Origin of the sequence: Streptomyces sp. NPDC003077 (assembly GCF_040611095.1) — a bacterium.
Classification (GTDB): Bacteria; Actinomycetota; Actinomycetes; order Streptomycetales; family Streptomycetaceae; genus Streptomyces.
Genome location: NZ_JBEXNM010000020.1, coordinates 1 through 55835, shown reverse-complemented (window position 1 = coordinate 55835; position 55835 = coordinate 1). Strand labels below are relative to the sequence as shown.

At 72.8% G+C, this 55835-nt stretch carries 51 protein-coding genes and 1 pseudogene; 23 read left to right on the top strand and 29 right to left on the bottom strand.

Annotation, left to right across the window (positions count from 1 at the left end):
- Positions 1-168: 168 nt before the first annotated feature.
- Positions 169-1389, top strand: a complete 1221-nt coding sequence (locus ABZX96_RS16245; protein ID WP_355544311.1) for an ROK family protein — start codon at positions 169-171, stop codon at positions 1387-1389.
- A gap of 199 nt (positions 1390-1588) precedes the next feature.
- Here the strand turns inward: ABZX96_RS16245 and ABZX96_RS16240 are convergent, their stop codons facing one another.
- From ABZX96_RS16240 to ABZX96_RS16215, 6 genes are all read right to left on the bottom strand, one after another.
- Complete coding sequence (locus ABZX96_RS16240; RefSeq protein WP_355544308.1) at positions 1589-2584, bottom strand: phosphotriesterase; 996 nt, start codon at positions 2582-2584, stop codon at positions 1589-1591.
- Between the two features lie 131 nt (positions 2585-2715).
- Positions 2716-3300, bottom strand: a complete 585-nt coding sequence (locus ABZX96_RS16235; protein WP_355544305.1) for a DUF4865 family protein — start codon at positions 3298-3300, stop codon at positions 2716-2718.
- An 84-nt stretch (positions 3301-3384) separates the two neighbouring features.
- The gene (locus tag ABZX96_RS16230; protein WP_355544302.1) at positions 3385-3783 is read right to left on the bottom strand and encodes a cupin domain-containing protein; all 399 of its coding nucleotides are present in this window, start codon (positions 3781-3783) and stop codon (positions 3385-3387) included.
- A 446-nt stretch (positions 3784-4229) separates the two neighbouring features.
- Positions 4230-4823, bottom strand: coding sequence for a TetR/AcrR family transcriptional regulator (locus ABZX96_RS16225; RefSeq protein WP_355544299.1), 594 nt, complete (start codon positions 4821-4823; stop codon positions 4230-4232).
- A 243-nt stretch (positions 4824-5066) separates the two neighbouring features.
- A complete protein-coding gene (locus ABZX96_RS16220) occupies positions 5067-5645 on the bottom strand; it encodes an ATP-binding protein (RefSeq protein WP_355544296.1) in 579 nt (192 codons plus the stop codon).
- A 223-nt stretch (positions 5646-5868) separates the two neighbouring features.
- Positions 5869-6156 carry a hypothetical protein gene (locus ABZX96_RS16215; RefSeq protein WP_355544293.1) on the bottom strand — a complete coding sequence of 96 codons (288 nt, stop codon included), beginning with the start codon at positions 6154-6156 and terminating at the stop codon, positions 5869-5871.
- 300 nt (positions 6157-6456) lie between these two features.
- Here ABZX96_RS16215 and ABZX96_RS16210 point away from each other — a divergent pair, with 300 nt between their 5' ends.
- Positions 6457-7614, top strand: a complete 1158-nt coding sequence (locus tag ABZX96_RS16210; protein ID WP_355544290.1) for a PLP-dependent cysteine synthase family protein — start codon at positions 6457-6459, stop codon at positions 7612-7614.
- A 144-nt stretch (positions 7615-7758) separates the two neighbouring features.
- Here ABZX96_RS16210 and ABZX96_RS16205 read toward each other — a convergent pair whose 3' ends face one another.
- Together ABZX96_RS16205 and ABZX96_RS16200 are read right to left on the bottom strand one after the other, a co-directional pair.
- On the bottom strand, positions 7759-8226 hold the full coding sequence (locus ABZX96_RS16205) for an SRPBCC family protein (protein ID WP_355544473.1): 468 nt from the start codon (positions 8224-8226) through the stop codon (positions 7759-7761).
- 148 nt (positions 8227-8374) lie between these two features.
- Positions 8375-9217, bottom strand: coding sequence for a DeoR/GlpR family DNA-binding transcription regulator (locus tag ABZX96_RS16200; RefSeq protein WP_355544287.1), 843 nt, complete (start codon positions 9215-9217; stop codon positions 8375-8377).
- 477 nt (positions 9218-9694) lie between these two features.
- Here ABZX96_RS16200 and ABZX96_RS16195 point away from each other — a divergent pair, with 477 nt between their 5' ends.
- Positions 9695-11932: a hypothetical protein gene (locus ABZX96_RS16195; protein WP_355544470.1), complete on the top strand. Its 2238-nt coding sequence runs from the start codon at positions 9695-9697 to the stop codon at positions 11930-11932.
- Positions 11933-12113: 181 nt separating this feature from the next.
- On the opposite strand, the gene ABZX96_RS16190 is transcribed toward ABZX96_RS16195, so the two are convergent.
- The gene (locus ABZX96_RS16190; protein WP_355544467.1) at positions 12114-14516 is read right to left on the bottom strand and encodes a right-handed parallel beta-helix repeat-containing protein; all 2403 of its coding nucleotides are present in this window, start codon (positions 14514-14516) and stop codon (positions 12114-12116) included.
- Between the two features lie 310 nt (positions 14517-14826).
- Between ABZX96_RS16190 and ABZX96_RS16185 the strand changes: the two genes are divergently transcribed.
- Complete coding sequence (locus tag ABZX96_RS16185) at positions 14827-15552, top strand: CBS domain-containing protein (RefSeq protein ID WP_355544284.1); 726 nt, start codon at positions 14827-14829, stop codon at positions 15550-15552.
- Between the two features lie 157 nt (positions 15553-15709).
- On the opposite strand, the gene ABZX96_RS16180 is transcribed toward ABZX96_RS16185, so the two are convergent.
- The 3 genes from ABZX96_RS16180 to ABZX96_RS16170 form a co-directional block, all read right to left on the bottom strand.
- Complete coding sequence (locus tag ABZX96_RS16180) at positions 15710-16534, bottom strand: MOSC N-terminal beta barrel domain-containing protein (protein WP_355544281.1); 825 nt, start codon at positions 16532-16534, stop codon at positions 15710-15712.
- Positions 16535-16898: 364 nt separating this feature from the next.
- Complete coding sequence (locus ABZX96_RS16175) at positions 16899-17369, bottom strand: DUF6643 family protein (RefSeq protein ID WP_355544278.1); 471 nt, start codon at positions 17367-17369, stop codon at positions 16899-16901.
- A gap of 408 nt (positions 17370-17777) precedes the next feature.
- Positions 17778-18926: a glycosyltransferase gene (locus tag ABZX96_RS16170; protein WP_355544464.1), complete on the bottom strand. Its 1149-nt coding sequence runs from the start codon at positions 18924-18926 to the stop codon at positions 17778-17780.
- Between the two features lie 174 nt (positions 18927-19100).
- Between ABZX96_RS16170 and ABZX96_RS16165 the strand changes: the two genes are divergently transcribed.
- Both ABZX96_RS16165 and ABZX96_RS16160 read left to right on the top strand, forming a co-directional pair.
- Positions 19101-19922: an aspartate/glutamate racemase family protein gene (locus ABZX96_RS16165; RefSeq protein WP_355544275.1), complete on the top strand. Its 822-nt coding sequence runs from the start codon at positions 19101-19103 to the stop codon at positions 19920-19922.
- Between the two features lie 303 nt (positions 19923-20225).
- Positions 20226-20852, top strand: a complete 627-nt coding sequence (locus ABZX96_RS16160) for a hypothetical protein (protein ID WP_355544272.1) — start codon at positions 20226-20228, stop codon at positions 20850-20852.
- Positions 20853-21029: 177 nt separating this feature from the next.
- On the opposite strand, the gene ABZX96_RS16155 is transcribed toward ABZX96_RS16160, so the two are convergent.
- Complete coding sequence (locus ABZX96_RS16155) at positions 21030-21524, bottom strand: NUDIX domain-containing protein (protein WP_355544269.1); 495 nt, start codon at positions 21522-21524, stop codon at positions 21030-21032.
- Positions 21525-21873: 349 nt separating this feature from the next.
- On the opposite strand from ABZX96_RS16155, the gene ABZX96_RS16150 reads away from it, so the two are divergent.
- The 3 genes from ABZX96_RS16150 (at position 21874) to ABZX96_RS16140 (ending at position 25719) form a co-directional block, all read left to right on the top strand.
- The gene (locus ABZX96_RS16150; protein ID WP_355544266.1) at positions 21874-22896 is read left to right on the top strand and encodes an SDR family oxidoreductase; all 1023 of its coding nucleotides are present in this window, start codon (positions 21874-21876) and stop codon (positions 22894-22896) included.
- A 129-nt stretch (positions 22897-23025) separates the two neighbouring features.
- Positions 23026-25299, top strand: a complete 2274-nt coding sequence (locus tag ABZX96_RS16145) for a helix-turn-helix domain-containing protein (RefSeq protein ID WP_355544461.1) — start codon at positions 23026-23028, stop codon at positions 25297-25299.
- Between the two features lie 228 nt (positions 25300-25527).
- Positions 25528-25719, top strand: a complete 192-nt coding sequence (locus tag ABZX96_RS16140) for a CsbD family protein (protein WP_355544263.1) — start codon at positions 25528-25530, stop codon at positions 25717-25719.
- A gap of 309 nt (positions 25720-26028) precedes the next feature.
- On the opposite strand, the gene ABZX96_RS16135 is transcribed toward ABZX96_RS16140, so the two are convergent.
- From ABZX96_RS16135 to ABZX96_RS16120, 4 genes are all read right to left on the bottom strand, one after another.
- Positions 26029-27501 (bottom strand): MFS transporter, encoded by a 1473-nt coding sequence (locus ABZX96_RS16135; RefSeq protein WP_355544458.1) that lies wholly within the window; start codon positions 27499-27501, stop codon positions 26029-26031.
- Positions 27502-28536: 1035 nt separating this feature from the next.
- Positions 28537-29226 (bottom strand): GAF and ANTAR domain-containing protein, encoded by a 690-nt coding sequence (locus ABZX96_RS16130; RefSeq protein ID WP_355544260.1) that lies wholly within the window; start codon positions 29224-29226, stop codon positions 28537-28539.
- Between the two features lie 107 nt (positions 29227-29333).
- Complete coding sequence (locus tag ABZX96_RS16125; RefSeq protein ID WP_355544257.1) at positions 29334-30062, bottom strand: GAF and ANTAR domain-containing protein; 729 nt, start codon at positions 30060-30062, stop codon at positions 29334-29336.
- The gene (locus tag ABZX96_RS16120; RefSeq protein WP_355544254.1) at positions 30059-30799 is read right to left on the bottom strand and encodes a GAF domain-containing protein; all 741 of its coding nucleotides are present in this window, start codon (positions 30797-30799) and stop codon (positions 30059-30061) included. The genes ABZX96_RS16125 and ABZX96_RS16120 overlap by 4 nt, the downstream gene beginning before the upstream one ends.
- A 631-nt stretch (positions 30800-31430) precedes the next feature.
- Here ABZX96_RS16120 and ABZX96_RS16115 point away from each other — a divergent pair.
- From ABZX96_RS16115 to ABZX96_RS16105, 3 genes are all read left to right on the top strand, one after another.
- On the top strand, positions 31431-32162 hold the full coding sequence (locus ABZX96_RS16115; protein WP_355544251.1) for a GAF and ANTAR domain-containing protein: 732 nt from the start codon (positions 31431-31433) through the stop codon (positions 32160-32162).
- Positions 32163-32791: 629 nt separating this feature from the next.
- Positions 32792-33526, top strand: a complete 735-nt coding sequence (locus ABZX96_RS16110; RefSeq protein ID WP_355544248.1) for a GAF and ANTAR domain-containing protein — start codon at positions 32792-32794, stop codon at positions 33524-33526.
- A 119-nt stretch (positions 33527-33645) separates the two neighbouring features.
- Entirely contained in the window at positions 33646-34365 is a 720-nt protein-coding gene (locus tag ABZX96_RS16105; RefSeq protein ID WP_355544245.1) for an ANTAR domain-containing protein, read from the top strand.
- Between the two features lie 48 nt (positions 34366-34413).
- Here the strand turns inward: ABZX96_RS16105 and ABZX96_RS16100 are convergent, their stop codons facing one another.
- The 4 genes from ABZX96_RS16100 to ABZX96_RS16085 all read right to left on the bottom strand — a co-directional run bounded on the left by ABZX96_RS16100 (position 34414) and on the right by ABZX96_RS16085 (position 36241).
- Positions 34414-34734 (bottom strand): STAS domain-containing protein, encoded by a 321-nt coding sequence (locus ABZX96_RS16100; protein ID WP_355544242.1) that lies wholly within the window; start codon positions 34732-34734, stop codon positions 34414-34416.
- Positions 34735-34909: 175 nt separating this feature from the next.
- Entirely contained in the window at positions 34910-35104 is a 195-nt protein-coding gene (locus ABZX96_RS16095; RefSeq protein ID WP_355544239.1) for a hypothetical protein, read from the bottom strand.
- Between the two features lie 192 nt (positions 35105-35296).
- Positions 35297-35689 (bottom strand): hypothetical protein, encoded by a 393-nt coding sequence (locus ABZX96_RS16090; protein ID WP_355544236.1) that lies wholly within the window; start codon positions 35687-35689, stop codon positions 35297-35299.
- Positions 35690-36001: 312 nt separating this feature from the next.
- Positions 36002-36241: a twin-arginine translocase TatA/TatE family subunit gene (locus tag ABZX96_RS16085; protein WP_355544233.1), complete on the bottom strand. Its 240-nt coding sequence runs from the start codon at positions 36239-36241 to the stop codon at positions 36002-36004.
- A gap of 221 nt (positions 36242-36462) precedes the next feature.
- Here ABZX96_RS16085 and ABZX96_RS16080 point away from each other — a divergent pair, with 221 nt between their 5' ends.
- The 4 genes from ABZX96_RS16080 to ABZX96_RS16065 all read left to right on the top strand — a co-directional run bounded on the left by ABZX96_RS16080 (position 36463) and on the right by ABZX96_RS16065 (position 40956).
- Positions 36463-36699, top strand: coding sequence for a BlaI/MecI/CopY family transcriptional regulator (locus ABZX96_RS16080; protein ID WP_355544230.1), 237 nt, complete (start codon positions 36463-36465; stop codon positions 36697-36699).
- Between the two features lie 132 nt (positions 36700-36831).
- Positions 36832-37740, top strand: coding sequence for a zinc-binding dehydrogenase (locus tag ABZX96_RS16075; protein ID WP_355544227.1), 909 nt, complete (start codon positions 36832-36834; stop codon positions 37738-37740).
- Positions 37741-37763: 23 nt separating this feature from the next.
- A complete protein-coding gene (locus ABZX96_RS16070) occupies positions 37764-38681 on the top strand; it encodes an AraC family transcriptional regulator (RefSeq protein ID WP_355544224.1) in 918 nt (305 codons plus the stop codon).
- A 1261-nt stretch (positions 38682-39942) separates the two neighbouring features.
- Positions 39943-40956: a bacteriocin fulvocin C-related protein gene (locus ABZX96_RS16065; protein WP_355544221.1), complete on the top strand. Its 1014-nt coding sequence runs from the start codon at positions 39943-39945 to the stop codon at positions 40954-40956.
- A gap of 291 nt (positions 40957-41247) precedes the next feature.
- Here ABZX96_RS16065 and ABZX96_RS16060 read toward each other — a convergent pair whose 3' ends face one another.
- The 3 genes from ABZX96_RS16060 to ABZX96_RS16050 all read right to left on the bottom strand — a co-directional run bounded on the left by ABZX96_RS16060 (position 41248) and on the right by ABZX96_RS16050 (position 43525).
- A complete protein-coding gene (locus tag ABZX96_RS16060) occupies positions 41248-41460 on the bottom strand; it encodes a hypothetical protein (RefSeq protein ID WP_355544218.1) in 213 nt (70 codons plus the stop codon).
- 194 nt (positions 41461-41654) lie between these two features.
- Positions 41655-42338: a response regulator transcription factor gene (locus ABZX96_RS16055; protein ID WP_355544215.1), complete on the bottom strand. Its 684-nt coding sequence runs from the start codon at positions 42336-42338 to the stop codon at positions 41655-41657.
- Complete coding sequence (locus tag ABZX96_RS16050) at positions 42335-43525, bottom strand: histidine kinase (RefSeq protein WP_355544212.1); 1191 nt, start codon at positions 43523-43525, stop codon at positions 42335-42337. Before ABZX96_RS16050 ends, ABZX96_RS16055 begins: the two co-directional genes overlap by 4 nt.
- A 294-nt stretch (positions 43526-43819) precedes the next feature.
- On the opposite strand from ABZX96_RS16050, the gene ABZX96_RS16045 reads away from it, so the two are divergent.
- Positions 43820-45958 (top strand): multicopper oxidase domain-containing protein, encoded by a 2139-nt coding sequence (locus ABZX96_RS16045; protein ID WP_355544209.1) that lies wholly within the window; start codon positions 43820-43822, stop codon positions 45956-45958.
- Positions 45959-46087: 129 nt separating this feature from the next.
- Here the strand turns inward: ABZX96_RS16045 and ABZX96_RS16040 are convergent.
- Positions 46088-46288 (bottom strand): annotated as a pseudogene (locus ABZX96_RS16040) (hypothetical protein); the annotation flags it as partial.
- Between the two features lie 61 nt (positions 46289-46349).
- Between ABZX96_RS16040 and ABZX96_RS16035 the strand changes: the two are divergent.
- Positions 46350-46949 (top strand): SgcJ/EcaC family oxidoreductase, encoded by a 600-nt coding sequence (locus ABZX96_RS16035; RefSeq protein ID WP_355544206.1) that lies wholly within the window; start codon positions 46350-46352, stop codon positions 46947-46949.
- Positions 46950-47082: 133 nt separating this feature from the next.
- Here the strand turns inward: ABZX96_RS16035 and ABZX96_RS16030 are convergent, their stop codons facing one another.
- Both ABZX96_RS16030 and ABZX96_RS16025 read right to left on the bottom strand, forming a co-directional pair.
- Positions 47083-48600 carry an amino acid permease gene (locus ABZX96_RS16030; RefSeq protein WP_355544203.1) on the bottom strand — a complete coding sequence of 506 codons (1518 nt, stop codon included), beginning with the start codon at positions 48598-48600 and terminating at the stop codon, positions 47083-47085.
- Between the two features lie 238 nt (positions 48601-48838).
- A complete protein-coding gene (locus ABZX96_RS16025) occupies positions 48839-50152 on the bottom strand; it encodes an RICIN domain-containing protein (protein ID WP_355544200.1) in 1314 nt (437 codons plus the stop codon).
- Between the two features lie 628 nt (positions 50153-50780).
- Between ABZX96_RS16025 and ABZX96_RS16020 the strand changes: the two genes are divergently transcribed.
- The 3 genes from ABZX96_RS16020 to ABZX96_RS16010 all read left to right on the top strand — a co-directional run bounded on the left by ABZX96_RS16020 (position 50781) and on the right by ABZX96_RS16010 (position 53550).
- Positions 50781-51281 (top strand): hypothetical protein, encoded by a 501-nt coding sequence (locus tag ABZX96_RS16020; RefSeq protein ID WP_355544197.1) that lies wholly within the window; start codon positions 50781-50783, stop codon positions 51279-51281.
- A 108-nt stretch (positions 51282-51389) separates the two neighbouring features.
- Positions 51390-52247 carry a lamin tail domain-containing protein gene (locus ABZX96_RS16015; RefSeq protein ID WP_355544194.1) on the top strand — a complete coding sequence of 286 codons (858 nt, stop codon included), beginning with the start codon at positions 51390-51392 and terminating at the stop codon, positions 52245-52247.
- Between the two features lie 430 nt (positions 52248-52677).
- Entirely contained in the window at positions 52678-53550 is an 873-nt protein-coding gene (locus ABZX96_RS16010) for a methylenetetrahydrofolate reductase (RefSeq protein ID WP_355544191.1), read from the top strand.
- Between the two features lie 87 nt (positions 53551-53637).
- Here ABZX96_RS16010 and ABZX96_RS16005 read toward each other — a convergent pair whose 3' ends face one another.
- Positions 53638-54261 (bottom strand): ScbR family autoregulator-binding transcription factor, encoded by a 624-nt coding sequence (locus ABZX96_RS16005; RefSeq protein ID WP_355544188.1) that lies wholly within the window; start codon positions 54259-54261, stop codon positions 53638-53640.
- A gap of 301 nt (positions 54262-54562) precedes the next feature.
- Here ABZX96_RS16005 and ABZX96_RS16000 point away from each other — a divergent pair, with 301 nt between their 5' ends.
- Together ABZX96_RS16000 and ABZX96_RS15995 are read left to right on the top strand one after the other, a co-directional pair.
- Positions 54563-54685: a hypothetical protein gene (locus ABZX96_RS16000; RefSeq protein WP_355544185.1), complete on the top strand. Its 123-nt coding sequence runs from the start codon at positions 54563-54565 to the stop codon at positions 54683-54685.
- A 385-nt stretch (positions 54686-55070) separates the two neighbouring features.
- Positions 55071-55580: an NAD(P)-binding domain-containing protein gene (locus ABZX96_RS15995; RefSeq protein WP_355544182.1), complete on the top strand. Its 510-nt coding sequence runs from the start codon at positions 55071-55073 to the stop codon at positions 55578-55580.
- 39 nt (positions 55581-55619) lie between these two features.
- Here ABZX96_RS15995 and ABZX96_RS15990 read toward each other — a convergent pair.
- Positions 55620-55835 (bottom strand): hypothetical protein (locus tag ABZX96_RS15990; protein ID WP_355544179.1); only part of this gene is annotated, 216 nt, incomplete at its 5' end.

Sequence of the window (55835 nt, the reverse complement as noted above, 5' to 3'; positions counted from 1 at the left end):
GAGAGGGCTTCGGACGCGCCCGGGCTCGGTCCTCGGGTGAACTCGGCCCCACGGACCGACCCGTCCGGACGGACCCGACCGGGCTGGGGACGGCGGAACGCCCGTCCCCGGCCCGCGATCCGTCCCCGCCTATTTTGTTTCGCGCTGGCACAAAGCGAGAATGGGCACGTGACCCACACTCGGACAACCAGGTTGGAGCGGGGCCGCGGTGCCCTCGGACCCGCGCTGGAGCTCGTGCACACCGGACGCGCGCCCACCCGCGCGGTCCTCACCTCCGAACTCGGCGTGACCCGTGCGACCGCCGGCGCGGTGGCCGCCGAACTCCAGGCGCTCGGCCTGATTATCGTCGACTCCCGGCCGACCGCCTCGGCGGGCTCGCAGGGACGCCCCTCCCACCGCCTGTTCATCGACGAGAACGGCCCGGTCGTGCTCGCCGTCCAGATCCACGCGGACGGCTTCCGGGTGGCCCTGGTCGGCCTCGGCGGCCGGATCGTGACGACGGTGTCCGGCTGCGGCACCATCCCCGCCGACCCGGCCCACGTCCTGACCGAAGCGGTCACCGAGGGTGCCCGGATGCTGCGCGAGACCGGCAGGCGCTGCCTCGGCGCGGGGCTCGCCGTCCCGTCCGCCGTCGCCGAGCCGGACGGCGAGGCGCTCAACCCGCTGCACCTCGCCTGGCCCACCGGCGCTCCCGTACGGCGGCTCTTCCTGCGCGCGCTCACCGAGGCGGGCATCTCCGGGGTGACCCCGGAGATCGGCTTCTCCGCCAACGACGTCAACCTCGCCGCGCTGGCCGAGCACCGGCACGGCGCCGGACGCGGCGCCCGCCACCTGCTGTGCGTCGCGTCCGGGCACCGGGGCGTGGGCGGCGCGCTGGTCCTGGACGGCCGGTTGCACCGCGGCAGTTCGGGGCTGGCCCTGGAGGTCGGCCACCTGACCGTCAACCCCGAGGGCGCGCCCTGCCACTGCGGCAGCCGCGGCTGCCTGGACGTGGAGACGGACCCGGTGGCCTTCCTCGGCGCCGCCGGCCGCACACCGGGGCCCGAGGGCTCCCTCGTCCAGCAGGCCGCCGCCCTGCTCCGCGAGGAGTACGCCGACCCGGCGGTGCGCGCCGCCGCCGAACTCCTCATCGACCGGCTGGGCCAAGGGATCGCCGGGCTCGTCAACATCCTCAACCCGGACCGCATCATCCTCGGCGGGCTGCACCGCTCCCTCCTGGAGGCGGATCCGGAACGGCTGCGCGCGGTGGTCGCCGACCGCAGCCTGTGGGGACGCAGCGGCGGAGTGCCGATCCTGGCCTGCTCGCTCGACCACAACAGCCTGGTCGGAGCGGCGGAACTGGCCTGGCAGCCGGTGCTCGACGATCCGCTGGTGGTGCTGGAGGACTGAGGCGCGGGACGGACCCACGCGGCGGGGAGCACGTGTGGGCCCCGGTTCAGCCGACGAACATCTGGGAACGCGGGACCGGCGAGGCCGACGAACATCCCCGGACCCAGGCCCAGCGAGGCAGGGGATCACCTGTGCCCGTCGGCCCAGAGGCCTCACCGTCCGCCGCCCCGGACCTCTCACCGTCCGTAGCCCGGAGGGCTCACCGTCCGCCGCCCGCCCCGCCCACCGACGACTTTCCGCCACCGCGCGCCCCCGGCTCCCAAGCGGCGGCGAAGGCCCGCCCGGGGTTGACGGTCAGCACGCGTTCCACCAGCTCCGCGCCCAACGCGAGCTCCAACCGCGGCGCCAACCGGCGCGGCAGGTACGGCATTCCGGGCCCGCCGTCCACCGACCGCGCCGCGGCCGTCGTGGTGTCCCCGCCCAGCAGGAGGCGGTCGCCGTACCCGGCGTCGGCGAGCGCGGCCAGCGCGTCGGGCAGCCGCCAGTCGGTGGCGTGATGGGCCCGCGAGGGGCCGTCGAAGGCCAGGTACGCCCCGGCCTCGGCGGCCTGCCGGTGCACGGCGAGGTCCGGCGCGCGGTTGAGGTGCCCGAGGACGACCCGCTCCGGCGGCACCCCCAACTCCCCGCACAACAGGTCCAGGACGTCCAGCGCGCCGGTCCCCAGCTCCAGGTGGACGCCGATGGCGGCACCGGTCGCGTGGTGGGCCTCGGCCGCCGCCGCCATGGTGTGACGGGCGTGCGCGTCCAGCCCGTGGAACCCGCCGGCCACCTTGATCATTCCGGCCCGGGGCCGCTCGGCCTGGTCCGCGCTCCCCGTCCCGACCGCTTCGGCCGACGCGGCGGCCCCGCTCGACCGCCACGTCCCGATCCCCGTCGTCAGTTCCGCGACGAACAGCCCCGCCAGGTCGTCCCACACCCGGGTCAGCGCCTCGGGCGCGTAATGCACCGCCTGGTGCAACCCGGTGGCGGCGACGATCCGCACGCCCGACCGCAGGGAGAGCCGGGCCAGTTCGCCGGCCCCGCGCCCCATCCCGTACGGCGTCCACTGGATCACCGTGCCGCCACCGGCCGCCCGGAACGCGGCCAACTCCGCCGCCGCGGCCCCGGCGTCCGCCAACTCCTCCCCGGGGAGTCGCGGACTGCGCAGGAAGAGGTGGTCGTGGGCGTCACAGACCCCCAGCGCGCCGGGCGCCACGTCCCCGAGGACAGTACGGACGCGGAGCGGCCCGCCCGCCGGGCCGGACGGGTGCCCGCCGCCTGGCCCGCCCGTCGGACCGGACGGGCCCCCGCCGCCCGGCGTGAACCGGCCCGCCCCGCGCGGGACGGTCACCACTGCCGGCCCCGGGGGAGCCGGTCGACGCCCGGTGCCGACAGGTGCAGCACCCGGTAGCGCTCACCGGCGGACGACGGAGCCGCCTCCTCCCAGAGGGTGTAGTGGACCAGCTCCCAGTGCCGGGGGTCGAGGGCCAGCGCGGTGGAGTGGACACCGTCCTGCCGCGCCACCTCCCGCTGCTCGGCGAGCGCCTCCTCGACCGCGACGGCCGGGTCCCGGTCCTCGGGGAGGGACACCAGGCGCCGGGAGGAAGCGCGGGGCGTCGCACCGGCGGCCGGTCCGCGCGCGAAGAAGAGGCCCTGCCAGTGCCGCACCACCGGGCGGCCGAAGTCGCGGACGACCCCGCGGAACCCGTCGCCCATGAGGAAACGGTTCATGGCCTGCGGGTCCGCCCAAAGGTAGAAGGGCGCGTACTGATTGACGGCCGAACCGTCGACCCCGCGCTCACGGACGCCGTACGCCTTGAGGCCCAGACCCGCGAAGTCGTCGAGGAGGTGGCCCTTGGTGCGGACGCGGTGCCGGATGATCTCCATGTCGTAGTCGGCCGGAAGCGTGATCGGGTACTGAAGGGCATGCATGAAAAGGCTCCGTAGGAGAAGGGAGACGGGCGTGCCGACGAACGGCCGGCACGCGGAAAGGACGACCGCGAGGGCGCCGGGCCGTCAGGCGGCGAGGTACGCGCCCTCGTCCACCCGTTCCTCCCACGCGGCGGTGGCGCCGTCGTCCGCGGCCTCGACCACCGGCAGGTGGGTCATGAAGGTGTGCGGCCCGGCCCCGTGCCAGTGCCGCTCGCCCGGCGCTATCCACACCGTGTCCCCGGCCCGGATCACCTCCACCGCGCCACCCTCGCGCCCCACCCGGCCCTCGCCCTCGGTGACGTGCAGCACCTGGCCGTGCGGGTGCCGGTGCCAGGCGGTACGCGCCCCCGGCGCGAAATGCACGCTGAACATCCGCAGCCGGGACGGCGCGGGCGGCGCGGCGATCTCGTCGAGCCAGACCGACCCGGTGAAGTGCTGCGCGGACCCCGCCTGAGTGGCGGGACGACTCCTGGTGATCTCCATGGTGGACGCGTTCCTTTGCTGCTTCGGGTGGGACGTCTACTGCTTCGGGTGGGACGGATGAGGGCGCGTACGACGAGGCGGACGGGCGCGGGTGCGTACGAGGACGCGGACAGGTGAGGCCGTGTACGACGAGGCGGACAGGCGAGGGTGCGTGCGAGGATGCGGACAGGCGAGGCCGTGTACGACGAGGCGGACAGGCGAGGCCGTGTACGACAACGCGGACGGGCAGGGTCGCCGACGGCCATGCCGACGCGTGAGGTGCGTATGGCAGGCAGTACGACACACCACGCGATGGCAGCCCGGCGCCCCGAGTGAGGCGGACAAGCCGCACGTCCTGCAGAGGGCGACGGCACGAGCCCGGCCGCCATACGAAACCGGCGGTCATCGACGGACGTACCGCGTCGTACGGCGAAAGCCGGGAGCCCGCGCGCCCGTAGGCGTACCGCTTACCGTCCCGCCGCGACGGTCCGCGCGTCGAGCAGTGCCAGCACGCCGCGCACGGCGGTGTCGAAGGGGGCGGGCGACTCCGCCGCGCGGGCGAGGACGTAGCCGCCCTGAACGGTGGCGACCACCGCCGCGGCCGTCCCCTGTGGATCCAGCGCCGCGTCGAACTCGCCGCGCTCGCGGCCCTCGGCGAGCACCCCGGCGATCCGGCCGCGCAGCCAGTCGAGCGTCTCGAACACGGGCGCGCGGAGCGCCGGGTCGGCGATCACGTCGGGGTCCATGGTGAGCCGTCCCACGGGGCAGCCGCGCAGCACGTCGCGCTCGCGCAGCAGATAGGCGCGCACGCGATCGTACGCGCTGCCGTCCCCGCTCAGCGACGCCTCGGCGGTGGCCCGCATCCGTTCGGCGGTGCGCCGGATGGCGGTCAGGGCGAGGTCGGACTTGCCGGAGAAGTGGTGGTACATGCTGCCCTGGCCGACGCCCGCGCGCTGCAGGATCGCCTTGGGGCTGGTGCCGACGTACCCCCGCTCCCAGAGGAGTTCCTGGGTGCTCTCGATGAGCCGTTCCGGTGTGGTGGTCATGCAGGCAGTGTACATACTAGTAGTTACAGAGATCGTCGGCGGTCTGCGGGCGAAGGGTGAGCCGCTCGCCGGAAGGCGCCCGGACGCGCGAAGGCCGACGCGCCGCGGTCCTGGTGTGCCGCTGCCTGCGTCGGCCGGAACGGGGCCGTTCGGATCGGCTCCGAGGGGGTGTGCCCGTGCCGACCGTGAAGGGGGCGCGCCCGCGCCGACGTGGAAGGGGTTCGCCCGGGTCGGTCGCGAGGGACTTCCCGGGGGTGCCTATACCGACGTCCGTACGTGGGGGTGCGCCGGTTTGCGGACGGGGGGCTCCGGTGCCGACTGGAGAGGAGGCTCGGAAGAGGAGTGGGTCGCCCGGGAAGGGCGATGGGCCGTGGCCGGCACCGCGCGTCCGGCGGACCGTGGTCGGTCGAAGGGCGGGTGGCACGGTTCTTCCGGCGCCGGGGAAAGGGCCGGGAGCGTGAACCACACGACCTTGCCGGTCCCTTCCGGACGTACCCCCCAGCTCTCGCTGAGCGCCGCGATCAGCGACAGTCCGCGGCCCTCGGTCTCCAGGCCGCCGGCCGCGGAGCGCAGGTTCGGGAGGTGGGGATCCAGATCGCGTACGGAGACCGTCAACTGGTCCAGGAGCACGCACAGTTCCACGGTGCACTGCTTGCTGGGTCCGGCGTGCTGGTGGACGTTGGCGAGCAGTTCGGTGACGCCGAGCGCGGCGGCGTCGATCAAGGCGTCGAGCCGCCAGTAGCGGAGCTGCGCCGATACGATTCTGCGCACTTGGCCGATCCGGGCCGGAAGGGCCTGGAGTTCGACCGTGCAGTGTCTGCTGGGCTGCCTGATCACGACCACGACTCCCTGATGAGGTCGGGCGCCCCTCGTGCGTGGCGGGGGCGAAGATCGGATCCAGCGATGCCGCCTTGCTCCACTGTGTCACCGCTGGTGAACCCTCAGTGATACGAGTCCAGGATCATCCCGTGAGGGCACTCACGCAACCGCACCGCCGCCCGCGGGAACCGAAAAGCGAAACGGCGGAGCCGGGGCGCGAGCCGGGAAACGCGCCCTCACGTTACGTCCGTGTCGACCGGGCGGCCTCCACGGCGTCGATGAACCGGTCGGCGGACCCGAGCGTCAGTGAGTAGCGGTGGCCGTTGAGGGTGGCCAGCGCCCGGTCCTGGGATGCGAACAGCGGCTTGTAGGCCTGCACGGCCGAGACCGGGGCGCTGTCGATGACCTTGCCGTAACTGGTCAGCAGCGCCACGCTGCCGTCTCTGACGACGACCTGCCCCGCCCGGGTCAAGGACCGCGGCCACCGCTCTATGCGCACCCCGGTCGCGTTGAACTCGGGCTCCGTCATGGTGAACGCCTCCTCAGCGCCGTGGGCCGGTGCCGCCCGTCTCTGGTGCGCAGTCTGCCCGGGAGGGGCCGCCCACACCAGCACCCATTGGCCAAAGCTCGTCGGGCCCCTCCCAATGGCCGAACCGCGTTCAACCAACGGGTCCCCAGCGTGTCCCCGGATAAGCCCAAAGCACTGTTTATGCAGGTGAGAAGGGTGAGACAGCCGGTTATAGTCGGATCTGGCCCGAGCGTCCGGCACGGGTTCCCTCCCGAGACTCGTACCGGCTCCGCACGGACGTACGAGGTGAGGAGCGCGCAGATGAGCGCAGCCCAGCAGCCACCGGACCCGACGGGCCTGACGGGCGTCCCGGGGGAGCCCCTGCCCACCGCCGACGTGGACCGCAGCGATCCGGGTTACCGTTCCTGGCTCAAAGAAGCCGTCCGCAAGGTGCAGGCGGACGCCAACCGCACCGCCGACACGCACCTGCTGCATTTCCCGCTGCCCGAGCGCTGGGGCATCGACCTCTACCTCAAGGACGAGTCGACGCACCCCACCGGCAGCCTCAAGCACCGCTTGGCGCGCTCGCTGTTCCTGTACGGGCTGTGCAACGGCTGGATCCGGCCCGGCAAGCCCGTCATCGAGTCCTCCAGCGGCTCCACCGCCGTCTCCGAGGCGTACTTCGCCCAGCTGATCGGCGTGCCCTTCATCGCCGTGATGCCCGCCTCCACCAGCCCCGAGAAGACCCGGCTCATCGAGTTCCACGGCGGGGGCTGCCACCTCGTGGACGATCCCCGGACCGTGTACGCGGTCTCCGCCCGGCTCGCCGCGGAGACCGGCGGCCACTACATGGACCAGTTCACCTATGCCGAACGGGCGACGGACTGGCGCGGCAACAACAACATCGCCTTGTCGATCTACGAGCAGCTCCGCAGGGAACGCCACCCCTGCCCCGCCTGGATCGTCGCCACGGCGGGGACCGGCGGCACCTCCGCCACCATCGCCCGGTACGTCCACTACATGCAGTACGACACCCGGGTCTGCGTCGCCGACCCGGAGAACTCCTGCTTCTTCGACGGCTGGCGCACCGGCGACCCCACGTGCGGCTGCGACACCGCCTCCCGCATCGAGGGCATCGGCCGGCCCCGGATGGAGCCGAGCTTCGTGCCCGGCGCGATCGACCGGATGATGAAGGTCCCCGACGCGGCGAGCGTGGCGGCCGTACGGGCGCTGGAGGCGGCCATCGGGCGCAAGGCGGGCGGTTCGACGGGGACCGGGCTGTGGAGCGCCCTGAAGATCGTCGCGGAAATGGGCGACGCGGGACGCACCGGCTCCGTCGTCACGCTGCTGTGCGACCCGGGCGACCGCTACCTGGACAAGTACTACTCCGACGCCTGGCTGGCCGCGCAGGGCCTGGACATCCGCCCCTACGCGGCGACCTTGCGGACCTTCATGGAGACGGGGACCTGGCGGGAGTGAGGGGCACCGCGCGCGACCCGGCGGTCCGGCCGCGCACCACTCAGGCCCCGCGCCGCTCAAGCCCCGCGCCGGTCCGAAGCGTGCGTCGACCGGGAACGGCGGCCCGGCGGGGAGCGAGGACATCACCCTCCGACCCGCGCCGCTTCAGCCCACGTACCGGTCCAACGCGTGCATCGACGCCCGGAACGCGCGCCCCAGCGCGGGCCGGGCCAGCGTCAGCGCGAAGCGGAAGGCGGGGCGTCCGTCCGCCGCGCACAGCCACCGGACGCGCGTGCCGCCACCGGCCGGGACGAGCCGCCAGTCCTCCAGGAGCGCGAGCATCCCCGGGACGTTGGTCGCCTCCGCCCGGCACACGTAGTGCTCACCGGCCTCCGCGGCCAGGACCGTCTCGGTGAACCAGGCGCCGCCCGTCAGCCGTACCTGACGCCCCAGACCGCCCGCGGTGGGCGCGGCGCCCGCGACCCAGGTGAACCAGTGGCTCCACCCCGCCACGTCCCCGGCCAGCGCCGTGTACACGGCCGCGGGCGGCGCCGCGATCTCGGCGGCGAACACCAGCCGCAGTGGCGCGGTCTCGGCGAAGTCCGGCTCCACCGGGCGGAGCCGATGCGACAGGGAGGAACGTCTGAACACCACCGAACACCTCCGACACACCCCGCGCGCACGGCACCGGCGCCCCGCGCCTGCGGGCCGAAAACCTTCGCACGGAACGGAGCCGCACGCCATACCCGGCGGCCGTCGGCTCCTCCGCACCCGGCGGCCGTCAGGCCTCCACGTCGTCCCCCGGCTCGCCCGCCACCAGCAGCTCCAGCGGCAGCTCGGCGACCTCCGCGCGGGCCCGCGGCGCCAGCCCCCCGTCCGTCACCAGCACGTCCACCTCGTCCAGCGACGCGAACGAACTCAGCCCCACCGTGCCCCACTTGGTGTGGTCGGCGACCACCACGACCCGCCGCGCGGAGCGCACGAAATGGCGGTTGGTCTCGGCCTCGGCCAGGTTGGGCGTGGACAGCCCCGCCTCCACGGATATGCCGTGCACCCCCAGGAACAGCACGTCGAAGTGGAGCGAGCGGATCGCGGCGTCCGCGACCGGCCCCACCAGGGTGTCCGACGGCGTGCGCACGCCGCCCGTCAGGACGACCGTGGCCGGGCCGGGGCGGGGCGCCGCGCCGCCGGCCGCCGCCCGCTGGGCGCCGTAGAAGACGTCCGCGACCCGCACCGAGTTCGTCACCACCGTGAGGTCCGGGACCTCCACGAGCTGCTGGGCCAGCGCGAACGCCGTCGTGCCGCCCGCCAGCGCGATGGCGCTGCCCGGCGCCGCCATCCGGGCCGCGGCCTTGGCGATGTCCTCCTTCGCGCTCAGCTCCAGGGCGGACTTCGCCTCGAAACCCGGTTCGTGCGTGCTGGGCTCGCTCACCGGCACGGCGCCGCCGTGCACCTTCTCCAGCACGCCCTGCCGGGCGAGCGCGTCCAGATCCCGGCGGACCGTCATGTCCGAGACGTTGAGCCTGCGGGTCAGTTCGTTGACCCGCACGCCACCGCGCCGCCTGACCTCGTCCAGGATCAGGGCGCGCCGCTGTTCCGCGAGGAGGTGCTGTTGGTCGCTCACCCGGCCCGCCCCTTCCGCCCGGCTGCCGTCCGGCAGCGTTGTCGTTGGTGCCGCTGGTGCGGTCGCTGTCGCACTCATCCTCGCACGGGGTACCGACAACGATCGCCCGGTGCGCACGGCGGACCGGGCGTCCGGTCCGAACCTCCTTCCGCTGTCACCACGAGGTGGTTCCATACACCCGGCGGGGAAAACCCACTTCGGAACACCCCGCACGGCCTGGCCCGGGTCCCCTGCGCACCTCGCGCGAGCCCGGGCCGCCACAGCACCGACAACGGGGGAATCACCATGGACACCACCGACCGGCCACAGCAGGCCGCCGCACCCTCCGCACCACCACAACCACCCGGTGCTTCCGACGCGGAACGGACCCGGAAGACCGGCCCGGCCCCGCACCAGGACGGCCACCACCCCTCCGCCCGGCGCCCCTTGGCGCTGGAACTCCTCGTCCACGGCGTCGGCGGCACCTCGCCGGAAGCCATGCTGGAGCACCCGCACGCCGTCCTGGTCACCGGCGACGACACCGCGGCCTGCTACCGGAGCCGGGACGACCAGCACGCCGAGGACCACCCCGAGAAGCGGGGCAAGGAGCCCATCCGCGAGGCGTACTGCTGGTGCAACCTCACCTCGGGCAAGGGGTCCCGCGCCCTGTGGCTGCTGCTGCTGCCCTTCATGGTCGCCAACCTCGCCCACTGGATGCGCCCCGCCGCCCCGCCCGGCCACCGGGGCCACCGGGTCTACGACGTCCTGGTCCGGGTCCTCGCGCTCAGCCTCACCGTCCTCCTGACCGCCTCGGCCTGCGAGGTCGCGCTCGACCTGACGGCGTGGCAGTGCGCGGGCAGCGCCGCCTGCGCCGCGGGCAAGTCCTGGCTGGGCTTCCTCAGCGCCGGGGACGGCGGCGCGGTGAGCGCGCCCGGCCGCCGCCTGGCCCTGGCCGCCCTCCTCCCGCTGCTGCTCGTCGGGTTCCTGTGGTGGCTCTCGCACCGCACCTGGAGCGCCTACGAGTCGGCCTCCCCGCCGCCGCGCCGCCCCGGCGTCTCCCGCGACATCCCGCCCGAGGAGCGCCCCGCGCTCAGCCTCAACGGGTTCTGGTACGGCCGCAGGCTGGTCGCCCGGCTGCGCGGCGCGCACGTCGCGATCGGCATGCTCACCATCGCCGGGGCCCTGCTGCTCGCCGCCGCGGACGCCGACCGGCGTCCTGGCGGCAGCGGCGTGCTGGCGGCCACGGGCGTGGCGCTGGCCGTCGTGGTCGGCCTGCTGGCGGCGACCGCCGTGTGGATAGTGTGCCGCGCCGCCCGCAGCGAGGCGGAACCTGACGAGACCGACGACCGCTTCCTGATCACGGCGCTGCCCGTGGCCTCCCTGGTCGTGCTGGCCCTGACCGCCGTGCACAGCGCGTGGGACCGGCCCGGCTGGACGAGCACCGGCGCGCTGCCCGGTACCGGCGTCTTCGCCCACCTCGCCGTCCTCCAGGGCGTGCTGGCCCTCGGCCTCCTGGTGACCGCCTTGTTCCTCCAGAGGGCCGCGCGCCGCACCGGGCACGACGACGGACGCGCCGCGCTGCGCGGCATGAGCGGCGCGGCGGTCGCCCTCCTGGCGTGCGCGCTGGGCGGCGTCCTGACCGGGGGAGTGGCCCAGCGGATCGCCGACTGGCTGGACGGCGGCGCCACCCCCGGCCAGCTCCACTCGCCCATCCCCGGGCCGCCCGTCCTGCTGTCCTGGCAGGCGTCGGTGATCCCCGTCCTCCTGCTGGTCGTCGTGCTGTTCGGCGTGTTCGCCGCGGTGCGGGTCACCCTCGTGCGCCGCGCCGTCGCCAAGAACGTCCCCGGTCTGTACGAAGAACGGTCCCGGCCGGACCCGCAGCGCACCCGGCAGATCGCCGGCACCATCGCCCGCGCGGGACTGACCGACTCGGCGCCCCTCCTGGTCGCCGCGATCTCCCTGGTCACCCTGGTGCTGGGCGGCGGCGCCGTGCTCGGCGCCTGGCTCACCCACCACGCCCCGGGCCGCGCCACCCAGAACGCCCCGTCCCTGGTGCACGGCGCCGCCCAGACCGCCGAGTCGCTCGGCTCCTGGCTCATGGGCGCCGGCGTCATCCTGCTCATCGCCATGGGCCGACGCGCCTACCAGGACCGCTCCGCCCGCCGCACCATAGGAATCCTGTGGGACGTCGGCACCTTCTGGCCCCGCGCCGCCCACCCCTTCGCGCCCCCCTGCTACGCCGAGCGGGCGGTGCCCGACCTGACCTGGCGGATGGCGACGTGGACGGAGCGCCACAACGGGCGCCTGGTCATCTCCGGCCACTCCCAGGGCAGCGTGCTGGCGGCGGCGGCCGTCTGGCAGCTCGACCTGGCCACCCGCAGCCGGGTCGCGCTGCTCACCTACGGGGCGCCGCTGGAGCGCCTGTACGGGCGGTGGTTCCCGGCGTTCTTCGGCCCGGCCGCGCTCACCCAGCTCCACCACGAAATGGACGCCTGGCGCAACCTGTGGCGCTTCACCGACCCCATCGGCGGCCCGATCCGCCTCACCGGCGAGGACGGCCCCGAGGTCGACCGCGGTCCGTTGCGCGACCCGCTCACCTTCGGCCGGACGCTGCGCCATCCGCTGCCCGAGCAGATCCTGGGCCACGGGGACTACCAGGCCGATCCGGCGTTCGCCGCGGCCCGCAGCGAACTCCTCGCCCGCCTCGGCCCCGAAGTACCGCCCCAGCGGGCCTGACCGGGCCCGTGGACGGACGGGACCGGGGCCGCCCCGACCACCGCACCACGGTGGCCCGGGGCGGCCCCGGATCCGTCACGCGGTCACTCGCGACGGGAACGGGCCGGGCACACCGATCCGCTCGCGACGGGAACGGGCCGGGCGCCCGGCCGACAAGCCCGCCGCCCTTTACCGCACCCCCTCAGGGCAGTTCCGGCAGATCCTCCGCATACAGGAGCGAGAGGTCGTCGGTGCTCGGGTCGGGGAGCTGGGCCACCCGGCCCGCGTGCCGCTCGACCATCGCCTCGAACGTCTGCCGCGCGGTGCGCCCGTTGCCGAACGAGGGGCCCTTCGGGAGCGCCGCGAAGTACTTCAGCAGCGCGTCGTCGGCCCCGTCGGCGAGGCGGTACTCGTGCTCCTCGCCCTGCTGCCGCACGATCCGCAGCAGCTCCTCCGGCGTGTAGTCGCCGAAGGTGATGGTGCGGGAGAAGCGCGAGGCCACCCCCGGGTTGACGGCCAGGAAGCGCTGCATCTCGGCCGTGTAGCCCGCCACGATGACGACCACGGCCTCCCGGTGGTCCTCCATCAGCTTCACCAGCGTGTCGATCGCCTCGCGCCCGAAGTCCCGCCCGGAGTCCTCCGGCGACAGCGCGTACGCCTCGTCGATGAACAGCACCCCGCCGCGTGCCCGTTCGAACGCCTCCTGCGTGCGGATCGCGGTCGCGCCGATGTGCTCGCCCACCAGGTCCACCCGCGAGACCTCCACCAGGTGCCCGCTCTCCAGCACCCCCAGGGCCGCCAGGATCTCGCCGTACAGGCGGGCGACGGTGGTCTTGCCGGTGCCGGGCGAGCCGGTGAAGACCAGGTGGCGGCGGACCGAGGCGGCCTTCAGGCCCGCCCGCTGCCGCCGGCGCCCCACCTCGATCATGTTGATCAGGCTGCGCACCTCGTGCTTGACGCTCTCCAGGCCGACCAGCGCGTCCAGTTCGCCGAGCACCTCGCGCGAGGGGCGGCCGGCCACCGCGGGCGCCGCCGGCGCGGCGGGCTGCGCCGGGATGTCCGCCAGCAGCCCCACCGCGGACGGCGCGGTCCGCACGGCGCTCACCGCGCGCGCCGGCACCGGCGGCGGGGCCTCCTCCCGGCTCTCGTCGCTGGTGCAGTCCTCGACCACGGGCCCGTCCTCGGCGAACTCGTACCCGCCGCGCGCACACCGCTCGGTCCGGCAGCGCGTCAGCGTCGTCCGGCAGCCGTCGATGACGTGGAACCCGTACCCCGCGCTGCCGGTGACCCGGCAGTCGTGCACCGTGCCCCGGCCGCCCGCCGAGATGTAGAAACCGGCCTCGACCGGCGAGGACACGGTGCACCGTTCCACCGTGGGGTCTGCTCCCTTGGTGACGATGACACCGGTCTGGGTGCCGTCGATGGTGCAGTTGGCGAGCGTGCCGCCGCTGCCGTGGTCCCGGAACCACGCGCCGGTCGCCACGTCCCGGATGCGGCAGTCGTCCAGTTGCACGGTCGCGCCGTCGCTGACGGAGACGGCGGTGTTGCGGATCTGGAAGAGGTCGCTGTCCACCACCTCCGCCCGGGAACCCCGGTCCAGGACGAACAGCGCGTCCGGCACGTCGTGCACCCGCGTCGCCTCCAGGACCGCCGTCGCGCCGTCGCTGATCCACACCGCCGGATAGTCGCCCGTGCTGTCGTGGATCTCGCAGTGCCGCGCGTCCACCCGCGTGCCCGGGTCCCAGACGGACAGTCCGTTGCGGCCGAACCGCCGCACGGTGCCCCGGGTCAGCGTCAGCACGGAGCGGGACCGCAGGTCCACGGCGTTCTCCGGGACGTCGTGGATGGCGCAGTCGGTGAGCGCGAGCACCGCGTCGGTGTCGAGCGTGACGCCGTCGGCGGTGGTGCGGTGCACCGTGCAGTGGGCCAGGTGGCCGCTGGCGCGGGCCGCCACCTGCACCCCGGCGCCCTTGATCTCGTACAGCTCGCAGCCCGCCGCCTCCACGGCGCTGCCGTCGCCGTTGACGGACAGCCCGGCACCGGAGGCGTGGTGGATGCGGCAGTCGCGCAGCCGCGGGCGCGCGCCCCCGCGCACCGCGAACCCGGTCTGCCCGGCGGCCACCACCTCGCACTCCTCGAACGAGCCGCCCGCCCCGTCCAGGACGCCGAAGCCCACCCCGCCCGGGTTGTCCACGGAGCAGCGGCGCACCGTCGGCCGCGCGCCCCCGCGCACCTCGATGCCGACCGCGGACCGCGTCACCACCCGCAGGCCCGTCAGCTCCGGCGCCCCGTCCTCCACCAGCACCGCGGGCGAGGCCGCGTCCCGCGCCTCCACCAGGAGGTCCGAGACGACCGCGGAGGCGAGCACGGTCAGCGCGACCCCGTCGGCGGGCGCGATCCGTACCGTGCCGTGCGCCCCGTCCACGCCGCGCAGCGTCACGGCCCGCGTCACCACCAGGTTCTCCCGGTACGTGCCCGGGGCCACGGTCAGCACGTCGCCGTCCGCGGCGGCCTCCAGCGCCGCGCCGAGGGAGTCGTACTCGCCCGTGCGGCGCCGCCACCGCGACGTCCCCGCGTGCGTCACCTGGACCGAGCCCTGTGCCATGGCGTTGACGTGCCCCCACCTCGTACGGCTGTTGACGGCCCGGCGGTCGTACGTCCGCCCGTGTCCGCGTACGTGTTGCCCGGCGTACCGGCCCAGCTGCCGGCCGCTCCACCGTAGCGTGCCCATGGGACGGCGGTTGACATGGACGGGTACCCGGTCCGGGCCCGGGCGCCGGCACCGGAAGAGGTACGCCGACGGCACGGCACCGGCTCCGTCACCCATCGGACGCGGACCGTATCGCGCCCCTCCCTGCCTGGCCCCCGTCCCGGCGGCGGACCGACACTGAACCTCCGCCCGAGGGAGGCCCGTGATGGATCACCGGCTCGTCGGCCACCTGATGAACACCCACGTCGTCAGCGCCCGCTACAACACCTCCTTCAAGGAGGTCGTCAACCTGCTCGCCCACCACCAGAAGACGGGCCTGCCCGTCGTCGACCGCGACGGCAAGGTGCTGGGCGTGATCTCCGAAACCGACCTGATGTTCCGTCAGGCCGCCCGGGACATGCTGCAGAACCGCTGGTACAACCGGCGCCGGCTGACCGGCAGCGCGCGGGCCGCCCGCGCCCGGCAGCGGGCGCTGCGCGCCGGGCAGCTGATGACCTCCCCGCCCGTGACCATCGGACCCCACCAGTCCGTCGCCGAGGCGGCCCGGCTCATGGTGACCGGCCGCATCGACCGGCTGCCGGTCGTGGACGCCGAAGGCCGGCTGTGCGGCCTGGTGACCCGCACCGACCTGCTCAGGGTCTTCCTGCGCCCGGACGAGGAGATCCGCGAGGAACTGGTCACCGACGTCCTGGTCCGCACCCTGGGACTCAAGCCCGGCGTCATCGGCGTCTCCGTACGGGCGGGCGTCGTCACGCTGTCCGGGCGGCTGCCGCGCAGCGGCGAGGTCGCCACGGCCGTCCGCCTCGCGGGCCGGATCGACGGCGTGGTCGCGGTGGTCGACGAGCTCGGTTACGAGGCGGACGACACGGCCGAGCAGCCGGGGGAGCAGACGGTCAGGGACCGGGCGGAGGAGTGGCTGCGGCAGTTGTGAGGATCCGGTCGCGATGACGAGGACGGGGGCAGCCGGGGACGGCGTACAGGCCGCCGGGGACGGCATACAGGACGGCCCGCCCCGGCATCGGCCCGCCCCGGCCCCGGCTTTCCGGCCCCGCCGCCCCGTCGCGGCCCCGGCCGCCCGGACCCGCCGCTCAGCCCAGGATCTCCACCGGGTCACCGACCCGGATCGTCCCCGCTCCCCGCGGAATCAGGTTCTGCCCGAAGACGAGCTGGTCACCGAAGCGGCGGTGGCGGGCGAGCGTGCGCAGCGGCTCCTTGCCGCGCTCGGCGGTGTGCTGGTCGGTCGTGGTGACCACGCACCGGCCGCACGGCTTGACCACCTGGAAGGTGACCTCTCCGACGCGGATGACCCGCCAGTCGTCCTCGGCCCACGGCGCCGTGCCGTCCACCACGATGTTCGGCCGGAAGCGGTTCATCGGCAGCGGTCCCTCGTCGGCGTGATCGCCTTGGGCGACGAGGGAGTTCAGGGCGTCGAGCGACGCGGTCGTCGTCACCAGCAGGGGGAAGCCGTCGGCCAGGCTCACCGTGTCGCCCGGCTCGGAGAAGGCGGGGTCCACGGGGCGGTCCCGGGCCGGATCGGCCAAGTGGACGAGCTCCGCCTCGATGCCCAGGTAGGCGCTGACCCACTCACAGGCCGAGCGGTCGGCGGGGGTCGTCTCGACCTTGTCGGAGAACAGCGTGATCGTCCTCGTGGGCCCCGGCGGCGGCACCTCGGCGGTCAGCGGCGGCATCCCCGGAGCGGTGAGCCGGACGGCGCCGTTCCCGGCGTGCTCGGCCCGCACGAGGGCCAGCCGCGGCTGCTGACGCTGGGTGAGCTGCCGGCCGGCGGCGTCGGCCAGCATCCAGCGGCGGTCCCCGGCGAGCCCCCACGGTTCCACGACCGCGTCGACGGGGGCACCTCCCGCGAGGGACTTGACGGGGTACACGTGGATCGAGCGGAGCGATGGCATCGGCATGAGCACATCCTGCCATCCGAGTCGAACCTGCGTGCGATCTGCGGAAGCGGGTGTCGAACGGGTCGCGGATGCGCCCCACCGGGACCTTGACGCCCCCTCAGCCTCCCCGCCGCGGAGGCGCATACCGGCCGACGCACCACGGTCGGCGCGGCTCGCCGGCACGGATCAACCGGTGCGCGGCGGCAGGCGCGGACTGGTGGGCGGCCCGGCGTGTGACCGGCCGGTATGGGAACCGGCCCGGCCGCGGGGGCGCCTCGTGGGCGTCCGGTTCCCCGGACGTGCGGCCGGTGTCCGGCCGCCTCGTCAGGTGCCCCCGCTCGTCACGTCGGCGGCGCCACGCCCCCCGCTGCGCCGCCGCCGTCGATCAGTAGCCGCGCCCGGGGTGCTGACGGCCGTACGGATCGTCGTACGGCGCCGGAGCGGGCGCGGGACGCGGGGCGACCGGGGCCGCCGGGCGCATCGCCTCGTACCCCGTCGCCATCGACTGGCGCTGCTGCGGGTACTGCTGCGGCTGCTGCGCGGGGTAACCGCGCGGGGCGCCGGCCTGCTGGGGGATGTACGGCGCCGGGGCGTGCTGCAGCGGGGCCGCGGGCTGCGCGGCCTGCGGGTAGCCCTGCGCGGGTGCGGTCGGCTGCGACGGAGCGGCCGGGAGTGCGGGCAGCGACGACGGGAGCGCCGGCGGGTACGAGGACCCGGTGTCGTACGGGAGGGAGACCCGGATCGGGGCGATCTGCGGCTTGCCGCGCTCGGCGACGAGCCGGTCGTAGATCGGAGTGTCCGGGAAGGACGACGAGGCGTAGTGGCCGCCGCCGTAGGTAGAGCGGGGGGAGGTCATACGTCATAAGTTAAGCCCACCGTGTGCTGGTTGGGGAGCCTGGAGTGAGGGTTGTTTCGCGTGTTCTGAGTGGCCGTGAACCCCTAATGTGAGCGAACTCGGGAAAATCGGTCGCGAACACCCGTAGGAATCGTGTAAAGGCGACGTCTCGCGCGGGGTGAATGGAACCTGTTCATGCCAAGTGGGCCGGTTTGCCGGGGCGGCCCGGACTTCTCGGATTCGGGGCGCTCGCGAGGTCTCGGGGCGGGTGCCGGGTCGGAGGTTTCGGGGCGCGGCGGGGGCGATCGCGTTTCTCCCGAGATGAGGCGGTCGCACGTCAACGGCGCCGGTCGTCCGAGCCGCCCGCCGCCCGTCCGATCCCTCACTGGTGGTGCCGCCCGTCGCGGGAGCGCGTGCCGGGGCCCGGGCTCATGGTGCCGGGTACGTGCGCCCCTTCCACGCCGCTCCGCGCCCCCGGTAGTGCTGGACGGCCGAATCCACGGTCATCAGCACGTAGAGCAGGGCGGTGAACGGGAGGAGCGGGGCCGTCCACAGGGGCTGCCGGTAGTACCGCAGCATCGGTACGTACGTACCGGTCATCACCGCCCAGGCCGCCCCGCCCAGCGCCGCCGTCACCGCCTCGCCACCCGCCAGGCCCGCGAAGAACGCGACCGGCGGGACCAGGTAGACCAGCGCCAGACCCACCACCGTCCCCGCCAACAGCACCGGCTGGTAGAGCAGTTGGGCGTATGCGCTGCGGGACACCATGCGCCACAGCTGGGCCAGGCGCGGGTACGGGCGCACGCTGTCCACCCGCTCCGCGAGCCCCAGCCAGATCCGCCCGCCGCTCTTCTTGACGGCCCGCGCCAGCGTCACGTCGTCGATCACCGCGTGCCGGACGCTGTCGGGCAGGCCCGCCCGCTCGGCCGCCGCGCGCCGCAGCAGGACGCAGCCCCCGGCGGCGGCGGCCGTCCGCGCCCCGGGCCGGTTGACCCGGCGGAAGGGGTAGAGCTGCCCGAAGAAGTACACGAACGCCGGGACGATCAGCCGCTCCCAGAAGGTCGCCACCCGCAGCCGCGCCATCTGGGACACCAGGTCCAGATCCGCGGACCGCGCCGCGGCGACCAGCTCGCGCAGGCTGTCCGGTTCGTGTGCGATGTCCGCGTCGGTCAGCAACAGGTACGCGAACTCCCCTCGCTCCCTGGCCAGGGCCATGCCGTGGCGCACGGCCCACAGCTTCCCCGTCCACCCCGGCTCGGGGTCCCCGGGCGTTCCGACGGTCAGCGGCAGCCCGCCCCCCGTCGCGGCCAGCGACCGCGCCAGGTCCCCCGTGCCGTCGGTGCTCCCGTCGTCGACGAGGAACACCTCCGCCCGGCCCGGGTACTTCTGGCCGAGCAGGGACGGCAGGCTCGTCGGCAGCACCTCGGCCTCGTCCCGGGCGGGAACCACGATCGCCACGGAGGGCCAGTGCGCGGGCTCCGTGCGGGGCGGCAGCCGTACGTCCGTCCGCCAGAAGAAGCCCTGGCCCAGCAGCAGCCACAACCAAGCCAGCAGTGAGCCGGCGCTGATCCATCCCATCGCTTCCACGGGCCGCAGTGTGCCGCACGGCCGCGGGGCGGGGGCGGCCCCGGGCGGCCGTGTCGGCCATGACCGCCGCTGCCGGGGGCCGGGCACGCGCCTGCCCCCCCGGGATCGGTCCGGGGGACGGGGGTGCCCCCGTCGATCGCTGTCCTGTACGAGTAAAGTGTCCGGGTGAAGATCGCGCTCATGGACTCCGGAATGGGGCTGCTCGCGGCGGCGGCGGCCGTGCGGCGACTGCGGCCGGACGCCGAGCTGGTGCTCTCCCAGGACCCCGACGGCATGCCCTGGGGACCGCGTACTCCCCACGACGTCACCGCGCACGCGCTGGCCGTGGCCCGGGCCGCCGCCGCGCACCGCCCCGACGCGCTCATCGTGGCCTGCAACACCGCCTCCGTGCACGCGCTGCCCGCGCTGCGCGCCGAGCTGGAGCCCGCGCTCCCGGTGATCGGTACCGTGCCGGCGATCAAGCCCGCCGCCGCGGCGGGCGGCCCGGTCGCGATCTGGGCCACCCCCGCCACCACCGGCAGCGCCTATCAGCGCGACCTGATCCAGAAGTTCGCCAATGGTGTGCACGTGACCGAGGTCCCCTGTCCCGGCCTCGCCGACGCGGTGGAGCACGCGGACGACGCGGCGATCGACGCCGCCATCGCCGCCGCGGCGGCGCGGACCCCGAAGGACGTCCGGTCCGTGGTCCTGGGCTGCACGCACTACGAACTCGTCGCCGAACGGATTCGCGCCGCCGTCCAGCAGCCGGACGCCCCGGAACTCGTCCTGCACGAATCGGCCGAAGCCGTCGCCGCCCAGGCGCTGCGCCGGATCGGTGCCGCCCCGGCGCCGGAGGCCGCCCCCAGCGACCGGCTGACGGCGATCCTCAGCGGCCGTCCGGGCACGTTCCCCGCGGTGGCGCTGGCCTTCCCCGAGGGGCGGATGCTGGTCGGCGGAGCGGCCCCGGGCGGGCGGTCGGCCGCCGGTTTCCCGGAGCGGGCGGCCTGAGACCCCTGAGACCGGCGTGCCCTGCTGACGGGCCGATCGCCCCGATGTGTGCCCTGCTGACGGGCCCGTCGCCCGGACGCATGCCTCGCTGACGGGCCGGTCATCCGGACGCGCGCCCCGTCCGGCCCGTCGAGCCTGGCCGCCGGTTCCCCGGAGCGGGCCGTCCGAAACCGGCGTGCCGCGCGGTACCGAAGGGAATGAGCCACCGGCGTAAGGGGCCACCTGCCGGCGCACCGGCCCGCTGTCCGCTGGTGGCGACGCGACACCCTGCCAGGACGCTCGAAGACGCGTACGCTGCATCCCATGAGGGACCACCCCCACGAGGGGGCAGCAGCCCCCGACCACCACGGCAGCACCGAGAGCCCCGACGTCACCGGTAACCACCCGGACGCGCCAGGTCACGGCTGTGGCGACCTCCCAGAGGTATGGCACGGCCGGGCCACCAACCGCGTGCAGTGGCTGCTGGCGGCCGTGGGCGCGGCCTGCCTGGCGCTGGGCGTCGAACTGGCCGTCGACAACGCCTGGACCTCCGGCCTCGCGCCGCTGGTGATGGCCGTGGTCGGTTGCGTGGCGGCCGGACTGCTGGTGCTCTTCGGCACCCTCGCCTTCGTCCATGTGGCCGTACGGGTCGACAAGGACTCCCTGGAGGTCCGGTGCGGCCACATCGGGCTGCCGCGCCGCCGCATCCCACTCGATCACGTCGTCGGCGCCGACTTCGCCCCCCGGGTCACGCCCCGCCACTGGGGCGGCTGGGGCTACCGCTGGCGTCCCGAGCAGGGCACCGCCGTGGTCGTGCGCCGCGGCGAGGCACTGGTGCTCCGGCTCGGCGACGGCCGCAGCTTCACCGTCACCGTCGACAACGCCGAGGCCGCCGTCCGGTGCATCCGCGGTCGCCTGGTCCGGCGCAAGGGACGCACCTCACTGGGGTGAGGCCACCGGGGTACAAGGCCGGGTCTTCGCTGTCTCGGACACCACCGGCGGATCCCCGGCCCCGTCCACCGAGGAGCGAGGGCGGCTGTTCACGGTGCCGGACACCGCCGGCGGACCCCGGCCCCGTCCACCGACGCGCGAGGTCGCCTGTTCACGGTGCCGGACGCCACCGATGGATCACGACTCGGGTGCCACCCGCACGGCATTCCGCTCGAACCACGTCGGCTCGTCGCCGAGCGCCCGCTCGATCCGCATCCGGGAACCCTCGGGGAGCCCCGGCAACTCGTTCAGCGAGAACCAGGCCACCTCCAGGGACTCGTCGTCGTTGACGCGCGCGCGGCCGTCCACGGCCCGGCACCGGAACGTGATGTCCATGAACTGGCAGCGGTCCTTGTTCGGGTACTGCACGGGATCCAGCGTCTGGACGAGGACCACGCGCTCCGCCTCGCAGTGCACGGCGGTCTCCTCCCAGACCTCCCGCTCCACGGCCGCGGCGGGCTGCTCACCGGGTTCCGGGATGCCGCCGATCAGTGCCCACTCCCCGCTGTCCGCCCGCCGGGCCAGCAGCACCCGCCCGTCGTCGTCGAAGACCACGGCGGTCACACCGGGCAACAGGAGGAGCTGATGACCCGCTGAGGCGCGGATCGCACGAATGAAGTCGGGAGTGGCCATGAAGTGACCCTATCCATGTCGTTTCCGAGCATGACGAGACAGAGGAAGCGGAACACGTGGACGGGGCGCGCGGGGTGCCGTCGGTCCTCGCGGTGGTGCGCCTTCACACCGCCGCCGCCTCGCTGGGGCGTTTCGGTTCCGGTCCTGTCTGCTTCCGACCGGGACGAACGACCGGGGAGCCCCCGTTTCCGATCGGGAGGCGGCCGAAGTCCCGTTTCCATCGGGACCGCCGGTTGTCGCCCGGGCGCGCGCTCCTGGGACCGATGTGCGTTGACCCCATCCCTCGGCGCCGGAGTATGGGGTCACCGCACATCGGTCCGGACGGTGACCGCTGCCTAGGGTGCGGAACATGACCATGTTCGGCACCGGGACACCAGGCCCGGTACACCTCGACCTCACCGGCCGCACCGCCCTGGTCACCGGCGCGGCGAGCGGCATCGGGCGGGCCTGCGCCCTGCGGCTGGCGGCGGCCGGGGCCCGGGTCCTGGCGGTCGACCGCGATCCGGCGGGGCTGGCGGAACTGGCCGCCGGATTCGCGGGGGACGGGGAGGCGACCGGAGCCGCGCCCGACAGGGAGGCGACCAGGGCCGCACCCGACAGGGAGGCCGCCGATTCCGCTCCCGGTCGCGAGGCCGCCGATTCCGTACCCGCCCAGGACGGCCGGGAAGCAGCCGCGCCCGCCCCGAATCCGCGGCCCATCGGATCCGTCCCCACAACGACCTCCTCCGGGGCCCCCGCCCCCTCCGCACGCCCCGTTCCCCCCACCCCCCGGGGCCGGATCGAGACCCACGTCCTGGACCTGACCGACCTGGACGCCGCCGAGCGCGTCGCCGCCGGCGCCGACATCCTCGTCAACAACGCTGGAATCCAACTCGTCCGCCCGATCGAGCGGTTCCCGCCCGAGGTCTTCCACGACGTGCTGACCGTCATGCTGGAGGCCCCGTTCCGGCTCGTGCGCGGTGCCCTGCCGCACATGTACGCGCAGGGGTTCGGCCGCGTCGTCAACATCTCCTCCGTGCACGGGCTGCGCGCGTCCCCGTACAAGTCCGCGTACGTCGCCGCCAAGCACGGGCTGGAGGGCCTGTCGAAGGTCACCGCGCTGGAGGGCGCGGCGCACGGGGTCACGTCCAACTGCGTGAGCCCCGGGTATGTGCGGACGCCGCTGGTGGAGCGGCAGATCGCCGATCAGGCCGCGGCGCACGGCATCCCCGCCGCTCAGGTGGAGGCCGAGGTGCTGCTGGCCGACTCCGCGATCAAGCGGCTGGTCGAGCCGGCCGAGGTGGCGGAGGCCGTGGCCTACCTGTGCACACCGGAGGCGTCCTTCATCACGGGGGCGTCGCTGCCCCTCGACGGCGGCTGGTCCGCCCACTGAGGCCGGGGGCGGCCCGCCTGCTCTCCGACCGGACCCGTCCAGAGGGCACGCGCCCGCCTCGGCCTTGCGCACACCGCTGAGGTCCGACGGCTGGCGCGCCCCACCGGCCCGGAGATATCTGTGAGGACCATGTCCCCGACCCGCCCCCTGCCCGAGCCCCGGCCGCACCTGAATGCCGACGCCGCCTCCCCCGAGACCCCCTTCCTCTCCCTCCTGGCCGCGGGCGCCCCGGCCGAGGAGTACGAGCGGGCGGTGCTGCGCGCCCGCGCGCACGGCGCCTCTGCCGAGCAGCTCGCCGGGCTGGAACGGGCCAAGCTCCTCGCCCTGCGCGTTCGGACGGAGCTGGAGGAACGCAGGCGGCGCGAGACGGAGCTGTCCGCGCTGTACGCCACCGCCCACGACCTCGCGGGCCTGCGCGACCTGGACGCTGTGCTGCGGGCGATCGTGCGCCGGGCCCGTTCGCTGCTGGGGACCGAGGTGGCGTACCTGACCCTGCACGATCCGGTTGCCGGGGACACGTACATGCGGGTCACGGACGGTTCGGTCTCCGCCCGCTTCCAGCAGTTGCGGCTGGGCATGGGGGAGGGGCTGGGCGGCCTGGTGGCGCAGACGGCCCGCCCGTACGTCACGGACAACTACTTCCTCGACGACCGCTTCCGGCACACCCGCACCATCGACACCGGCGTCCGGGACGAGGGGCTGGTGGCGATCCTCGGGGTGCCGCTGCAACTCGGCAGCGGCGTCATCGGCGTCCTGTTCGCCGCCGACCGGCGCGAGCGGACCTTCGAGCACGGCCAGATCGCGCTGCTCGCCGCGCACGCGGCACACGCCGCCGTGGCGATCGACACCGCCAACCTGCTCGCCGAGACCCGCCAGGCCCTCACCGAACTGGAGGCGGCCAACGAGATCGTCCGCGACCGCAGCGCGGCCATCGAGCGCGCCTCCGGCATCCACGACCGGCTCACCGAACTGGTCCTGCGCGGCGGCGGGGTGCGGGACGTGGCCGAGGCGGTGGCCGGCGTGCTGAGCGGCGAGGTCGGGTACGCGGAGGCCTGGCAGGCGCCCGCCGCCGCCCTGGACCGCTCGCGGGCCGACGGCCACGCGGTACGGGACGGCGCCGACTGGGTCGCGGCGGTCCACGCGGGCGACGAGGTACTGGGCGCGCTCGTGCTGCGCGGCCACCCGGATCTTGACCCGGTCGACCGGCGGACGCTGGAGCGGGCCGCGGTGGTCACCTCCCTGCTCCTGCTCACCCGGCGCTCGGCGGCCGAGGCCGAGCGCCGGGTCCGCGGCGAACTGCTGGACGACCTCCTCGACGCCCCCGAACGCGATCCCCATCTGCTGCGCGAACGCGCCACCCGCGTCGCCGCCGACCTCGACGCCCCGCACGTGGTCTTCGCGGCCCGGCTGGACGCGGACGCCGATCCGGCCCCCTCCGCCCCGTCCCACCGGGTTCACCCGCCGCACGGCGGCCCCGCGCCCGACCTCGCCGGTGACCCGTACGGGGAGAGCGGGCCCGAGCACCCGGGTGCGGGAGGCGTCCCCGCCGACCGAGACCCAGAAGCGCTGGGAACGCACACGCACATGCATACGCACACGCGTACCGACCGCCCGGGAAGATCGTTCGACGGAACCGGAGCCGACCGTCCCGGTACGCCGGCCCTGCCGTCCCGCGCCATCCCTCCGCGTACGCCGTACACCGCCCACCCGCGTCACCCGTCCGCCTCCCGCGCCACCACCGCGCCCTCGGACGCCGGTGCCGACCGGCAGCGCCTGTGGTCCGCCGCCGCGCACCTGGCCGCCACCCGCCGCGGGCTGGCGGCGACGCGGGACGGCGGGGTGGTCCTGCTGCTGCCGCTGGGCTCCGAGGGGGCCGAGGGTTCTGAAGGCGGTGCGTCCGCCGCCGCCCGGGAGGTCGCGGCGCACCTCGGCGCGGCGATGAACGGGCCCGTCACGGTCGGCGCCTCGGCCCCGGTTCAGGCCCCGGCGGCCCATCCCGCCGCCGTGGCCGCCGCCTACGAGGAGGCGCGGCGCTGCCGGGAGGCGCTGCGGGTGCTGGGGCGGGCGGGACAGGGGGCGGCGGCCCAGGACTTCGGTTTCCTCGGGTTGCTGCTCGCCGACGCCCGCGACGTGGACGGTTTCGTACGGCGAACGGTCGGCCCGGTCGCGGACTACGACGCGCGGCGCGGCACCGACCTGATCCGCACCCTGCACGCCTATTTCGCCGCCGGCATGAGCCCGGCCCGCACCAAGGACGATCTGCACGTCCACGTCAACACGGTCGCCCAGCGGCTGGAACGGGTCGGCCGGCTGCTGGGACCGGACTGGCAGTCCCCGGCCCGCGCCCTGGAGATCCAGCTCGCACTGCGGCTGCACCAGCTCTCGTCCGCCGTGGCGCGCTGAGCGCGACGCGTACCGGTAGTCGTCTCCGAGAGCGGACGGCGGGGAGCGTCTGCCGTGGTGCGCTGAGCCCGGGGCATACCGGTAGTCACCTCCGGGCGCGGATCGTGAGGAGCGTCTGCCGTGGCACGGCTACCGGTACGTACCGGTAGCCGCCTCCGCATGCGGACCGCGAGGACCTGCGGCAGCGTGGATGCTGCTTACCCGTGCAACGGAGCAAAGGAGTGCGTCATGGGCGGCGAGAGCGCCAAGGACAAGATCATGGGCAAGGCCAAGCAAATGAAGGGCAAGGCGTCCGGTGACAACCGGGCGCGCGGCGAAGGCCAGGCCGACGAGGCGAAGGGCAAGGCCAAGGGCGCGATGGACAACGCGAAGCAGAAGGCCCAAGGAATGCGGGACTCCTTCCGCGACCGCGACCAGTGACCTCCTCGCCGCCGCGCCCGGGCCCGGAACGGACCAACGGTCCCTCCGGGCCCGGGCACGTTGCGAACTGACCCACGGCCCCGGCCCGCCCGTTTGCGCTTGCGAGCCGCTCCGAGCGCAGCCCAGAGCGCCGACCAAGCCCCCGTCCGGCACCGACATTCCCGCCCGCCACTGCCTTCCGCCAACGCTCCCGCCCGCCACCGGCTCCCACCCGCCAGCGGCCTCCGCCTGCCCCGGCCTCCGTCCGCCCCCTCTCGCCGACGATGCCGCGGAGCAGCACGCCACACCGCCCCGCCCTCACCGCCCTCCTCACACCGCCCGCGCCCCCGCCGGCCCGTCCGCTTCCCCGGACAGACCCGAACCCGCCTGATCAGTGTTCCCCCGACCGGTCGGCTCGGCGTCCCCCGGACCGGCCTCCGCAGCATCCCCCGAACCGGCTTTCTCAGCATCCCCCGAACCGACCTCGGCCAGATCCCGGTTCCTGGTCTCCCGCGCGACGCCCACCGCGATCAGCGTCAGCACCGCCGCGATCACCACGTAACCGGCGATCGGCGCGGATCCACCGTGGTCGGCGAGGAGCGCGGTGGCGATCAGCGGCGCCGGCGCGCCCGCGACCAGGGACGAGAACTGGGCGCCGATCGACGCTCCGGAGTACCGCATCCGCGTCGCGAACATCTCCGCGAAGAACGCCGCCTGCGGCGCGTACATCGCACCGTGGAAGACCAGCCCGACGGCGACCGCGACCACCAGGAGCCCGAAGTCGCGCGTGTCCACCAACGCGAAGAAGGGGAACGCCCACACGCCCACCCCGGCGGCCCCCAGCAGATACACCGGCCGGCGGCCGAAGCGGTCGGAGAGCGCGCCCCAGACCGGGATGACCGCGAAGTGCAGGGCGGAGGCGATGAGGACGGCGTTCAGCGCCGTCTGCTGGGACAGGCCGCTGTGCTCGGTGGCGTAGACGAGGACGAAGGCGGTAACGACGTAGTACGAGATGTTCTCGGCCAGCCGCGCGCCGATCGCGATCAGCACGTCACGCCAGTGGTGACGGAGAACGGCCACCAACGGCAGCCGCTCGACGGCGGGTTCGCCGGCCCGGCGTTCCTCTGCCTGCGCCAAGGCGGCCTTGAAGACGGGCGACTCGTCCACGGACAGCCGGATCCACAGCCCCACGCCCACCAGCACCCCGGACAGCAGGAACGGCACGCGCCATCCCCACGCCACGAACGCCGCCTCGGGCAACAGCGCGGTCAGCGCCGCGAGCACCCCCGTCGCCAGCAACTGCCCGGCGGGCGCCCCGGTCTGCGGCCACGACGCCCAGAACCCGCGCCGCCGCGCGTCCCCGTGCTCCGACACCAGCAGCACCGCCCCGCCCCACTCCCCGCCCAGCGCGAACCCCTGCACCAGCCGCAGCCCCGTCAACAGCAGCGGAGCCACCGACCCCACCGCCGCGTGCGTCGGCAGCAACCCGATCGCGAACGTCGCCGCCCCCATCATGAGCAGGCTCACCACCAGCAACTTCTTACGCCCCAGCCGGTCCCCGTAATGCCCGAAGACCAGCGCCCCCAGAGGCCGCGCGGCGAAGCCGACCGCGTAGGTGAGGAAGGACAGCAACGTCCCGACGAGCGGATCGGACCCGGGAAAGAAGAGCTGGTTGAACACCAGCGCGGCAGCGGACCCGTAGAGGAAGAAGTCGTACCACTCGACGGTCGTCCCGATGAGGCTGGCGGCGACGATCCGTTTGAGGCTGGCGGGGGCTGGGGGAGCGGTCGCGGGGGTGGATATCGGCACCACTTCCTGGCGGTCGGCGGGGACGTTTCCGTGTCGCCACACCGTATGAACGCGCAGATCAGAGGCCATATGTGGCGGGACGCCATAGTTCTGGGCGCGGAGGTGCGCGCGGCCACCATGGGGCGGTGACGGGGCTCTCCGACAGCTTCGACGAAGCCGCGAAGAGGGCTGCCCGAGTCGCACTGTTCCGGCGTGTTTTGGAGGTGACGTGCTGACTCCCGTGCTGGTTCGGTGCCGACTAAAAGCCCACGTCATCACCTCGTGTTCACCCCTCCCGTGCTGATTTGGTGCTGACTGCGCTGCGTTGAACTCGGGCATGTGGGGTGGATCGGGCGGTCTCCCGCTCGCTTGCCGTGCGACTCCGCCGATGGTGGGTGGCCGGTTCCCGGGCTCCTACCGGTCTGCCTCTGATGCCCGGTGCGGCTTGACCTTGCAGATGTCAGCTCTAGGCTGCATGTGATCTTGCATAGGTCAGCGTGACCTCGCATCGGGGGGGGCGGGGTTAGCCGTACATGGCGCATGCATGAGAGGTCCTTGAGGGCGGTTCCGCGGGGCCGTCGGCGGCCGGGTCCGAGGTGGCGTACGTCGCCTCGGTCGGGTCGGAGGTACGGCGCCCGCCGGCGGACGTGTGGGCGGTGCGGTTCGAGGACGTCGCTCCCCGTACGCGCCTTCGCCCCGTACCGCGGCCCGCGGGACTTTCCGGGCGTGTGGTGGTCGGCGCGGTGGGCAGGTACATCGGGTACGTGTCCTGACCGGAGCGGGAACACGTGATGCCGCTGGAATTCGATCCGGCGGTGGCGGGCAGCTCCTCGCAGGCGTTCTGGCTGTTCTGTTCCTCTCAGGGGGCAAGTCCATCACGCACGCGTCGGGCTGCTTCGCCCGCCGGGGCGACGGCTCGGCGTTCGTCGTCGAGTGCCGCCCGGCCGAGCGCCGCCGAACGGACTTGATGAAGGTTCGAGGCGACGCAGGCGGTGTGTGATCAGGCGGGTGGCATCGTCGGCGGGGCCGAGGTGGGGTCGTCTTCCGGCGCTAGTCGAGGCGGTGGTGGTCGAGGACGTGTTCGGCGGTGCGCAGCAGGGGCTGGTTGTGGCGGAAGGAGTGGGCGCGCAGCCGGGCCAGGGCGTCGTCGGGGGTGAGGTTGTCCTTGGCGGCGAGGATGCCGGCGGCCATGTGGACGGTGGGCGGGTAGCCCTGTGGTCCGCGCTGGGCGGGGCGGGCGTGGGCTGCGATCAGGTGGGGGTGCTCGTCGAGGGTGAGCAGGGCGAGGATGCGGGCGTAGGCGGTGGCCCGGTCCTGGTCCACCGCGGTGAAGGGGGTGGGGGTGCTGCGGTAGAGGTCCATGGCGCCGATGAGGAGGTTGCCGATGGCCAGAGGCAGGGCCAGGACGCGGCGGGCTCCGGTCTCGCAGGCGGTCGGTGTGAAGGCGGGCCACCGCCCGGCCGCCTGGTGCAGGTCCGCTTCGATGAGGTGGTGGTGGACGTAGGCGTCGGTACACGGCCCTTCGCCGGTGACCAACTGGGCGTCTTCCACGGCCCGGGCGCGCTCGTCGGTGGCGCAGCCCAGCACCCGCAGCTCACCGCTGGTGACCACGGTGGCCCCGCCGAAGTCGGCGTTCAGGTCCTCGACGCAGGCTCGGCAGGCGGTGTGGAGCGTGACGGCATCGGTAGCGCCCACGGCGCCGATACGCTGCCACGCCGCGTCATGGTGCTCGGGGGTCATAGGACTGTCCCTTCCGTTGGGTTGCCCCGGGCACCTGGACGGGTGGACAGATGTTGCCGCCGGGGACTGGGGCGGGTGCCGGCTGGAGCCGCGGGCACGGCTTGTGGTCAGGGACGCTGGACGGTGGAGGTGTCGAGCGAGCCGTCGATCAGGTGCCGGCACAGCGCGGTCAGGGACTGCCGGTACGCGCGGGCGTGCCGGCGCAGGGCGTCGAAGGCGTCGTCGAGGGTGGTGTTCCAGCGTTCGGCCAGGATGCCCTTGGCCTGTTCGATGCAGATACGGCTGGACAGGGCGGCCCGCAGCTGGGCCCGTTCGATGTTGCCGTGGGCGATGGTGCGGTGCTGCAGGATCGCGATGGTCGCCACGTCCGCCAGCGCCTGCGCCACGCCTGCGTCGGTTGCGCTGAGGTCCTGTTGGCGGGTGTCGAAGAGGTTCAGCGCGCCCACGATCTGCTGGCGCAGCCGCAGGGGCAGGGCGTGGGTGGTGGCGAATCCGGCCTGGCGGGCGTACTCGGCGAAGCGCGCGAAGCCGGCGGTCTGCGCGGGGGAGTTCAGGGCGATGTTCAGCCGGGCGGTGCCGCTGCGGTGGCACTCCACGCACGGCCCCTGGTCGGCCTGCAGGGCGAACAGTTCCAGCAGCCGGGTGTGTTCGTCGGACGCGGCGATCAGCTGGAGGCTGCCGCCCGGGTCGGCGAGCATGACGCCGACCGCCGACACGTCCAGCAGATCGTTGCACCGGTCGCAGAGCCGATGCAGAAAGTCGATCAGGTCGAAGTCGTCGACCAGCGTGTCCACGGCGTCGACCATGGCCGCCAGCAGTCGTTCCTCACGCCTCATGGCCCTTCAGTCCCTTCACCGGAAATCTCCGGCCCGTTTTCATCATTGCGGAAGCGCAACCGCCGAGCCACCACGTCCTCGGCGGCCTCCACCACGCTCCGCAGGTGCCCGTAGGCGTAGCCGCGCAAGAGCAGCAACGCCCGGGCCAGCGGCACCCCGGCCTGCACGCTGATCATTCCGGTGGCCTGGTGGACGACGGCCCGGTACAGCTCCGAGCCGCTGTCGGCTCTGGCGAACGCCTCCTGCTGCGGGCCGCCGTGCAGGAACACGGCGGTCAGGGCGTTGGCCACCAGCCAGGCGTCGGTCAGCGTCGTGTCCGGGAGCGGGCCGGACGCCGCGCGCTGCAAGGTCAAGGTGCCCAGGCACGCGGAGCCGACGTGCAACGGCAGGCAGAAGACGGCCCCGATGCCCAGCGCCGTGGCCTCCGGCAGCAGCGCGGGCCACCGGCTGGCCGCGATCCGCGACAGATCCGGCACCAGAACCGGCGCGCAGGACACCATCACCTCGGGCCCCGGCCCTTGGCCCAGCGTGAACTGCAGATCTTCCAGCCGTGTGCTGGTGCCCTCGGTGCACCACAGCGGTTCGCTTTGGCCGTCGGCCGTCATTACACAGGCGGCGACGCCGTCCACGCCGAGGAGCTGGGCGCACAGGTTCGGGTCGGCGCCGACCAGCCTCCTGTCCCCGGTGGCGGGCTGCAGGCTCCTCAGCACGGCAGCCAGGTCACGGCCGGTTTCCACCGCTCTCACCTCCCGGCACGGCCTCCGGTCGCGCGCGAGCGGAGGCCCGTCGTGACGGGACGTACTTCTGGTGCTTTCCACTTTAGGGATTTCCCGGCAGCCGGCGGCGAGCGGGCGGTGTTGGAGGCCGCCGCCTGCGGGGTGAGGCGCTGCGGGTGCGGCTCGGACAGGTGATCGCCTCGGTCGGCGGCCGGGGAACCAGTACCCGGCGGTCGGCACGCGGTCGCGATGACGGCGCAACCTCGGCTTCGCGGCCGTCCGGGCCTTGGGGAAGCGCCGACGGGCGGTGTCCCAGGGCTCGGGCCGGGTGCCGGGAGCGATATCCGGGGCAAGACGGTGCCGAAGTCGTCCGGTGTGCCTGCGCGGCAGGTGGCCTGTCCGTGGGCGAGTCTGCCCGGTCAGCCCCGCTCCCCTCGCAGCACGGGTTCAGCCACCGGATCGCAACCCTCCTTTGCTCCCGCAGCGGGGCGTAGGGTGGGAGTTACAGCTGCCCGAAGCCACGCCGCTCGTCCGCCACCCTGACATTGGCTTCCGATCAGGCAGCGTCGGCGGTGAATGCCGGAGATCGGACACGCGAGATGTCCGCACCCAAGCAGGCCACCACCCCGCTTGTCACCCCAACGAGCCCGCCGTGAAGCCCCCACGGCTCCAAGCGATCGTCCTGGCCGCCCGCTTCGTGGGCCACACGCAGCCGGCCCAGCACCTCGGCGAGGCATGCCGGACCGCCCTGAACAAGGCGTATGCGGTGGGGCTGACCCTGGCCGTGGACGCCGCCCTCGCACAGCGGGTGTCCCTGTGCGCGGCCGGCCCACTCGCCGCCCGCGGCGAGACCCTGCAGCTCAGCCTCGGCGAAGGTCCGTGCGTCCAAGCCCTGAACCAGAGGGCGCCGGTACTCGCCGAGGACCTCGACGACGCGGATACCGTACGGCAATGGCCCTTCTACGCCGAACAGGCCCGGGCCCACGGCATCCGCGCGGTCTTCGCCCTGCCCGTCCTGAGCGGCCCCGACCCGGCGCAGCAGCCCGGACTCGTCCTCTCCCTCTACCGCGACCGGCCCGGCCCGATCCCCGAGCCCGACCTGCACCTCGCCCAGGACCACGCGGACGCCGCCGACCTCCTGCTCCTGGCCACGCCCACGCCGAGTGAGGAAGACCTCGCACACACCTGGCTCCTGCCGGCCGAAGCGGTCGTCCACCAGGCCATCGGCATGATCAGCTACCGTCACGCCGTGGGTACCGGCCAGGCCCTGGCCCTGCTGCGCGCCCACGCCCACACCCGGGGAATGGACCTGTCCACCCTCGCCCACGCCGTGGTCCACGAACACCTGACCCTGCCCCGCCTTTCCGGCCCCCCACCACCGTGACGCGACCCCCCAGCCGGCGCACACCGGTCGCCCCGCTGGATGACGGCGCCGTACGTCCGACTCCGCCGGTAACGCCGGAGGGGGGAATCAACCGGCGTTCAGCTGCCGGGACTTGAAGGGAGAACCCTGTGTTGGTCCCGAAGGGACTGGAAGGCGGTCGGCGACCGTGATGGGGGCGTTCCTGCCAGGCCGCCGAGGCCCTCGACGTCAACGACAGCAGCCGCCAGCACGTGCCGAGGACGGCGCTCGGCTGCCCACGGTGGCGACAGTGGCGCGTGCCGAGCCCATGAAGCACTCGTCGATGGCGCCTCCACCGAGGAGTACCCGAGAACGCGCCTTCCGCCCAAGGCCGCGGAAGACGGCAGCGCGCGGCGGCGGGCAGAAAATCGCTGTGCGGGCCGGTCACTGCGCGCTACGCTGAGTAGTGCATCGTGAGGCCGCCCAGGCCGTGTGGAACCGGCCGCAGAGGCGGCCCCGGACGGGCCAGATGGAGCCGAGGCGAGAAGCAGTCCCTGTCAGCGGGCATATCGCGGTCCCCTGTGGCCGGACTCCTTCTCCCACCGCCGAACGCGCGCCCAGCCCCCGCTCCCGTCGCGGAGGCGGGAGCCTGGCCGATCGGCGGCCCCGACGTGGATATCACCGAATCTCAAGCGCGCGTCGCCGAAGCGATGCGCGACCTGGTGCACCGCACCACCGACTTCGACCCCCTGGAACTGCTGCACGACCTGACCGCCCACGTGGCAGAGCTGCTGCCGGTGGCCGGGGCCGGCGTCACCGTCCTGGACGAGATGAGGCGGGTGGAGTACGCCACCGCCTCCGACGAACGCTGCGGGCACCTGGAACAGGTCCAGATCGACCTGAACGAAGGACCGTGCCTGGAGGCCACCCGTACCGGGGTTGCGCTGGCGGTCACCTCGCTGACCGGTCCGCCGGCCCTGCGCTGGCCCCGCTTCGCCGGGCACGCCCGGCGCGTGGGCATCAGTGCGGTGGCCGCCGTCCCGCTGCGTTCTCCGGCCCTCACCATCGGCGCGCTGAACCTGATGCGCGACCAGGACAGCGATGCGGCGCCCAACGGCCCGCAGATGCGCATCGCCCAGGCCCTGGCCGACGCTGCCGCCAGCTGCTTCGGACACCGGCAAGAGGCCCGCGACCAGGCCGTCATGATCGAGCAGCTGACCATCGCGCTCGACAGCCGCCTGGTGATCGAACAAGCCAAGGGGGTGATGTCGGAACGGCTCAATGTCTCGGTGGACGAGGCGTTCCAGCGCTTACGCCAGCACGCCCGAGCCCGGCAGCAGAAACTCACCGCCTTGGCCGCCGACGTCGCCCAAGGCACCATCCCCACCGAACTGGCACCCAACTGAGGTATGGCCGGCCGGCCGGACCACGTCACACGGTAGCCTGCCGTGCCTGCCGTGCCTGCCGTGCCTGCCGTGCCTGCCGTGCCTGCCGTGCCTGCCGTGCCTGCGACGGAAGGTAACCCATGCACCGTACTGACCTGGACCTGCTGTGGGACCGACTGCAGGCCGCCGCCCGCGCCGGCCAGGGACTGGGCTCCCTCTCGCCGAGCTTCGCCGCGCGCCACCTCGGCTACGACGCCCTGACCCTGTGCCTGGCCACCCCGCGCGGACACCTGGAACTCCTGTGGAGCGACGACGCCGCCGGCCGGCTCGGCCCGGTACTGGACGACCTGCAGTACACCCTCGGCGAAGGCCCCACCCTGGACGCCGCCCGCACCGGCCGCACCATCACCGAGCCCGACCTGGCCGCCACCCCCGCCGACCGCTGGCCGCAGTTCCTGCCCGCCGCCGCCCGCACCCGCGTGCGCACCGTTATTGCCACCCCCCTGCGCCTGGGGGTCGTACCCGCCGGGGTCCTGACCGCCTACGGCACCGCCCCCGGTGTGCTCACCGCCAACCCGCGCGACAGCTTCGTCCGCTTCGCCCGCGCCGCCCTGTTCCTGCTCCTGCAGACCTCCCCCGCCCGGCTGCTCACCGGCGACCACGCCCTGGGCATCACCCTCTACCGTGCCGAGGTCCACCAGGCCGCCGGGGCCCTGTCCGTCCAGCTCACTCTCCCCCTCGACCAGGCCCTGCTGCGGCTGCGCGCCCACGCCTACGCCCACGACCGCGCCCTGCTCGACGTCGCCCACGACATCCTCGCCCACCGCCTCTACCTTGAGCAGGAGGACACCGCCCCCTGACCCCGCCGCACCGACCGGCGAAGGCCCCAGGCGACGCGGCGGGCCCACTCAGCCCGCCCGCAGCCCGCGCGGCACCGGCGGCGCGCCGCGACCTGCGACCGGCCGCCCCGGCCGCCCCGGCCGCCCGTGCGCGGACGGCAGCAGGCCGGGAGCCGCGTGCAGTTGCAGGTCGCCTCCAAGGTGCCGCAGCCGGTCCCGGGTGGCCACCACCAGGGCCGCCCCGGCCAGATCCAGCGCGGTCACCGCCGTCAGGTCCAGATGGACGCCGCGGCCGGGGAAACGCCGTGCAAGCTCCCCCAGGTACCGCTCCAGAACCTGGTGCGTGCGCGGTTCGATGGCGCCGCTCAGGCGCAGGCCGGGCGGACGCACGGTCCACCGCGCCCATAACGCGGCCGGAGGGGACGGCGATGGCAACATGATCGCTCCAGGGTCCGGGGAGCCAGAAGGAAGCTGACGTACTCAGGTAACAACACGTCCGCCGCAGCCGGTTCCGATTCTCCGCCCGGGCCCCGAAATGCGAGAAAACTCCGGAGCCGTGCCGCGGTCAGGAGGCCAGCGGGTCGGTGAGCGTCGCCACGGGCCGGGGATCGGCGGCTTGGGCTTCGGCGAAGGTGCCGTAGGCGGTGGAGCGGTCAAGGAGGGTGAAGTCCATGTCGCCGGCGGCGAATCGGCTGGTGTAGTAGTGCGCGGTGGCGGTCGGGGGTGAGGCCGGTGATCGAGACGCGGCAGGCTCCTTCATGCCGGGGGCCGCGGTGCTGGTGCTGAACGCGGGGCCGGTTGTCGTAGAGGAAACCGATCTCGGCGGTACCGGAGTTCTCGGGGGCGTCGATGATGGCGTTGTTCGACCGGGACGAAGGCGCGCCCCCGGTGGGAGGAGCACGACATCGCCCCGGAGAAAGAGGAACGTATCCTCACCGCCGCGCGGGCCGCGTCAGCCCTCGATGGCCCAGCGCGCTGAGCCACTGAAGACGCGGGCGACGGCCAGGGAGGTGAACTCCTCGATCTGCTCACCGAGATCCCGGGCCCGGACCGAGCCCCGGAACTCGGCCTCGGTGAGCTGGGTGCGCAGGCCGGCCAGCCGTTCCAGGACGCCGGCGCCGCGCCACTGGGTGGGGACCTGGAAGACCGGCTCCACGGCCTCGGCCGCCGCCTCCAACTCGCCGAGCATGAGCCGGGCCCGCGCCAGGTCGATGCGGGCCTGGGATGCGACGACCTGCGAGGGGTCCCCGTCAGCGTGCTCGGTGAGCAGGGTGAGCGCGCGGGCCGCCGAGTCTTCCGCGCCGGTCGCGTCGCCCAGCAGCAGGTAGCTGGTGGCGGTGCTCATGGCCACGCGGTCCGTGCAGAAGCCGAACTCGCCGCCGATGTCGTCGTGGAGGTCGTCGCGCAGGGTGTCGTGCTGCTCCGTCGACGCCCGGATGGCGGTGGTGGCGCGCTGCGGATCGCCCAGGTGGACGTAGGCGCGGGCCTCGATGACCGACGGGCGGGTGGTCGCCGTACTGCCCAGCCCCGTGTGAAGTGCTGGGCGGCGTGGACGTGGCGTACGGCTTCGGCCGGCCGCCCGTCCCAGTACGCCAGGAAGGCGAGGATGCCGCTCGCGTACGCCTGGAGCGGGGACCTCGCTGGACTGCGGATGAGCTCAGCCTTGGCCGCTGGTCGCTTCTGAGGCTTTGTGGGGAGCGTCCGCCGGGGCGGCCTGAATGATCCGGGGAGCGGGCTGGTCGGCCGCAGGGGTGTCGTCGGCCTTCATGGCCTTGGCTTCGCTCTTGAGGATGCGGGTCGCTTTGCCGGCGGAACGGACGAGGTCGGGGAGTTTCTTGGCGCCGATCAGAACGATGACGACGATGAGGATGAGGGCGAGCTCGCTGATGCCGAACATCGGGGGTGAATCTCCTGTGGGACTCGAACGGGCACGCAAGGACGCCGGGGCGGCGACGCCATGAATCTACAGCGCTGTAGAAGCCTGGGCCAGGGGGGTCATTGAGCCGCCGGCTCCCGCGGGCCGCCCCTGTGGGGTGGGCGCGAGCGTGGTGAGAAGGGGACGGGCTGAGAGATCGGGAGCACAGGCACCGGCGGGGTCAGGGTGATCTGGAGGCGCGGGTGTTGGCCGCCTCGCACGAGGTGCCGGGGGCGGTGAGCACGGCGTGGGTCCAGGAGCGGCTGGGGGGCGCGCGTGCCTGCTCCACCGTGATCACCATTTTGACGCGGCTGCCGGCCAGGGGCGCGGTGACGCGGGAGAAGGGGGGCCGGTCGTTTTTGTGGGTGCCGAGGGCCGATCGGACGCGTGCGGAGTCCGACGCCGCGCCGCGAGTCGCCCTGCTACAGATCGTCAACTGATCGACTTTCCCGGGACTGGTCGCTGAGCTGGTGCTGCGTAGGGTTTCAGGGAGGCGGCAGTGCGGCATGCGCGCACTCCGTCCACTGCCGCGCCGAGTGTTCAGGCGCATCCACGAGAGAAGGAACCCCCCCATGCGCGCCCTAGTGGTCGATCACGGCGAGGCCGGGCCCGTCCGGTTCGCCGATGTGGATGAGCCCGTGCCGTCCAGCGGCGAGGCGTTGGTCGAGATACGGCACATCGGTCTCAACTTCGGAGAGCTGAATTACGTGCACCAGTGGCCGGCCGGCGCTGTGCACGGTCACGACGCGGCCGGGGTCGTGGTGCGCGCCGCATCCGACGGCTCGGGGCCACCCGAAGGCACGCGCGTCGCGGTGGGGATGTCTCCCCACGCGTGGGCGGAGCGGGTGGCGGTCGGTCCCGCCTCGCTCGGCACCGTCCCCGAGGGCGTGGAGCTGGCCGACGCCGCCGCGCTGGGGATCGCCGGAGTCACCGCGTTGCGGGTGCTGCGCAAGCGTTCCGTGCTGGCGCGCGATGTCCTGATCACCGGTGCCAGCGGGGGCGTGGGGCACTTCGCCGTCCAGTTGGCGGCGCTGGCGGGCGCCCGGGTGACGGCACTCGTGGGTTCGCCGGACCGGGCCGCCGGGCTCCGCGAACTCGGGGCCGACAAGGTCCTGGCCGACCTGGCCGGGGCCGAGTGCCGGTTCGACCTCGTCCTGGACACGGTCGGTGGGCCGCTGGTGGCCCAGGCGTGGAGTCTCCTCGCCGAGGGCGGCACCATCCACCTGGTCGGATACTCCTCCGGGCAGGACACCACGTTCCCGTCCGGGTCCTTGTTCGGCTTCGGCGAACCCCGCTCCCTCGCCACCTACGGCGACATGACGCCGACCAGCGGGGAGTTGACGGACCTGCTGGGCCTCATGGCCGCCGGGAGGCTCTCGGCACCGGTCGGACTGCGGGGCGGCTGGCAGGACGTGGACGACGCCGTCCGGGCGCTGTTCGCGCGGAAGGTGCACGGAAAGATCGTTCTTGACGTGGTCTGACGCCCGTCGACGAGGAAGGAACGATGGACGTACTCGCGGAGGCCTTGCGTGTATCGGGTGCGCGTGGGGCGCTCGGCGTCGTACTGAAGGCCGGAGGAACCTGGGGCCTGTGGCTGGATCCCTCTCCGGGAGCCGCACTGCACGTGGTGTCCCGCGGCACGATGTGGCTCCACGTCCCGGGCGGCAGGCCCCTGGAGGTGCGGGCGGGAGACGCCGTCCTGCTGGCGCCGGGCACCGCCCACGGGATAGCCGGCGGGTCCGGTACGACGATGGCTCCCTGTGACCGGAAGGCGACGGATCAGGCCCTCACCGACGGCAGCGCCCTGCACCTGGGCTCGACGCCGGCGCAGACGGAAGTGCTCGTCCTGCGCTATGAGCAGGACCCGGAGGTGCGCACGCCGGTGCTCACCTCCCTCGTCCGGCCGATGCACGTCACGAGCGGGGAGAACGCACAGCTCAGAAGGACCGTCGAGCTTCTCACGGCGGAGCTCGCACAGCCGCAGATCGGCACCACCGCCGCCGTCAACAGCATCGTCGACCTCCTGCTCATCCAGTTCGTACGCGTCTGGCTGGCCCGCCACCCGGAGGAGCAGCCCGGCTCATGGCTGGGCGCGATGCGCGATCCGGTCGTGCGCGACGCCCTGGCATGTGTCCACGCCCGGCCGGAACACCCCTGGACCACCGAGTCCCTGGCCGCCGCGACGGCGGTCTCCCGAACGACACTGTCCAGGCACTTCCGGTCCGCGCTCGGGCAGACGCCGGGCGCCTACGTGACGCGGTGGCGCATGGACCTGGCGTCCGTCCGGCTCCGCGACACCGACGAGCCGGTCGAGTCGATCTCCGGCGCGGTCGGCTACGCCTCGCCGCACGCCTTCAGCCGTGCCTTCCGACGTGCCCGGGGCATGCCCCCGGGCGAGTACCGTTCCCGGCTTCGCAAGTGATCGCGGGCAGGCGATCACCGGCGACACTTGAGCACGAATGCGGTGCGGGCGGGTGGGTGGCGGCGACGCGCCTCAACCGGCTGCGACTGGTGGGCTCGCGTGGTGAGGTGTCGCGTATTCCTCGTTGAGGGTGGTTCGTTCCAGCGTCACCGTGTGTGGTCGCCGGGGGCGTATCGGCTCCAGGTCCTCCGGCTTCGTTGGCCAGGCGGGGGGCTGTCTTGTCGTGGTGACCGAGCGCCTTCGCGATGACGGAGTGCCTTCGCGATGACGGGGCCGGGGCCTGGGGGACGAGTGCGGCGGCGACCCGCGCCCGCAGGGGAAGGGAGTCGCCGTTGAGGGTCCGCCGGAGAATGGCGAGTCGGCGGTGCTGGTGCAGCGGTGCTTGGTCCTGGTTGACGACCTGGGGTGGCAGGGTGAGGCGGTGCATCCCAGGGTCTTCACGCGCCAGCGCGGAAACTCCTGGGCCGGGTGCCGGGTGGTCGGCTTCTCGGTGAGCCAGGCGACGAGGTCGCCCCGCTGGTCGTGTTCGATGGTGCGGCCTCGGCCGGCAAGTCAGGTGAGGAAGCTGTCGGCCTGAGTGATCTCCTGCTTCGCCTGCTTGGTCTGGGATCGTCCCAACGGCCCCTTCTCCGCCTTGCTCCGCGGGCGCCGCATCACCCACCGCTCCGGCGCGTTGCGGCGGCGGTACCGAACCTTGTGGAAGGCCGGTGGGCGGCGCCGGACCGGCCCCGCCGACGGCGGTGGCCCGCTGGTCCCGGGGCTCGGCGGTGGTCCGCCCACTGCCCACCCGCCGGCGGCAACGACGCGATCGTCTCCCACCGCGCGTCCGTCAACTCCTGTCGCCGCACCATGTCCCGCGCCTGCCCGACCCCGGCCATAGTCCACCCGACACGACAGGAGCCACCAGAAACGACCTGGTGGGCGCCGCGGTTGACCAGCAAGGTCGCTCGTGGGGGCGGCTCGCGCCGCCTTGTGGTGACGCCATGGGAGCGGGAAACGGAGCAGTGGCCACCGAACCGTTTCGACTCAGCTGAGTCGAAATGGTGAAGATGCCGGAAACGCACTTGTCCTCGGCCCGGGCCACACGACACAGTCACGTACTGCCTGAACGCGGCTGCCAATCCTTACCCCCATGTTCCGCGGCCTCACCCGCTGCCGGCTCTTCTGGTACGTGCCGCCCCGCGCAGCGGGACGGCACCAGCGGGACGGTCATCCCGGTGGCTGCGCCCATCCCTCAATCCGGCTGAAGAGAGGGCAGAGCATGCCGACCACAACGCGATGGATACTGGCCTTCGACGCCTCCTGCGAGACCTGTACGACGGTCTCGTCGGCCGTGGCACGGGCCGGCGGAGGTAAGTTGGAGGTGCTGCCGCTGGCCGACGCGGACGTGCGGCGGTGGCGTGAGAAGGCGATGGGCCCCAGGCCCGTATGGGCGCCGACCCTGCTGCGGGTGGCTGACGACAGGGTGCATGCCTGGACCGGGCCACGGATGACCCTGCAACTGGCACGGCGGCTCGGGGTACAAGCGACCGGCCGGGTGCTGATGGCATTGGGCGAGCTGCGCCATGCGGCCCGCACCGGCCAGCCGCTGAACACCGCGGACAAGGCAACGCGGCAGCGGCACACCGGGATGAGCCGCAAGCGCTTCCTGCTGTTGGCGGGCGGCGTCGGCACAGCAGTCGGGATGGCCGTGACCGGACAGACCCCGGCGTTCGCGCGCTCGGCGCAAACGGAGGCCCGAGCGTGGGTCGCCGCGCACCGCGACAAACTGCCGCGTACGTACGCCGAAATCGCTCCACTCCCGTCGGCGGTGCGCCAGGCGGTACTGGTGGAACTGCCTCCAGCGGAGCGCAGCCGGGTGTGGACCGAACACCTGGAAGCGTTCCGGTCCGCGCATCCGGCGCTGACCGCGCAACAGCACCGAGTGGTGCGGGACGCCCTGGACCTGGCGCGCTCCGAGGCCACGTTCGCGGGCGGTCAGCCCAGTAAGGGCTCAGCGCTGCAGCGCCGCATCACCGCCATCGAGACAGCGGCGAAAGAGGCGTTCGGCATCGCGGACAGCGCCGCACTGCTGGTGACCCTCGGGCCCGCCGGCAGCGCCCCGGACGCCCACGGCAACTCGACGGCCGCACCGCAGGCCACGTGCAACTGCAGCACCACTTCGGTGTGGTGCACTGTCTGGGAGGGGCCGCACTGCCAGTGCTGCTTCTGCAGTGTGACCTCGGGCTGCGGCTTCCTCGGCATGTACCAGTGCAACGGGACCTGCACCAAGTAACTCGTCCCGCACTCACCGCTGTCGGCCCGTCTGCCTGGAAGCGCCGGTCGACGGGCCGGCGGTCAGACATCAACGCGGCCATCATCTGGTTCGAGGACGGGGTACCACGATCCCGTAGCCGATCGGCCAGAGATTCGCACCATGCACCATGCCATCCGCCCACCCCCCCCGGGAGGCTGCGACACTGCGCGGATGATCACCCGCAGAGCCTCCCCTGGCCAGGGCCGGACCCGCGTGCCCACCACTTCGTCACCCAGTACGCGGACACGCGCGAGCTCGTCGAGGACCTGGTCATACCCGACGGCGTGCCCGCACCCTGGCCGTCGCCGCGATCGTCATCTGGCTCCGCCACACCGTCCAAGAGCCATCAGAAACAACCTGGCGGCCGGACAGGTTCTGCATCCGCTCCGCGCCGAGTGCCGCGGTCGCCTTCTCCTGGCGTCGGTCCACGGGACCGGCGAAACGGGCGACCGCGGCGCGCTCTGTGGGCGTGAGATCGTCCATGTGCGGAAGGCCCACGCGGCCGGCTGACCGCGACCGGCTGCGTAAACGGTCCGATGGGAAGTGCACCGCGCACCTGTGACCAGGCCGTACAGCGGCCGGGCGGAACCGAGGCGCCTCCGGCGGCTGTTGGAATCGTGTGACGAGAACCGAAGAGCCCGCCGGGGCACCGCTGTCGATGGACGGTGGAGAAGTCCCTAGTCCACGAGCCCCGCGTGGTGCGCCAGGATCGCCGCCTGGACGCGGTTGGTGAGGGAGAGCTTCGACAGGATCCGGCTGATGTGGGTCTTCGCGGTGGCCTCGCTCATGTGCAGGGCGGCGGCGATGCCCGTGTTGGAGAGGCCGCCGCTCAGGGCGATCAGGACCTCGCGCTCCTTTTCCGTCAGGGCCTCCAGGCGGCTGCGGGCCTCGGACCGGCGGCGCCGCCGCTCGGCGGAGGGGCCGCCGTCGTCCTCGGTGAAGCGGCGGATGAGGCGGCGGGTCACCTTCGGGGAGAGCATCGCGTCGCCGCGGGCCGCGCTGCGCACCGCGGCGATCATGTCGTCCGCGGTGGCGTCCTTCAGCAGGAAGCCGACGGCCCCGTGACGTAGCGCTGTCTGGACGTATTCGTCCAGGTCGAAGGTGGTCAGCACGACGACGCGCGGCGGGCGGGGCGAGAGGGTGAGGCGCTCCGTGGCGGTCAGGCCGTCGGAGCGGGGCATCCGGATGTCCATCAGGACGACGTCCGGGTCCAGGGCCGCGGCCATCGCCACCGCCGTATGGCCGTCCGAGGCCTCGCCCACCACTTCGATGTCGGGGGCGGACGCCATGATGGTGCTGAGCATGGAGCGCACCATCCATTCGTCGTCCACGATCAGGACCCGGGTCGTCGTCTCGCTCATCGCACGGCCTTCATGTGGGTGGGCTGCTTCTGGGGTACGTCGTCCAGCGGGATCTCGGCGGCGATCTCGAAGCCGCCGTCCGGGGTCGGGCCCGCGGTGAGCTCGCCGCCGACGAGCCGTATCCGTTCGGCGATGCCGAGCAGGCCGTGGCCGCCGCTGGGCAGACCGGAGAGGTTGGTGCCGACACCGTGCTGGTTGGTCACTGTGAGGCGCAGCAGCCGGCGCGTGCGGTGGACCCTGACGCGGGTCTCGGCGTCGGCGGCGTGCTTGTGGACGTTGGTCAGGGCCTCCTGCACCACGCGGTAGACGGCGTGCTCGATCAGGGCCGGCAGCTCGGGTGGACGGGCGGTGCCCTGCTCTCCGGTCAGTTCCAGGGTGGCCGGCGTCCCCAGGCCGCGGGAGTCGGCGATCAGGGTCTCCAGCTCGGCCAGGCCCGGCTGCGGGGCGAGCGGGGCCTCGGATTCGGTGTGCAGGACCTCCACCAGTGAGCGGAGCTCGGTCAGTGCCTCGCGGCCGATGGCGCCGATCTGCTTGCCGATGTCGACGGCGGACGCGCCCCTGGTCGCCTCAAGCGCGGTCGCGTGCAGCACCATCAGGGATACGCGGTGGGTGACGACGTCGTGCATGTCCCGGGCGATCTGGGCGCGTTCGTCGCTGCGGGCCCGCAGCACCCGCTGCCGCTGCTCGCGCTCGGCCCGTTCGGCGCGCTCGCGCAGCTCGGCCGTGAGGCGGCGGCGGGCTCCCGTGTACAGGCCGAGCAGGGCCGGGAAGACGCAGATGCCCACGCTCATGAGCGCCGCGTCGAAGCCGCCGCCCCGCCAGATGGGCGGGGCGACCACCGCGACGGCGACCGCGGAGGCGACGGCGACCCGGCGCCGTGAGGAGGTGCGGTCGGCCAGGGTGTACTGCGCGAACGCCACGGCGAACCAGGCCGACAGCACCACATAGGCGCCGAGCGCGGCCGGCAGGAGCAGCGCGGGACGGCGGCGGCGGAACCATGCCGCGAGGCCGACGAGCAGCCCGACCGGGATCGCCACGAAGAGCGGCGGGTGCGCGGGAAGGTAGTCGAACCGCGCGTGCATGCCGTCGATGGTGGCCGTGGCCGCGGCGAGGGCCGGCGCCACGAGGGCACCCGCCGCGGGACGCAGGCGTTCCCGGTGGTCCGTGAGGCGACTGTGCCATGTCATGGCCGCAGGCTAGCCGCGGTGCGGGAGGGCACGCGTCGATCGATAGGTGTACGCGGCGTCGCCCGGCCCGCTACTTTCCGCCGAGAAGGAGAGCGAGGATCGGCGGATGCCCGGCCGGCGCGGCGATCGCCACGCTGACGGCATGCCTGAGATCACCGAATCCGCCGCGGCGGGGCGCCGCCGCCTCCGGGTCCTCGACGGGCGGATCGCCCGCGACCTCCGCCGGCCGCGCAGACGCCCACCACAGCCGCACCCGACCGCGGCCCGACGGCCGCAGGGCCGGGGGTGACGGCCGTGTACGTCGCCGCATCCGGACTCGACCTCGCGCTGGGCATCTTCCTGCTCCCCGCCTGGCTGATCGCCGCCGTCACGACGGGCCTGCTGCCGGGCCGCCGCACCGCCGGCGGCAGGCGGTGGATGTCCCGTACCGCGCTGGTGCTGGTGTCCGTCGCCCTGCTGCTCACCGCCGCCAGGCTCGTCGTGTACGGGCTGCTTGCCCTCCACGGGTGGGTGTTCGTCGCCGACCGGCGGCTGTTCACCACCTTCGTCCTGCTGCTCCCGGCCGTGATCGCCACCGTCGTCTGGACGGTGCCGTGGCTGGTGTCCGCCGCGCGGAATGGGGCATCCCCTGCTGGAGCGAAGCCGAGAGCTCGGGGAAGGCTGCCCGATCCGGCTGCGCCGGTGCCGCCGGAGGAGCAGGCGCGCGCCTGGTCCCCGCGCCATGTCGTGCCGCCCCGGCTCGCGGCCTTCGGCGGCCTCGGCTGCTTCGCGCAGATGTTCCTGCCTCCGGACCGGTCGTTCTGGATCAGCCTCGGCGCGTACGCGTTGATCACCGCCGCGGTCGCCGGGCTGCTGGTATGGCGCGCCAACGCGCGACGGCAACGCCTGCTCACCGGCCGTGGGATTCCGCGGCGACGGGCGGTGGCGGTCCGGCTGGGCACGGCCGTGGTGGCGCTCGGCACCGTGGTGGGGCTGGTCGATCACGGGATCGCCGGCAGCCGGTTTCCGCACACCTTCTCGATGATGCGAGGCGAGGCCGACTGGGGCGGCGGTACCGCCGGGCAGCACTACGGCATGGCCGGGGGCCACCACACGGCCCCGGGCACCGGCGGCGCCGGCGAGGTCTCCGCCGACACACTGCGCGGTCCCGGGAGCGGTACGCCCGACCGGCGCTTCTCCCTCACCGCACAGGCCAAGAAGGTGAAGCTGGCCTCCGGCAGGACGGTCGACGCCTGGACGTACAACGGCCAGGTCCCCGGCCCGCAACTGCGGGTCGCCGAAGGCGATCTGGTCGAGATCGAGCTGCGGAACGAGCTGCCCGGCAAGACCCCCGTCACCATCCACTGGCACGGCGTCGACGTCCCCAACGGCGAGGACGGCGTGGCCGGCGCCACCCAGGACGCGGTACTGCCCGGCCGGTCCTTCACCTACCGCTTCCGCGTGGAGGAGTCCGGCACCCGCTGGTACCACTCCCACCAGGCCGCCTCCGAGCAGGTCGACCGCGGCCTCTTCGGCGCCCTGGTCATCGAGCCGAAGAAGCGGACCCGGCCGGTGGACAAGGACGTCAGCGTTCTCGCCCACGACTGGCGGACCGACAAGGGCACGGTGCCCGCGCTCGGCACCTCGGACGAGCTGGAGCGGCGCCGCGCGGTGCCCGGCGAGAAGGTGCGTATACGGCTGGCCAACACCGGCGGCGGAACCCGCGAGTTCGCCATCGACGGCGTTCCGTACAAGGTCACCGCCCTGGACGGCACGGACGTGCACAAGCCGACCGCGCTCAAGGGCAAGAGGCTGGTGCTCGGTGGCGGCAACCGGATGGACGTCGAATTCACCATGCCCGACGGCCCGGTGCGGGTGACCGACGGCAGCGCGCCGGACGCGGGCATCGTGTACTCGCCGGACGGCAGGGGGGAGTTGACGGCGGATCTGAGCGGCCCCGAATTCGACCCGTACGGCTACGGCAGCCCGAAGAGGACGGAATTCGGCCCGGACAGCGACTTCGACCGCGACTACAAGCTCGTCTTCGACGAGTGGCTGGGCTTCTACGACGGCGGTTTCGGACTGAAGCAGACCATCAACGGCCGCGTCTTCCCGGACACCCCGATGCTGATGATCAAGGAGGGTGACCTGGCCCGCACCACCTTCGTCAACCGCGGGAACGAGGACCATCCGATGCACCTGCACGGCCACCACATGCTGGTGCTGGGCAAGAACGGCAAACGGGCCTCCGGCAGCCCGATGTGGCAGGACACCGTGCTCGTCCGGCCGGGCGAGGAGGTCCAAGTCGCCTTCAGGGCCGACAACCCCGGCATCTGGATGGATCACTGCCACAACTTCTGGCACAGCAAGCTCGGCATGGTCATGCACCTCGCGTATCACAACGTCACGACGCCGTACGAGATCGGCGGCCCCGTCGGCAACAAGCCCGAGTGAGGAGCCCTGAGCGCCGGCACCACGGCCGCCCCGACCTCTCCCAGCGCGTCGGGGATCGCTTCCACCAGGACGTCGCGCCGGTCGGGGGGCCGTGGTGCGGCGCACGTATCCCGCACGCTCAAGGCGATCGGTCAGGCGGGGCGCCGCGCCCGTTGCGAGGTCCGCACCGACCGAGAGCTCACCCGAAGCGAGCCCGCCCGAGGGGCTGATGCGGCCGAGCGCGTACCACTCGGACGCCTGGAGCCCCGCAGCCTCCGCGCGCCATGGCGCGCGGCCCTTGCTTGATCTCCGCGCACGCGCGGATAGCGCGTGTGCGCAGTTACCGCACAAGTGCGGTCATCGTGACCGCCGTCGCCACCCATCCGCCACCACCGAACGGAGAGACCTCACCATGAACCGTAAGCTCGTCAAGCGCGCCGCCCTCGTCTCCACCATCGCCCTCGCCCTCGGCGCGACCGGCACCTATCTCTATCTCGACGCCACCTCCGACGTGCGGCGCACCGGCGCCGAAACCTGCGCCGAGGTGATCCCGGCCGACGCCGACCGCCGCGACGGCAAGGCCGTCTGTGCCACCCTCGACGCCCTCGCCGACGCCTGGGAGCGCGGTGACGCTAAGGCGTACGGCCGCCAGTTCACCGAGAACGGCACCTACACCACCTACATAGGCAGCCACTACGAGGGCCGCGCCGACATCACCGCGAGCCACCGCGCGCTCTTCAAGGGCTTCCTCAAGGACAGCAAGCTCGCCGCCAGATACCTCGACATGCGCTTCCTGACCAAGGACGTCGCCGTCCTCACCAGCCGCGGCGCCGACTACACCGGTGACAAGCCCGGCGCGGACGAACTCTCGAAGGTGACGACCTTCACCCTGGTCCGCGACACCGACGACACCTGGCGGATCGCGGCCTTTCACAACGCCGAGCGCAGCAACGTCATGGAGCGCTTCTCCTTCCTCTGGGCCCCCGACACCGCCCCCAAGGCGGAAAAGTGACCCGCGCCCTGATCACCGTCGCCACCTCGGCCGCGTCGCGGTCCCGACAGCCCCGGCGGTCCGGCGTTCGACAGCCGCACCCGGCGGCTCGGCCCTGGAGGCCATGTGCCGCGCACCGTGCGTCGGGATGGCGTCAGGTGATTTCCCGAGCCCGATCGACGTGGCCCTGGGCCTTGGTGGCGCCGGATCGGGGCACGCCGTAGGTGCGGCGCGCGACGCGCCACCACAGGGCGGCCGAGACGAGCACGACCAGCACCGCGATCGGGGTGTAGTTGAAACTGACGGCCGTCACCGGGCTGCTCTGCGGCAGCATGAACAGCACCGTCACCCCGGCCGCCCACACCACCGCCACCCAGCCGATCAGCCGGCTCCAGCGCCCCAGGTGCCAGGGCCCGGGAGTGAACCTGTGGGGGTGACGCAGCCGCAGGTACACCGGGATGGCGTAGGCGGGGGTGAATCCCACGACCGAGATCGCGGTCACGGCGGTGAACGCGGTGGCGGAGTACAGGGAGGGCAGGGCGAGGACGAAGGCGGCGCCGACCGCCAGCCAGACGGCCCGGGCCGGGACGGCGGTGCGCCGGCTGACCCGCCGCCAGTGGGCCGAGCCGGGCAGCGCGCCGTCCCGGGAGAAGGCGTAGATCATGCGCGAGGCGGAGGCGGTCAGGGCGTAGCCGCACAGGACCTGCGCCACGATGATCACCAGTAGCAGGGCTTTGGCGGCGGCCGGGCCCAGTGCGTCCAGGAAGATCTGGGCGGCGGGCACGCCGGTCGCGGTGGCCAGGGTGCCGGCGTGGTCCTGGATGGCGAACAGCAACGCCGTCAGCAGGATGCCCCCGGCGACCCAGGACACCGCGACCGACCGCACGATGCCGCGCGCCGCGGCGACGGACGCCTGGCTGGTCTCCTCGCTCAGGTGGGCGGAGGTGTCGTAGCCGGCCAGCGCGAACACGGGCAGCAGCAGGCCCAGCGCGATCACGTACACGGGGCCGGACCAGCCGGTGTTGTTGGTGAACTCGCCGAACACGAAACCGGCCGGCTGGTGGTGGGAGGGCAGGAGTGCCAGGGCTGCGATGATGACGACGGCCCCCACCAGGTGCCACCACGCGCTCACCGACGTCAGGACGTTCATCAACCGGGCCCCGCGAAGGTTCAGCAGAGCGTGCAGGAGGAGGATGGCCGCGTACAGGGTCAGCAGGGAGCCGGGGGACGGCTCGAAGCCCCACTGCAGGTTCAGCCACGCGCCGACGAATCCGGCGATCCCGTAGTCCTGGGCCGCGATCCCGCCGAGCAGGCCCATCAGGTTCAGCCAGCCGGTGTACCAGCTCCATCTGCTGCCGCCGAGCTGGCGGGCCATGTAGTAGAGGCCGCCGCTGGTGGGGTAGCGGGAGGTGATCTCGGCCAGCGCCGCTCCCAGGCACAGCACCAGCGGCCCCACCGCCAGCCAGCCCCACATGATCACGCCGGGGCCTCCGGAGTTCAGGCCGTAGCCGAACAGGAGCAGGGTGCCGGACATGATGCTGATCACCGACAGGGACGCGGCGAAGTTCCCGAAGGGGCCCATGCGCCGGTGCAGTTGCTGGGTGTAGCCGAGGTCTTCGAGGATCTGCTCGTCGTTGAGCGGCTCACGCCGCCGGGATGCCGGAGTGGGCATGGGGGATCTCCGTACGGAACCGAACTGCGGGGCGTCGGCAAGTCGTCAAGAGGAGGGGCGAGGGTGACCGGGCAGGGGGGCGGCCCCTTCGCACGGGGCCTGGGCCGTCTTCGGGTGCGTGCCGGTGCGAAGCGGGCAGCGATTCCCCCTGGGCAGCCGCCGCGCGTCCGGCCCTTTCCGGGCGGGGCCGGACGGGCACCCTCCCGGGCGGGGCCGGACGCACGCGGCGGCTGCGGGGTCAGATCTGGGGGTGGAGGTAGAACGTCTCGTTGTCGGCCGGCGTGCCGTCGTTGTCGGTCTGGTAGGGCCACTGGATGAGCCAGGTCCCGTCTCCGGTGCCGTTGCGGTTCACGTTGGCGAACCTGTCGGTGCCGTTGTCGCGCAGGACGGTCAGGTTCGGGAAGCGGGGCTCGGGGTGCTCCAGGGTGAAGTTCTGGGTGTCCGCCGGGTAGCCGCCCGGGTCGGGGCTGCCGTCGCGGGCGTGGCAGGCCCAGATGTTGAGGTAGTCGCCGTCCCGGCTGCCCTGTCCCCGGTTGACGTCGAGGCACTTGTTGCTCTTGGAGCTGACGATCCGGTAGAGGGGCCGCCCCGAGTCGCCGTTCAGGCCCAGGGGGTAGAGCTTCCAGCGCTGGTTGGTGCCGCCGTTGGCGTGGTAGATGATCACGTGGGTGCCGTTGCTGTCGTTGCCCTGGTACACGTCGAGCAGGCGGTCGCTGTTGTCGGCGTGGATGGTGAGTTCCTGGGGCCCGGCGGCTGCCCGGAGCCCGGCGAAGATCACCGGCCAGTGGTCGCTGCCGTAGTTCGCGTTGACGGCGGCCTGCCAGTTCTCGGTCTCGACGTTGGAGACCAGGTAGTCGAGTTCGTTGCCGCTCCGCTGGGTGGCCTGGCCGCTGTTGTATACCAGCGCGTCGGCGGGGATCCCGTCGTTGACGATGTTTTGCGGCGCGCGGTTGAAGTCGCCCAGCACCACCCAGTTCTGGATGACCTCGTCGAACGCCCGGTCGGCGACCCGCCGCACCAGGGAGGCGGCGTCGTTGGGGGCGCCGCCGTTGGACGCCGCGTGGGCGGAGGCGAACAGGACGTTGTCGGCCTCGTTGGTGACCGCCAGTGCCGAGCGGTAGACGCCGGGGATCTCGAAGACCTCGTTCGGGAGCCAGGCGGTGACGATGCCGAGGTTCCGGGACGGCTGGTTGAGGATGTAGAGGTAGCGGAAGCCGCCCTGCCCGATGGGCCACAGGTAGGAGCGGACGTTGCCGTTCTGCCCGAGCGGGAAGGCGCCCGCCGGCGCCGCGTTGGGCACTTCCTGCAGGGCGACCACATCGAAGGAACGGGCGAGATTCTGCGCTCCGGCCCAGCGGTCCGCGCCGACCTGCATGTTCCAGGTCGCCATCCGGTGCGTGTCCGGCGGGGCGGCGACGGCCTGACCGCCCCCGGCGACCAGAAGGGCGAGGGTGAGGGCGCCGGTGGCGAGCAGAGCGACGAGACGACGGAGGCCGCGTTTCCCGGCCCGGTACGGGGATCGTTCGGTTCTTTCTTTGTCGATGAGGGACATATGCCGGAGTGTCCAACTCCCCGAAGAAAGCTGGTAGTTGGGAACGCGTCAATGCCTGTGGCGGACGTGTGGTGTGCTTCGGTCGAGCGCTGTCCGGTCGGGAAAGGCCTGCCGATACACCGTGCCAGGGGTGCGGGGCCGTCCCGGTGCGCTGACGGAATGACGGGGGCGGAGGTGGGGCGGGCGCTCGGGGCCCTGCGGTTGGTCGGGGTCCGGTGGTCTTCCGCGGCGGCGCCTTGCGGGGAGGGCACCGTTCTGAATTGGCGGCCACCGTGGCCCGGAGTGGATCGGCCGTCGCGTCCGGTGGTCCTGGCCGAGCCAGGGGCGGTGCTGTGTGCGCCGCGGTGCGGCGGGGTGGGCGCGTGCGCGCTCCGTATCGATGGGCGCGAAGTCTTGTTTCGGTTGACGCGAGGCCATGTGTTGTTTTTCGTTTGCCGTGAGAAGTATTCCGGTGAGTTGTCGGAATGCTTCGGTGCGACTTCTCCCCGCGCTGGAAGAGATTCCCTGGAGCCGTTGCCGGTGAGAATCTCGTGCACTCCGGTGGCTGTATCGCTTCCTTTCGGATCGGCCGCACCGGTGCCTAGGTAGCCCGGGATATATGGGCCTATCGGCTGACAAGGATGGTGACTTGCCGACACGGAATCAGGCCCTTACCGAATCCCTGGCACTGGTCCGCGCCATTACCCCGTTCCACCGTCCGCTCGATCAAGCCGTCACTCAAGCGGTGCCCGCCGCCGCGTTCGACGCCGTCGTCCCGGCGCTGGTCCTGCTCGCAGGCAATGGCGTCAAGAATGTCTGCGTCGGCGTGATGAACGCCGCCGCCCTCGTGTTCGTCCTGATCGCCCCCATCGCCTGGCTGCCGGCCCTGCTCCTCATGGCCGGGCCCCTCCTCGGCGGCCAAGTCGGCGCCCGAGTGGCCCGGCGCGGGCCCCGCGCTCCTGCGCGTCTGCGTGGTGGGCATCGGCCTGACCGCCGCCACTGCGCTCATCCTCCGGTGCTGGACGTGACCGGGGCGCCCTGCGAGCGCGCCGTGACGTACGGCGGACGGGCCTGCCACGGTCCGGAAATAACCCCCAATAGAAGGGAGATGCGGCGAGGAATCGGCCATTCACGGCGGCTACCGGCCTAGTCGGGGCATTCACCTTCCAGATGGTCGGCACGGACAGTTATGTTCACCTCGCTCGGCCGCCCGGTCGAGCCGACGCTCGTTCGGTGAAGAGGAAGAGGAGATCGGCGCATGTCCAAAGTCGACACGTCGGGTACCTGGACCGCCATCAGCATCAACCCGCCCGGCCTTGAGGGCGTCAACACCGACAACGTCAAGTGGGGCACTCCGGCAGGCGGAGGAAAGAGCGGCTACGTCTTCGCCGGCGGCACGGTCGACGTGCTGCTGGACGGCACGGAGTTCACACTCGGGACGTTCACCCATCAGAATTTCCCGATCACCGGAATGCCGCAGAACGAGTTTGACGTCGACCTTTCGGCACGTGTCCTGTTCGAGGACCAGGTGCCGCACGATTTCAGCTTCCGTTTCCACCACAACGAGACGCCCAACGTCGGCCCGAACCCCGAGGACATCGTCGATCTGCCCACCAGGGTGTCGCCGGAGACGGTGACCATCGACAACACCGAATACGCCGTGGTGATCACGGGGTTCAAGCAGGGCGGCCAGATAGTCAACAAGTTCATCAGCCAGGAGAACGGCGCCAACAGCGCCGACCTCGTCGCCGTGCTCTCCCGCACCGGGCAGCCGGACGTGCACATCACCACCGTGCGCTTCAAGGGCGAGGTCAAGCGCACCCAGTCCGACGAGTTCGTGGAGGTCGTCAACCGGGGTACCGCGCCCGCCGACGTCTCCGGCTGGGTCCTCGGCGCCGACGACGCGGGACAGAACTTCACCTTCCCGCCCGGCACCGTCCTCCAGCCCGGTCAGCGCATCCGTATCCACACCAATGAGGTCCACCCCGAGTGGGGCGGCTACTCCTACGGCAGCGGACGGCCCATCTGGAACGACCGGGGTGACGCCGCCAGGCTCCGCGACACGGCCGGCAACGTCGTGTCCGAGTACGCCTACGGATCCGCCGCCAAGCCGTAACCAGCGGCCCCGCCCCGCGACCGCCGTCGAGGGCGTCGACGGGAAAGAGCCTTCACCGGCTCACCGGCGCCCTTCCTTGCCCCGTGGTCCATGCCTTCTGGCGGCACCGCGCAAGGAGTCGGCGGGGAGGGCGGAGGCGACGGCGTGGTGTGGGGAGGGGCCGGTCAGGGGCGGGGCCGGGGCGGCGGGTCAGGGCGCTGTGTCGGCTCCGCTCGGCACGGCGCCGCGCGTGGCGCGGGTGGCGACATCGCCAGGGGATAGGGGGCCGTACCGAGGGCGTCATCGAGGGCAAGGGCGAGTGCCCCGCCGTCCGGTCGTAGGACGTGCGGGCAAGGGCGAGTGCCCCGCTGTCCGATCGAAGGACATGACGGGTCGATAATCGGACGGACAGGTCGGCCCGGACCGCGCCCCCGCCCTCACCAGGAGCACGATGAACCCCCTCAGCACGGAATCCTCCACGGTCGGAACGTCGCTGCTGGAGGACTTCTCTTTGGAGATGACCGGCAAGGACGTGCCCCAGCTGGAGGAGGCCGCCGGACTCATCCCGAAAGGGACCCGGATCAACGTCACCTTCCTCGGCAACGAGAACCCGCGGATGCGGCTGGAGGCCGCCCGGGCCGTCAAACGCCTCGGCTTTCTGCCGGTGCCGCACATATCCGCCCGTCGCCTCGGCTCCCGGGCCGACTTCGAGCAGTTCCTCGCCGGGTTGCGGGCCGACGGCACCGGCGCCGCCGTCTTCGCCGTCGGCGGCGATCCCACCCGTCCCGAAGGGCCCTACGCGGACTCGCTCTCCCTGATCGAGTCCGGCCTGCTGTCCGAGTACGGCGTCCGGCACGTCGGCATCTGCGGCTATCCGGAAGGCCACCCGGCCATCAGCGGTGACGCGCTGTGGGCCGCCCTGCGGGACAAGAGCGCCGCCATCGCCGCCCAGGGCCTGGACGGCGGCGTCATCACCCAGTTCGGCTTCGACGTCGATCCCGTCCTGGCGTGGATCGAGCGGATGCGCGGCGAGGGCATCAGGCTCCCGGTCCGTATCGGAGTTCCCGGGCCGGCCGGTGTGCGGCGTTTGCTGTCCTATGCCGCGCGGTTCGGTGTGGGGACCAGCGCCTCGGTCGCCAAGAAGTACGGTCTGTCGATCGGCAATCTCATGCGCACCGCGGGGCCGGACGAGTTCCTGTGCGCCCTGGCCGAGGGGTACGACGCGGCACGACACGGCGAAGTGAAGGTCCACTTTTATACGTTCGGTGGTCTGAAGGCCACCTCTGAATGGATCGCACAGTTCAGAGAGAGTGCTTCCGCATGAGGGATCACAAATGCCGCGGCTCTCTTCGGACGTGTTCTTCGGGCGTACTCTCCGGACGTGCTCTCAGGGCACGCTTCTCGGACGTTCCTAATCAACCCCTGGTGCCCCGTCGTTCCGGGTGACCAAGGACGGGCAGGACAACAGTGAATTCTCCGCGCCCGGAAGCACCGTCCGGATGATCGCCAGAGTGCGGGCGGTGATGTCCGACCGGTCGGTGAGGACCCAGGAAATGTGCTGTGCGCCGAAGAAGGCGGAGACCAGCACCGTGGCGAGGGTGGTCGGGTCGGTCGTGGACGCGCTCAATTCGCCTTTCCGCGAGCCCTTTTCGAGCCATGTGGTGATCAGTCCGGTGTACGTCTCGAAGGGCGTGGGCAGTTCGGTGCCGATCAGCGCGCGTTCGATCTGCAGCCGGGCGCCGGCTTGCATGACGATGTCGTCGCGCAGGGCTATGGCCGTACGGACCAGGAGTTCGGCGACGGACGTGACCGGGGTGAGCCCCAATCCCTCGATGGCCCCGGCGGTCTCACGGATGCGGCCGTGGAACTCGTCGGCCACGGCGATCGCGAGGGCTTCCTTGTTCGCGTAATGGAAGTACACCGCGCCCTTGGTGATATCGGATAGTTGCGCCACGTCCAGGATGGTGACGGCGGGAAACCCCTTGTCCGCGAATAGCTGCGCGGCGGCGCGCAGAATGCGTGCCCGTGTGCGCATGGCCCGCTCTTGTTTGGGCTCCGGCCGCGCTGTGCCGGGCAGGCCTGAGGGGTAACCGGCGGGTTGTTTCATGATGGTTGATCCAGACTTGATAGTGACCTGCGCCGCGTTGATGTGGGCGAGGTTCTGACAAGGTTCTGAAAGGAACCTTCTCAAAGGTAGATGCACGGGCTGACAGGGCCGGTTCCGGGCCGGTTTCTCGAAGAGGGCGGGAGATTGGGTGCGGTGGTCATCGGTGGTGCGGGGCTGTGGCTCCGGGAGGCCGCCGCGTGCGGTTTGCTCCGGCCTCGCCTCTCAGCAGGTGGTTTTCCGTGTCGCCGAGGGAGCGGTGGGCGGCCGGGGCGACCTCGACGACATCAAGGCGTGCTGCCGGTGGCTGCGCGGTCGCACCGTCACCACCTCCGTATCCGCCGCCGACGTTTGAGACGGTTTGGGTGCCGGTCGTGTGAGTGCCGGAGGGGCGGGGGCCGACGTGTTGAGTCCCCGCGGTTCCTGAATGCGGCGGATGGAACGCTTGCGTCGTAGGGAAAAGAGGGTGCGGACGCGGCAGGCGAACGGGGGCCGCTCCATGCCTTCCCCCGTTTCCGGCATTCCCGCCCCTCGTAATCCCTGAAGGTCCTCATGAATACCTGCGCGAACGAACCTTTTCAATGAGTGCGGCAATTCCCGGACACTCTTTGCCACTCCATTGACTTTTGTTCGTATCCCTTGGGTCTGGTCGCCCGCCCCCGTCGCGATGCGTCGCCAAGCGGGCAATGCCTGGCGACTCCCGACCACCGGCTTCGCCAGTCGCCACACAGGAGGACGACATGAGCGCCAACGCACCGAAGACACACGCCGAACCGGTCACCATCGCCGGGCCGGGGATGACGGGGTCGGCCCTGGTCTCCGCGTCCCTCGACCAGGGCTACACCACCACCGTCTGGAACCGCTCGTCCGCCAAGGCCGCCCCGCTCGTGGAGAAGGGCGCGGTGGCCGCCGCCACGGTGGCCGAGGCCGTGGCGGCCAGTCCCGTGTCGATCCTCTGCCTGCCGGGGGACTTCCCCGCCTACTCGGCCCAGTGGTTCGGCCAGGTGGTGGAGCCGGGGCTGCCGGAAATGGCGCGCCAGGTGGACGAGCGGTCGTATGCGACCGGCATCTCGACGCTCCACGTCAACCGGCACGCCCTCGCCCACCTAGTGGCCACCGGCAAGGCCCAGGGGATCGCCCCCGACCTGGCGCTCCCCTTCCAGGCCCGCATCGAACGGCGGATCGCCCAGGGCCACGGCGCCGACAACTTGGCGAGCCTCGTCGAGGTGCTGAGGAACCCGTCCGCGTAGGACACGAGGCCGTATCGGGCGCGGTCGGCCCAGCGGCCGTCAGGGGCCGGCCAGCAGCGCCTCCCACGCGAGTGCCGCCTGCGGATGGCGGGCGACCAGCGCCGCGCCCACCGGGCCCGGCTCCGTCGTCTGCCACGTGCCGTCGCAGCCCAGCAGGCCGGCCACCGCGTCGCACGTCGCGGGATGCGCGGCGAGCAGCGCGGCACCGCGGCGGCCGGGCGCGGCCCGTGCCGGGCGCACCGCCGCCGGCTCGGG

Excerpts from the sequence above, each read along its gene's own strand:
- ABZX96_RS16190 (WP_355544467.1), bottom strand. The coding sequence starts at position 14,516 with ATGGCACAGGGCTCGGTCCAGGTGACGCACGCGGGGACGTCGCGGTGG.
- ABZX96_RS16155 (WP_355544269.1), bottom strand. The coding sequence starts at position 21,524 with ATGGCCACTCCCGACTTCATTCGTGCGATCCGCGCCTCAGCGGGTCAT.
- ABZX96_RS16210 (WP_355544290.1), top strand. The coding sequence starts at position 6,457 with ATGAGCGCAGCCCAGCAGCCACCGGACCCGACGGGCCTGACGGGCGTC.
- ABZX96_RS16235 (WP_355544305.1), bottom strand. The coding sequence starts at position 3,300 with ATGCATGCCCTTCAGTACCCGATCACGCTTCCGGCCGACTACGACATG.
- ABZX96_RS16005 (WP_355544188.1), bottom strand. The coding sequence starts at position 54,261 with ATGCGCACACGGGCACGCATTCTGCGCGCCGCCGCGCAGCTATTCGCG.
- ABZX96_RS16050 (WP_355544212.1), bottom strand. The coding sequence starts at position 43,525 with ATGACATGGCACAGTCGCCTCACGGACCACCGGGAACGCCTGCGTCCC.
- ABZX96_RS16105 (WP_355544245.1), top strand. The coding sequence starts at position 33,646 with ATGCACCGTACTGACCTGGACCTGCTGTGGGACCGACTGCAGGCCGCC.
- ABZX96_RS16125 (WP_355544257.1), bottom strand. The coding sequence starts at position 30,062 with ATGAGGCGTGAGGAACGACTGCTGGCGGCCATGGTCGACGCCGTGGAC.
- ABZX96_RS16160 (WP_355544272.1), top strand. The coding sequence starts at position 20,226 with ATGAGGGACCACCCCCACGAGGGGGCAGCAGCCCCCGACCACCACGGC.
- ABZX96_RS16070 (WP_355544224.1), top strand. The coding sequence starts at position 37,764 with ATGGACGTACTCGCGGAGGCCTTGCGTGTATCGGGTGCGCGTGGGGCG.
- ABZX96_RS15995 (WP_355544182.1), top strand. The coding sequence starts at position 55,071 with ATGAGCGCCAACGCACCGAAGACACACGCCGAACCGGTCACCATCGCC.
- ABZX96_RS16095 (WP_355544239.1), bottom strand. The coding sequence starts at position 35,104 with ATGAAGGAGCCTGCCGCGTCTCGATCACCGGCCTCACCCCCGACCGCC.
- ABZX96_RS16145 (WP_355544461.1), top strand. The coding sequence starts at position 23,026 with ATGTCCCCGACCCGCCCCCTGCCCGAGCCCCGGCCGCACCTGAATGCC.
- ABZX96_RS16035 (WP_355544206.1), top strand. The coding sequence starts at position 46,350 with ATGAACCGTAAGCTCGTCAAGCGCGCCGCCCTCGTCTCCACCATCGCC.
- ABZX96_RS16085 (WP_355544233.1), bottom strand. The coding sequence starts at position 36,241 with ATGTTCGGCATCAGCGAGCTCGCCCTCATCCTCATCGTCGTCATCGTT.
- ABZX96_RS16180 (WP_355544281.1), bottom strand. The coding sequence starts at position 16,534 with ATGCCGATGCCATCGCTCCGCTCGATCCACGTGTACCCCGTCAAGTCC.
- ABZX96_RS16130 (WP_355544260.1), bottom strand. The coding sequence starts at position 29,226 with ATGACCCCCGAGCACCATGACGCGGCGTGGCAGCGTATCGGCGCCGTG.
- ABZX96_RS16015 (WP_355544194.1), top strand. The coding sequence starts at position 51,390 with ATGTCCAAAGTCGACACGTCGGGTACCTGGACCGCCATCAGCATCAAC.
- ABZX96_RS16090 (WP_355544236.1), bottom strand. The coding sequence starts at position 35,689 with ATGAGCACCGCCACCAGCTACCTGCTGCTGGGCGACGCGACCGGCGCG.
- ABZX96_RS16030 (WP_355544203.1), bottom strand. The coding sequence starts at position 48,600 with ATGCCCACTCCGGCATCCCGGCGGCGTGAGCCGCTCAACGACGAGCAG.
- ABZX96_RS16185 (WP_355544284.1), top strand. The coding sequence starts at position 14,827 with ATGGATCACCGGCTCGTCGGCCACCTGATGAACACCCACGTCGTCAGC.
- ABZX96_RS16010 (WP_355544191.1), top strand. The coding sequence starts at position 52,678 with ATGAACCCCCTCAGCACGGAATCCTCCACGGTCGGAACGTCGCTGCTG.
- ABZX96_RS16170 (WP_355544464.1), bottom strand. The coding sequence starts at position 18,926 with ATGGGATGGATCAGCGCCGGCTCACTGCTGGCTTGGTTGTGGCTGCTG.
- ABZX96_RS16225 (WP_355544299.1), bottom strand. The coding sequence starts at position 4,823 with ATGTACACTGCCTGCATGACCACCACACCGGAACGGCTCATCGAGAGC.
- ABZX96_RS16230 (WP_355544302.1), bottom strand. The coding sequence starts at position 3,783 with ATGGAGATCACCAGGAGTCGTCCCGCCACTCAGGCGGGGTCCGCGCAG.
- ABZX96_RS16140 (WP_355544263.1), top strand. The coding sequence starts at position 25,528 with ATGGGCGGCGAGAGCGCCAAGGACAAGATCATGGGCAAGGCCAAGCAA.
- ABZX96_RS16025 (WP_355544200.1), bottom strand. The coding sequence starts at position 50,152 with ATGTCCCTCATCGACAAAGAAAGAACCGAACGATCCCCGTACCGGGCC.
- ABZX96_RS16075 (WP_355544227.1), top strand. The coding sequence starts at position 36,832 with ATGCGCGCCCTAGTGGTCGATCACGGCGAGGCCGGGCCCGTCCGGTTC.
- ABZX96_RS16055 (WP_355544215.1), bottom strand. The coding sequence starts at position 42,338 with ATGAGCGAGACGACGACCCGGGTCCTGATCGTGGACGACGAATGGATG.
- ABZX96_RS16175 (WP_355544278.1), bottom strand. The coding sequence starts at position 17,369 with ATGACCTCCCCCCGCTCTACCTACGGCGGCGGCCACTACGCCTCGTCG.
- ABZX96_RS16065 (WP_355544221.1), top strand. The coding sequence starts at position 39,943 with ATGCCGACCACAACGCGATGGATACTGGCCTTCGACGCCTCCTGCGAG.
- ABZX96_RS16060 (WP_355544218.1), bottom strand. The coding sequence starts at position 41,460 with ATGGACGATCTCACGCCCACAGAGCGCGCCGCGGTCGCCCGTTTCGCC.
- ABZX96_RS16195 (WP_355544470.1), top strand. The coding sequence starts at position 9,695 with ATGCTGGAGCACCCGCACGCCGTCCTGGTCACCGGCGACGACACCGCG.
- ABZX96_RS16215 (WP_355544293.1), bottom strand. The coding sequence starts at position 6,156 with ATGACGGAGCCCGAGTTCAACGCGACCGGGGTGCGCATAGAGCGGTGG.
- ABZX96_RS16150 (WP_355544266.1), top strand. The coding sequence starts at position 21,874 with ATGACCATGTTCGGCACCGGGACACCAGGCCCGGTACACCTCGACCTC.